The sequence below is a fragment of the Kosakonia sp. genome (assembly GCF_032104925.1).
Classification (GTDB): domain Bacteria; phylum Pseudomonadota; class Gammaproteobacteria; order Enterobacterales; family Enterobacteriaceae; genus Kosakonia.
Map to the genome: position 1 here is coordinate 571155 of NZ_DAMCGF010000002.1, position 57671 is coordinate 628825.

The following is a 57671-nucleotide window of genomic DNA, read 5'->3' on the forward strand; positions in this document are numbered from 1 at the left end:
GGTTTCCCGCCGTCAGTTTTTACTGGGCAGTGCGGCGCTCGGCGGCAGTCTGCTGGTGCCGGGCGTCATCAACCGCGCCTGGGCCGCCGGTTCTGACGCACCGGAGCTTAAAGAGATCCGCGTGGGCTTTATTCCGCTCACTGACTGCGCCTCGGTGGTGATGGCGGCGGTGAAAGGCTTCGACAAAAAATATGGCATCACCATTTTGCCGAGCAAAGAAGCCAACTGGGCGTCGGTGCGCGACAAACTTCTTTCTGGTGAATTGAACGCCTCGCACATTCTCTACGGCCAGCTTTACGGTCTGCAAATGGGGCTTTCTGCGCCGCAAACCAACATGGCGGCGCTGATGACCCTCAACCAGAACGGGCAGGGGATCACGCTCGCTAATGCGCTGCACGAGGCGGGTGTCACCGATTTGCCCGCGCTGGCAAAGCATCTCACCGCCAGTCCCGCGGGCACGTACACCTTTGCCCAGACCTTTCCGACCGGCACCCACGCCATGTGGCTCAACTACTGGCTGGCGAGCGCGGGTATTAATCCGCTCAACGACATCCGCAGCGTGGTGGTGCCACCGCCGCAAATGGTGATGAACATGAAAATTGGCAACATGGTCGGCTACTGCGTTGGCGAACCCTGGAACCAGCGCGCGATCAGCGATGGTATCGGTTTTACCGCCGCGACCAGCCAGGATATCTGGCCGGATCACCCGGAAAAAGTGCTCGGTACGCGCGCCGATTGGGTTGAAAAGAACCCCAACAGCGCCCGCGCGCTGACCGCCGCGATCCTGGAAGCCTCACGCTGGATTGACGCCTCGGACGATAACCGCCGCGAAACGGCGAAGGTGATTGCCGGGCGCGCTTATCTCAACACGAAAGAAGAGACCATCGTTGGCCGCATGCTCGGCCAGTACGACAACGGCATTGGCAAAAGCTGGAAAGATCAGCACGCGATGCGCTTCTTCCACGATGGCTCGGTCAACTACCCGTGGCTCTCCGATGGCATGTGGTTCCTCACCCAGCACAAGCGCTGGGGACTGCTCACAGACGATCCGGACTACCTCGCCATCGCCCGCCAGGTGAACCGCATTGATATCTACAAACAGGCCGCCGCCAGCGTGGGCAATGTTTCGCTGCCGGACAGCGATATGCGCAGCAGCGTGTTGATGGATGGCGTTCGCTGGGACGGCAGTAACCCTGCCGCCTACGCCAACGGCTTTAGCGTAAAAAAATGAGAGGTCGCTGATGAAAAACCAGGCGCAAGTTATCCCGATCCCGCTGGACGAAGCGGCGAAAATTCCCCAGCAGGCAGAGATCGTTACGCTGCCCGCCAAAGTGCGCGTACGTCGCCGCCCGTCATTGTTTCGCCCGCTGATGCAGCGCGTGGTGCCTGCGCTGCTCGGCATCGGCCTGCTGCTCTGCCTGTGGCAGGTGGCGGCGCTGAACAGCAAAAACTTCCCCACGCCGTGGCAAACGTGGCTGGCGGCGCTGGAGATTTTCGCCGATCCGTTTTATGTCGCCGGGCCGAACGATCAGGGCATTGGCTGGAACGTGCTGGCCTCATTAGAGCGCGTGGCGACCGGTTTTGGCCTTGCCGCACTGGTCGGTATTCCCACCGGTTTTTTGATTGGCCGCTTTCGTTTTGTCGCCAGCATGCTCAACCCGCTCATCTCGCTGCTGCGCCCGGTCAGCCCACTGGCCTGGCTGCCAATAGGTTTGCTGCTGTTCCAGCGTGCGGAACCGGCCTCAAGCTGGACGATTTTCATCTGCTCCATCTGGCCGATGATCCTCAACACCGCTGAAGGCGTGCGGCAGATCCCGCAGGATTACCTGAATGTCGCGCGGGTTCTGAAACTCTCCGAGTTCGCCATCATGCGCAAAATCCTGCTGCCCGCCGCGCTGCCGGGCATCCTCACCGGCATGCGGTTATCGATTGGCATCGCCTGGCTGGTGATTGTGGCGGCAGAAATGCTGACCGGCGGTATCGGCATCGGTTTCTGGATCTGGAACGAGTGGAACAACCTGAATGTGGAACACATCATCATCGCCATTGTGGTGATTGGCGTGGTCGGCCTGCTGCTCGAACAGGCGCTGATGTGGATTGCTAACCGTTTTAACTACACCAACCGCTAGGGGGCTCTGATGCGTACCAATCCGATTATCCAGGTTCAGCAGGTGAGCCAGCGTTTTAATACCAGCAGCGGCGAGTTTCTGGCGCTTGATAACGTTAGCTTTGACATTCACCCCGGCGAAACCCTCAGCCTGATTGGTCACTCCGGCTGCGGCAAATCCACGTTGCTGAATTTGATTGCCGGGCTGACGCTGCCCACCAGCGGCGGTCTGCTGTGCAACAACCGCGAAATCGACGGCCCGGGGCCGGAGCGCGGCGTGGTGTTTCAGAACCATTCGCTGCTGCCGTGGCTGACGGCGTACGACAACGTCGGGCTGGCGGTGCGCCAGGTGTTTCGCGGCGAAATGAGCAAAGTGGAGATGCATGAATGGATCATGCACAACCTGGATCTGGTGCATATGTCCCACGCGTGGAATAAGCGCCCGCACGAGATCTCCGGCGGCATGAAGCAGCGTGTCGGCATTGCCCGCGCGCTGGCGATGAAACCGAGCGTCCTGCTGATGGATGAGCCTTTCGGCGCGCTCGACGCTTTAACCCGCGCCCATTTACAGGATGCGGTGATGGAGATCCAACAGCGCCTGCACACCACCATTGTGCTGATCACCCACGACGTGGATGAGGCGGTGCTGCTCTCTGACCGCGTGTTGATGATGACCAACGGCCCGGCGGCGAGCATTGGCGAAATTATGGCGGTGGAGCTGGAGCGCCCGCGCTCGCGCGTTTCGCTGGCCGACGACGCGCAGTATCAGCGCTATCGCCAGCAAGTGCTGCATTTCCTGTATGAGAAACAGCCCAAAGCGGCCTGACCTCTCTTTCTCTTGCGCATTAAGGATCCAGGTTATGAAAAAGCCCGTTTTAGCGGTGATCGGCCACGGCATGGTGAGCCACTACTTTCTGCAACAGCTCGTGGAGCGCGAACTGCACCTGCATTACGACATCGTGGTGTTTGGCGAAGAGCGGCTGCCTGCTTATGACCGCGTACATCTTTCGGAATATTTTGCCGGGCGCAGCGCGCAGTCGTTGTCGCTGGTAAGCGAGGGGTTCTTTGCCGATAACGGCATCACGCTGCACTGCGCGAGCAAAATTGTCGCTATCGACAGCCAGCAACGCTGTGTGCGCGATGCGCAGGGTGTGGAAACCCATTACGACACGCTGGTGCTCGCCACCGGTTCGTATGCTTTTGTACCGCCGATCAGCGGCAATACGCGCCCTGGCTGCCTGGTATACCGCACGCTCGACGATCTGGACGCCATCGCCGCGCAGGCGAAGAACGCGAAACGCGGCGTGGTGATTGGCGGCGGTTTGCTGGGGCTTGAGGCCGCCAACGCCCTGCGTCAGTTAGGGCTGGAAACCCACGTTGTTGAATTTGCGCCACGCCTGATGGCGGTACAGCTCGACGAGGGCGGCGCCATGATGCTGCAACGCAAAATCGAAGCGCTTGGCGTGCAGGTTCACACCCGCAAAGAGACGCGGGAAATCATCGACGGCGAGCAGGCGCGCCACCGCCTCTGCTTTGCCGACGGCAGTTTTCTGGAAACCGATCTGCTGCTGTTCTCGGCGGGCATCCGCCCGCGCGATGAGCTGGCGGAAAGCGCTGGGCTGCAAAAAGGGCCGCGCGGCGGCATTGTTATCAACGATCACTGTCAGACCTCCGATGAGGCCATTTACGCTATTGGCGAGTGCGCGTTGTGGAACGGGCAGATTTTTGGTCTTGTCGCACCGGGCTACCAGATGGCGCGCAGCGTGGCGGACAAGCTCGCGGCACGCGACACACCGTTTACCGGCGCGGATATGAGCACCAAACTGAAATTGCTGGGCGTCGAGGTGGCCTCTATTGGCGACGCGCACGGCAAAACCGCCGGCAGCCAGAGTTACCAGTGGACCGATGGCCCGCGCGAAATCTACAAGAAAATTGTTGTCTCCGCCGATGGCAAACGGCTGCTCGGCGCGGTGCTGATTGGCGATAGCGCCGATTACAGCCTGCTACTGCAAATGATGCTTAACGACATGCCGCTGCCCGCGCAGCCGCAAACGCTGATCCTGCCTGCGCTTTCCGGCGATGCGCCAAAAGGGCTGGGCGTGGCGGCGCTCGCCGCCAGCGCGCAAATCTGCTCCTGCCATAACGTCAGCAAAGGCGATATCGCCGCCGCCGTGGCGGGCGGTTGCAGCGAACTGGGAGCACTGAAAAGCTGCACCAAAGCGGGCACCGGCTGCGGCGGCTGCGTGCCGCTGCTGAAACAGGTGATGGAGCACGAGCTGCAACAGCTCGGCGTGGAGGTGAAAAAAGATATCTGCGAGCACTTTGCCTGGTCGCGTCAGGAGCTGTATCACCTGATCCGCCTGCACGATATCCGCACTTTCGACGCGCTGATTGCGCAGTTCGGCCAGGGGCACGGCTGCGAAGTATGCAAACCGCTGGTTGGTTCCATGCTCGCTTCGTGCTGGAACGACTACCTGCTTAAACCGCAGCACCTGCCATTGCAGGATACCAACGACCGCTTCTTCGCCAACATTCAAAAAGATGGCACCTACTCGGTGGTGCCGCGCATCCCGGCGGGCGAAATCACTCCGCAGGGGCTTATCGCCATCGGCGAAGTGGCGCAGCGCTACAACCTCTACACCAAAATCACCGGCGGGCAGCGAGTGGATCTCTTTGGCGCGCGGCTTGAGCAGTTGCCCGCGATTTGGGAGGAACTTATCGCCGCCGGGTTTGAAACCGGCCACGCTTACGGCAAATCCCTGCGCACGGTGAAATCCTGCGTCGGTTCCACCTGGTGCCGCTACGGCGTGCAGGATTCCACCGGCATGGCGATCGCGCTGGAGAACCGTTACAAGGGGCTGCGCTCGCCGCACAAAATTAAAATGGCGGTCTCCGGCTGTACCCGTGAATGCGCGGAAGCGCAGGGCAAAGACATTGGCGTGATCGCCACCGACAAAGGCTGGAACCTGTATGTCTGCGGCAACGGCGGTATGAAGCCGCGCCACGCCGATCTGTTTGCCAGCGATCTCGACAGCGAAGCGCTGATCCGCACCATCGACCGGGTGTTGATGTTCTACATCCGCACCGCCGACCGGCTACAGCGCACCAGCACCTGGCTGGACAACATGGAAGGCGGTCTGGACTACCTCAAACAGGTGGTACTGGAAGACAGTCTCAATATTGGCGCTGAACTTGAGCGCGAAATGCAGCAGGTGGTCGACAGCTACCAGTGCGAGTGGAAAACCACCCTCGATAACCCGCAAAACCGTCTGCTGTTCCGGGGCTTCCTCAATAGCGATCAACCGGATGAAGCGGTGGTGATGGTGCCGGAGCGCGGGCAGATCCGCCCGGCAACGGCACAGGAAAAACCGCCTATGCAGAACCAGCCGCACACGGGGGATGGCGAGTGGCAGCAGATTGCCGCGCTGGCTGATATTCCGGCGAACGCCGGCATGGCCGCGCGTCTTGGCCAGCAGCAGATTGCCCTGTTTCACCTGCCTGATTGCGAGGAGCAAGTATTCGCGCTCGAAAACCATGAACCTGGCAGCCAGGCGAATGTGCTGGCGCGCGGGCTGGTGGGCGACGCAAGCGGTGAGCCGATGGTTATCTCCCCGCTGTATAAAAAGCGTTTTCGCCTGCGCGACGGGCAGAGCCTGGACGATGCCGGGCTGCGTCTGCGCGTCTGGCCGGTGAAAATCCTGCACGGGCAAATCTGGGTGCAGCACGCGCCCGCCGCACAGAACACCTTGTCGGCAGTTGCCGAAGCGTCTTAAACAGATCCGGGGGCGAAATGGAGCAGATCAAAAGCGTATGCCCCTACTGCGGGGTGGGCTGCGGGCTGGTGATGCAGGTGGAAAACCAGCGCATCATCAGTGTGGTGGGCGATAAATCCCACCCGACCAACCAGGGGCGGTTGTGCACCAAAGGTAAAAGCTGTGCCGGGGCGATAACGGCGACTGGCCGGCTGGATAGCGCGTATCTCCGCACATCGCGTCAGCATGAGCCAGTGCGCACGGCAATCGATGACGCCATCCGTGAAACCGCCCGGCGGCTGCGTGGCATTATCGATAAGCACGGCTCGGATGCGTTGGCGCTGTATGTTTCCGGCCAGATGTCCTTAGAAGCGCAATACCTGGCGAACAAGCTGGCGAAAGGGTTTATTGGCACCAACAACATCGAGTCCAACTCGCGCTTGTGCATGGCCAGCGCCGCCAGCGGTTATAAGCTCTCGCTCGGCGCGGATGGGCCACCTGGCTCTTATGACGATTTCGAGCGCGCCGATCTGTTCCTGGTGATTGGCGCCAACATGGCCGACTGCCACCCAATCCTGTTTCTGCGCATGATGGAGCGCGTCAATACCGGGGCGAAACTGATTGTCGTTGATCCTCGCCGTACTGCCACGGCAGAGAAAGCCTCGCTCTTTTTGCAGATCAAACCCGGCACCGATCTCGCGTTGCTGAACGGTTTGCTGGCACTGTTGGTGCAAAACGGTCAACTGGATAACGATTTTATCGCCCGGCACACCGAAGGCTGGCAGGCGATGCCGGATTTTCTGCTGGACTATACGCCGCAGCAGGTGGCCGAGCGCACCGGGTTGCGTGAAGCCGACATTCGCCAGGCGGCGCAGTGGATTGGCGAGGCGGGGGAATGGATGAGCTGCTGGACGATGGGGCTAAACCAGAGCACGCACGGCACCTGGAGCACCAACGCGTTATGCAATTTACACCTGGCGACCGGCGCGATTTGCCGCCCCGGCAGCGGGCCGTTTTCGCTTACCGGCCAGCCGAACGCGATGGGCGGGCGGGAAATGGGCTATATGGGCGGCGGCTTGCCGGGTCAGCGATCGGTGCTGGTGGATGAAGATCGCGCGTTCGTCGAACAGCTATGGCAACGTCCTGCCGGCACGCTGCGTGGCGAGGTGGGCGGCGGTACGGTCGCGCTGTTTGACGCGATGAGCGCAGGCGAGATCAAAGCCTGCTGGATAATCTGCACCAACCCGGTCGCCACCGTGCCAAACCGCGAAAAAGTGATCGCCGGGCTGGAACGCGCCGAACTGGTGATTGCGCAGGATGCGTTTCTGGATACCGAAACCAACCGCTACGCCGATATCCTGTTGCCGGGTGCATTGTGGGCGGAGGCCGAAGGAGTGATGGTCAACTCCGAACGCACCATGACGCTGATGCAGCAGGCGGTATCTCCGCCGGGCGATGCGCTTGCCGACTGGCAAATTATCGCCAGTGTGGCGTGTGAAATGGGTTACGCGGAGGGTTTTCGCTACGCCAGCGCCGCCGCGGTGTTTGATGAAATCCGCGCCGCTCACAACCCGGCAACCGGCTACGACATTCGCGGCGCGAGCTATGCGCGGCTGCGCCAGACGCCGTTGCAATGGCCGTGCGCGCCGGAGGATGATGAACCCCGTCATCCCATTCGCTATTTGCAGGATAACGGGCGCGTGCGTTTTGCTACCGCCAGCGGCAAGGGGCAATTTTTTGCCCGCCCGGATCTCGCGCCGGCCGAAATGCCAGATGACGACTACCCGCTGGTGCTCAACACCGGGCGCGTGCAGCACCAGTGGCATACGCTGACCAAGACCGGCAAAATCCCGCTGCTTAATACGCTCAACCCCGGACCGTTTATCGAAATCTCCGCCACAGACGCACAACGGCTGGCGATAAACGAGGGGGACTGGGTGGATATCCGCTCGCGGCGCGGTATGGCGCGGCTGCCTGCGGTGGTGACTGACCGTGTGCGACCCGGCAACAGCTTTGCGCCCTTTCACTGGAACGATCTTTTTGGCGAAAACCTGGCGATCAACGCCCTGACCAGCGATGCGCTGGATCCGGTTTCGCTGCAACCCGAGCTGAAACACTGCGCCATCGCGCTGGTGCGCAGCCAACAGCAACCCGCGCCCGCCGCTGCACCCGCAACGGATGAAGACAGCGGGTTAGTGCTGGTGCTGTGGGCTTCCACCACCGGCAATGCGCAGGCGTTTGCCCGACGCTGTGCCGAACAGCTGCTGCATGCCGGGCTGGCAGTAAAACTGCGCGCCATGGATAGCGTCGGTATTAACGATATGGCCGCCGCGCCGCGCGTGTTACTGCTCGCCAGCACCTTTGGCGATGGCGATCCGCCCGCTAATGGCGCGGCGTTATGGGCGGCGTTGAGCGCCGAAAACGCGCCTGCGCTGAGCAGGACGGCGTTTTCGGTGCTGGCGTTTGGCGATGCCAGTTACGCGCAGTTTTGCGGTTTTGGCCGCAAGCTCGATGCCCGGCTGGCCGCCCTTGGTGCACAGCGGCTGCTGGCGTGCCAGGCGTGCGATGCGGGCGATATTGACGCGGCGCAGCAGTGGCTGGCGGCGATCCTCACTGACATTCTGCGGCTCGGCGCGCCGCCGCAAAGCACGGCGCAACCCACGGCAAAAGCTGGGTTCAGCCGCCACGATCCCGTTAGCGTGCCGCTGGTCACGAACCAACTGCTGAGCGCGCCGGGGGCGGAAAAAGAGATCCGCCAGTTCGCGTTTGATCTGCAGGGTAGCGGTTTGCACTACGAAGCGGGCGACGCGCTCGGTGTCTGGCCGCGCAACTGCCCGCAGCGGGTCGCCGACATCCTCGACCTGCTGGCGCTGGATGGGCAAAGCAGGGTGCAGGTTAGCGGCGTGGGCGAGATGACGCTGCAGGCGGCGCTCTGCGACTGTTTTGACATCACGCGCATCACCCCGGAGGTGCTGCGCCTGGTGGCTGACCATGCGCAAAACGAAACGCTGCATAGCCTGCTCTCCAGTGAAAACAGTACCGAACTTACGCAGTGGCTGTGGGGGCGGCAGATTATCGACCTGTTGCAGTGTTTCCCGGTACATCTGGCGGCTGAACAGTGGCTTTCGGCGCTGCGTCGCTTGCAGCCACGGCTCTATTCCATCTCCTCCAGCCCGAAAGTTTCCCCGCAGCGCGTTGAACTGACGGTCTCCACCGTGCGTTATGGCGACAGCAAGCAACGCGGCGGCGTCTGTTCGACCTTTCTGGCGGATCGCGCAGAGCACGTGGCGATCTTTATTCAGCCCTCGCCGCATTTTCGCCTGCCAGCCGATCCGGACACGGCGGTGATCATGGTCGGCGCAGGCACCGGCATTGCGCCGTTTCGCGGTTTCCTGCAGGAGCGCCAGGCCACGGGGGCGAGAGGCGATAACTGGCTGTTCTTTGGCGAGCAGCATGCGGCCACGGATTTTTATTACCGTGAGGAACTGGAGGCCTGGCAGCGCGACGGCGTGTTGTCGCGCTTCACCACCGCGTTTTCCCGCGATCAGGCGCAGAAAATCTACGTTCAGCACCGCATGCTGGAGCAGGGCGAAGCGCTGTGGCGCTGGTTAGCCGCCGGGGCGCACTTTTATGTTTGCGGCGATGCGAGCCAGATGGCGAAAGATGTCGAAAACACCTTAAAACAGGTGGCACAAACCTTTGGCGGCATGAGCGCTGACGCGGCGGACGCCTGGCTGGCGACCCTGGCGCGGGAAAATCGCTATCAGCGCGATGTCTATTAAGCGTTGTACAGTGTGATACAAAGCCAACGCCCGGGCCGCGCGTAACCAGGATACACTCATTTTACCGTTACCCGCCGCCAGGGCTTTTTGGATGGAACATATTGACCACATTTTGGTTGTTGATGATGACCGGGAAATTCGCACGCTGCTTGCTGATTACCTGACCCGCTCCGGCCTGCGCGCAAGCGTTGCCGCGAATGGCAAACAGATGCGGCAGTTACTCGAAACCACGCCGGTAGATTTGATTGTGCTGGATATCATGATGCCAGGCACGGACGGGCTGACGCTGTGCCGTGAGTTGCGCAGCAGCGCGCATAAAAACGTGCCGGTGCTGATGCTGACCGCGCGCAGCGAAGAGACCGATCGCATTGTCGGTCTGGAGATGGGCGCGGATGACTACCTGGTAAAACCCTTTGTTGCCCGCGAACTGCTGGCGCGTATTAAAGCCATTTTGCGCCGCACGCGCATGTTGCCGCCGAACCTGCAAATCACCGAAGCGGGACGTTGCCTGGCGTTTGGCGACTGGCAGCTTGACACCTCGGCGCGTCATCTGGTGGATGCGCAGGGGACCGTGGTGGCGCTGAGCGGCGCGGAGTATCGCCTGATGCGCGTGTTTCTCGATCACCCGCAGCGCGTACTCAACCGCGACCAGCTTCTGAACCTTACGCAGGGGCGCGACGCAGAGCTTTTCGAACGCTCCATTGATCTGCTGGTAAGCCGCCTGCGCCAGCGCCTGAACGACGACGCGCGTGAACCGGCTTACATCAAAACCGTGCGCAGCGAGGGCTACGTTTTCTCAATGCCGGTGGTTATCACAGAGGCGCGGGAATGAGGCTGTGGCCGCGTTCGCTGCTGTCACGTTTAGTGGTGATTGTGCTGGTGGGATTGCTGCTGGCGAACGCGTTAACCCTTAGCCTGCTGCTGTATGAACGCATCACCACCGCGCGTTCGGTAATGCTGGGCAATCTTGAATACGATGTGGCGACCAGCGTGGCGATCCTCAACCGTTTACCCGCCAGCGAGCGCCCTGCATGGCTGGCGCGTATCGATCGCAGTAACTATCGCTACTTGCTGAGTGCAGGTGAAGGCGGGCGCTATCCCACCAACTGGCGTTCGAAAGATACCGCACGCTCGCTTGAACAGGCGCTGGGCAGCCAATATGCCCTGAAAATCAATGCCGTCCCAGGCCCGCAGGAACATTTGCAGGCGCATTTGCGCCTGCATGATGGCGCGCCGCTGACCATTGATATCACCCCGCGTCCAACGCCTATCGCCCGTTGGCTGCCTGCGGTGCTGGCCGCACAACTGCTGCTGTTGCTTATCTGCTGCTGGCTGGCGGTACGCCTGGCGGTGAAGCCGCTGACCCGCTTTACCCGTGCGCTTGATGCGCTCACCCCATCGCCCGAACCCCCGCCGGTGATGATCGAAAACGGCCCAACGGAGGTGCAGCACGCGGTGCGCGCTTTTAACGCCATGCAGGCGCGTATTGCTCATCACCTGAGTTCGCGCGCGCAGATCCTCGCCGCGATTTCGCACGACCTGCAAACGCCGATCACCCGGATGCGGTTGCGCAGCGAAATGGCGGCCGACGAAGCGCTGCGCGACAAACTGCTGGCGGATCTGGATGAGATGTCCAGGCTGGTTCGTGAAGGGATCGCTTATGCCCGCACGCAGGATGCGCCGCCGCTCGCACCGCAGCGGCTGGCGCTGCACCCGTTTATCGACAGCCTGGTGTGTGACTATGTCGACGTTGGCAAGCGGGTAAGGCTGCTGCGCTGCCCGCCGGATCTCACGCTGCACATTGATGTGCAGGCGCTGCGGCGCATATTAACCAATCTGCTGGATAACGCGCTGAAATTCGCCGGCAAAGCAGACATCGATATTGTGCTTACGCCAGATGCGCCGCTCGCGATCCATGTGCTTGATAACGGCCCCGGCATTCCTGAAGAGGCGCTGGCAGCGGTGCTGGAGCCTTTCTACCGGCTGGAAACCTCGCGTAATCGCGGCACCGGTGGCACCGGTCTGGGGCTGGCGATTGCCCGGCAACTGGTGTCGCAACTCGGTGGGCAACTGCACCTGAGCAACCGCCCGCAGGGCGGGCTGGATGCCTGCGTGCTATTGCCGCACTAAGTTTGTATCTCTGCGTATCTGCTCTCCGGCCTGCAACACCGGCTGACAAAACCCGCCATCACCGACACTGCCGTGATACACCGCGGCGGTGTAATGCGCCTGTTTCCTCAACGAATCAAGGAGCTTGTTATGGTGATCATTGCTTTTTTAGGCGGCTGCTTGACGCTGCTCAGCCCCTGTACGCTGCCGGTTATTCCGCTACTGTTCGCAAGTTTTGGCCGCGATAAACGTCATCTTGCCGCACTGCTGGCGGGAATGGTGGCGATGTTTACGCTGGCGGCACTGCTGGCGGGCGCCACGCAGCAGTGGATAATCCAGGCCAACGCCTGGGGGCGCTGGCTGGCACTCGGTCTGCTGGCGGTGATGGCGCTGGCGCTGATTTCGCCGCGCATTGCCAGCACGGTGATGTACTTTGCCGTGCGCGCCGGTGAACGGCTCGATAACCGCAGCCGCCGTACGGGCGGTGTTCTTTCGGCGCTGCTGGCGGGGTTATCCGTCGGGCTACTGTGGGCGCCGTGCGCCGGGCCGATCCTGGGCGCGGTACTGAGCACCGCCATGCTTAACGGCGCAAGCGGGCAGACGGCGCTGGTGCTGGCGGCTTACGGCAGCGGCGCGGCGGCGATGCTGGCGCTGCTCTGGCTGTGTGGCGATCGGCTTTTTTCCCGCCTGCGCGCCAGCCTGCCCTTCAGCGAGCGGCTGCGTCAGGGGGCGGGCGTCGCCATGCTGGGCGCGGTAGCGCTGATTGGCAGCGGGGCGACGTCTGCGTTGCAGGGGGCGGGCACGTGGACAACGCGGCTGGAACAACAACTCCTGAGCTGGCGGACATCACCGCAACCTGCCGTCACGCTGCAGCCGGTCAGCGAGCCGCTGGTGCGCAATAGCATGCCGTCACTGGAAGGGGCGGTGAGCTGGCTTAACTCCGCGCCGCTCACTGCGCAGGCGCTGAAGGGCAAAGTGGTGCTGGTGGATTTCTGGACGTTCGACTGTATTAACTGCCAGCACACGCTACCGTATGTCAACGCGTGGGCGGAAAAATACCGTGACCAGGGGCTGGTGGTGATTGGTGTTCACACCCCGGAATACCCGTTCGAGAAGAACATTCAGTCGCTGCAAAACGTGGTACGCAAAGAGAATATCCGCTTCCCGGTGGCGGTGGACAATAACTACGCCATCTGGAATGCGTTTGGGAACCAGTACTGGCCTGCGCATTACTACTTTGATGCCAAAGGGCAACTGCGGCAGATGTACTTTGGGGAAGGGGAGTATCAACAGCAGGAGCAACTTATTCAGAAACTGCTGGCCGAAGCCCATTCATGAGGGAAAAGCGCCTTCGCTGATCCAGCCGAAGGCGCGTGCTGTTTAATGCCGTGCAATGTCGATAAGCGCCTGCGCAAAAAACGCGGGCGCTTCTTGCGGCAGGTTATGACCAATGCCGCCGGTGGCGGTACGGTGCTGGTAGCGGCCGCTGAATTTGGCGGCGTAGCTGGCAGGGTCCGGATGCGGCGCGCCGTTTGCGTCGCCCTCAAGCGTAATGGTCGGCACCGTAATTACCGGTGCCTTGGCCAGTTGCTGCTCCAGCGCGTCGAAACGGCGCTCGCCGCTGACAATTCCCAACCGCCAGCGATAGTTATGCAGCGTAATGGCGACATGATCGGCGTTGTGCAATGCCTGCGCCGAGCGGGCAAACTCCGCTTCGCTAAAGCGCCATTGCGGCGAGGCGGTTCGCCAGATAAGTTTCGCAAACTCATCAGTGTGCTCGCGATAACCTGCTTCGCCGCGCTCGGTCGCAAAGTAAAATTGATACCACCAGGCGAGTTCCGCCGCGGGCGGCAGCGGTTTTTTGTTCGCCTGCTGGCTGCCAATCAGATAACCGCTTACCGAGACCAGCCCTTTGCAGCGCTGCGGCCACAGCGCGGCAAGGATATTGGCGGTACGCGCGCCCCAGTCAAAACCGCCGATCACCGCCTGTTTAATGTCGAGCGCGTCAAGAAAGGCAATCGCATCGACGGCGAGCGCCGCCTGCTGGCCGTTGCGCGGCGTGTCGGCAGATAAAAATGTGGTGCTGCCATAGCCACGCAGCCACGGCACCAGCACGCGAAACCCGGCACGGGTAAGGCGCGGGATCACATCGGCAAAGCTGTAGATGTCATACGGCCAGCCGTGCAGTAGCAGCATCGGTTCGCCGTTTTCCGGCCCGGTGTCGATATACCCGATATTCAGCACGCCTGCGTCAATCTGCTTTATGGGCGGTAGCGGCGTCAGGTTGCGCGGTGTGGTGGTGAGGGCGGCGGGCGGTGCGCTGGCCTGGGCGGGAAGGGCGCTGAGCCCCAGCTCCAGTGCGGCCAGGCTTGCGGCGGTGGCCTGCAACAGCAGGCGGCGTTGCGGATTTTCAATCGATGACATAAGTCACTCCTGCATAAAAGTGGGCGATGGCGTCCTGCGCCATCCACCCGCTATTGCAAGGGATCACTGTATCCCGATTGTGTGCGGCTACGCGCCGTTCTGTATCAGCGTGTATAACAGCGGTGTTTGCGTATCGCGTGCAGGCTCTGCGGCCAGGCGATCTTCCGGGAGCTTACACAGCAAGCCTGCCGTCAGGCCGATCAAGGATGTTGGCGGGTAATCCTGCCACTGTCCTGGCGTGTTCATGCGGGCGATTTTGTCGCCAGTGGCAAAATGTTCTGAAAAGTAGATCTTATGCACATGGGTGAACTGGTGCGTATCACAGTTCACGACCAGGCTTTGGCGTTCGCTGCGGATCATCATCAGCGGATTCTTTTTCACCGGCATGCCTTTGGTGTAGTTATGAATCACGTCAATACGACGCAAATAGGGATTGCCGTCGTAAAGGGAAATGGCACGAAAATCCAGATAGCTGACGCCGCTACTGAGTGTCACGAACTTAACGACCCGCTTGGGCGGGGTTTCCTCTTGCGTAACGCTGGCACCCGGATGGCTGGTGCAGCCGGATATCAGCAGCAGTGCTGAGCCAAGAAACAGGGATTTTTTCATTTTTGCTCTCCTTGCAGATCCGGGCGCACCGCCAGTAACTCGTCCTTGCTGACCTTGCCCTGAATCGAGCAGCGCAAAAAGGTTTTGCCTTCACTCACTTCCAGCATTGCGAGTTTTTCCACGCTATCCGCGGCCGGAGCAATACCGCTGACGGCGGTTTTGTTGACCCGCCATGTGGTCTCACCGGCGCGTTTGATCAGCGGATTGGCGTAATACCCGTCCGTGACTTTTTGCCAGTGAACGTCAGGTAACGCAGCTATCACCGCAGACATGGGCTCTTCGATCACCCATCCCCAGAAGTAATAATCACCCAATTTGCCCAGTGACTCCTGCGACCTGTCAAAGCCAGAAATAGTGAGCTGATTGATGCGCAGAGGCTTGCTAAACCAGACGGTATCGGAGCCGTCTTTCGGCGCGGCAAACCAGGCGTGATGCTGCTTATCTGTGACCACTGGCGCGGTGTGCGCCAGTGTGGCTCGCTGTTTGTAGAGTTCACTGAAAAAGCTGCTGTCGCAACGCAGTAAACTTTCGGTCAGCGTTTGCGCCTTTGCGCTGCCGGTTATTGCCAGCGTGAGCAGCGCCAGCGGCATAATTAACTGTTTCATCGGTGTCCTTACGTTTTAATTTCGTGTTTTTTACGGCTTTATTTCTTCGTATTCCGCAGAGGCCGGGTTGTATTTCAGCCGGGCGACATAAATGACGCAGGTATCAGTGCCATAGTCATAATGCACTTCATACAACGCCCCTTTTTTCGGCGTGAAGTGAATATCTACGCTGCACCCTTTGTAAGCCTCATGGTGAATGGTTGTCGGCAAATCGGGCAGCAGCGTGGTTTCAAAAAAAGCGTCACTGTATTTTTTGTTCTTCAACTTTGGAAAACCCATATCCTGGGTTGGACCATAAGCCTTATTAATAAAGCGATCGTGTTTTTGTACCCAGCCGCCAAATTTCTGCCCGCTGGTATCCGTTTGATAAATGGCGTAGGTCATCGTTGCGCCGATTAAGCGAATTTTCGCGACATCATCCGTCATTAATGGCGGGTAATAAAAAGGCTGTTCCGGGAAAAACGGGTTATTTTTACTGATACACCCCGCCAATAAAAATAACGAAACAATAACAATTAATTTACGCACCATTCCCCCGGCGATGATCATTTCCACGTTGATAGACGGGTATCGGCACCTGAGGTCTGACCTTTACATAAAAACGCGGCGGGCGTGGTTTTTTGCGATTCTATTAAGTTGTATTATTTATGCATCTTAATTATTGGTGACGTGTATGGCTGGCCCCCGGATCCTGCGAGAAAAACTGACTATCCGCAAAATGATTGCCCTTTATCAACGCGCCTGCCCGGATGCGGTAAGCAGCGCGGCGCACTACGCGGATTTGTACGCTTATGCGGAAAAGCGGCTGGATAAATGCGTGTTCGGCGAAGAGAAACCGGCCTGCAAGCAGTGCCCGGTGCACTGTTACCAGCCTGCGAAACGCGAAGAGATGAAACAGATTATGCGCTGGGCGGGGCCGCGTATGCTGTGGCGTCACCCGGTGCTGACGGTGCGCCATTTGCTTGATGATAAACGCCCGGTGCCGGAGCTGCCGGAGAAGTACCGGCGCAAATAGCGGGTAAAGGTAAAAAAGCAGGATGCGTATTCGGTAAAGGTGGGTAACGAAGGTGGGTTACGCGTTTGCCGGATTAGCGGTTTTACGGCGCTGTTGACGCGCAAAGAAACGCCCGACGTGCGAAAACGCCCGTCGGGTCTGCGGCTATAACGTCTCTTTATCAATACCTAATCGTTTCATTCGGGAGAGCAGCGTGGTGCGTTTGAGCCCCAGCCGCTGCGCCGCGCCTTTTGGCCCGGCCACCACGCCGTTGGTTTCCCGCAGTACGCGCACAATCAGCTGATACTCATCTTCCCCTTCGCGCGCCACTTCGGCGGGCGTTTCAGGCGCGACGGACGGCACGGCGATTTCCGCCATCGACAGTTGCAGCACATTGCCGCGCGTCAGCAACACCGCACGCTCGATCACGTTCTCCAGCTCACGCACATTCCCCGGCCACTCCATCGCACTCAGCACGCGCAAGGTTTCCGCCGGGATGCTGTCGATGTTGCGCCCCATTTTGCGCGCGATTTTAAAGGTGAAGGCTTTTACCAGCAGCGGAATGTCTTCCGGGCGCTCGCGCAGCGGTGGCAGGTGGATCGGGAAAACATTCAGGCGGTAATAGAGATCGCTGCGAAATTCCCGGTCGGCGACCATCTGTTTAAGATCGCGGTTGGTGGCGGCGATCAGCCGCACATCGGTCTGGATCAGCTTGTTGCTGCCGAGGCGCTCAAACTCCTGCTCCTGCAACACGCGCAGCAGCTTGGGTTGTAGCTCAAGCGGCATATCACCCACTTCGTCAAGAAACAGCGAGCTTTTATCCGCCAGCTCAAAACGCCCGATGCGCTGGGCGCTGGCGCCGGTAAACGCGCCGCGCTCGTGGCCAAACAGATCGCTTTCCAGCAGCCCGGCCGGCATGGCCGCGCAGTTCATCTTCACCATCCGGCGGCTGTTGCGATCGCTCAGGTTATGGATGGCGCGCGCGATAAGCTCTTTGCCGGTGCCGGTTTCGCCAAGGATCAGCACCGTGCTGTTGCTCTGTGCCACCATCTCAACCTGCTTGAGCACGCGGAACATGGCATCGCTACGCCCGATGATCTCGCCAAATTCGCTGTCGACATTATTGAGTTGTTCGGTCAAGGCGAGGTTTTCATCCACCAGCCGCTCTTTCAGACGGTGGATCTCCTGGTAGGCCAGCGCATTATCCACGGCAATGGCGATACGCTCGGCAATCTGGCGCAGCAGCTTCAGGTTCGCCGGGGTAAACACCTCTTTCTGGCACTGCGCCAGTTTCAGCACGCCCAGCAGATTTTTGCCGGACATCAGCGGCAGCAGGCACAGGGTCTGAATTTTATTGCCCCAGGTTTCAAATAGCATCCGCTCGTAAGGGGCGAGTTTGTCACGCTCATGCAGATTAATCAGCAGCATCTCTTTGCTGCTAAATACCCGCTCGGTCAGTGTTCCCTGTTCGTCGACTTCCTGCGTTTCATGGGCGGGGTCGGCTTCATCCAGATAATGCGTCGAGTAGATGGTCAGTTTGCCCTTGCGGCTGCCGCGCAGCACCAGGCTAATGGCGTCAATGCCGAAGTAGTAGTGGATCTCTTTTGCCACTTCACTGACCAGCTCATCCATATGCAGCCGGGAGAGCACCGCGTTGGTGATAGCCACCAGAATGCGAAAATCGTCGCGCTCCTGGCACAGAAGCTCGTAGTCCGGCGTGGGGTGCTCGCGGCTTTGCAACTGCTCGGCAACGACAGCAACGATCTGCGTCAGCGTATGCAGGCGCTCGGTCTCTTTGTCGCTCCATGGCCTGTCGCTGGTACGAAAAAATTCGCAGCCGCCAAAAATCTGCCCTTCGGCGGCGAGCGGCAGCAAGCTGTAATGCGCGAATGCCGGATAGATCCGGCTTTCGGCAACGGCGGGCCAGGTCTCGCTAAAGAGTTGCGCGGTGCAGCGCAGCGCCTGCGGGTGAGAGAGAATATGCCGCACTGGGCCGCCCGCCAGCAGCGCCTGGTCGTTATATCTGGCGCAGTTGTCGGGTGTTTGCACGGCGTAACGGCTGGCGAGATGGCTGTCGGCATGCCACAGCACAATCGCGGCGTTGTCGGCGAGACCCGCCTGGCGGGTTAACCGGGTTAACGTTTCACAAAGCGCGGCCATATCGGGCTGCTGTAATAACATCCGCGTTATATCAAACAATCCTTGTTGCCCGAGATCACTCATCGGTGTATACGACATTTTGCTTTTCCAGGAACACACGCAGAAGGTGTGAAAAAATTAATAAAAATAAAAGGTTAACAAATCCGTGGCAAGGGTTCGGCATGGGGCAAATCCAGCAGGCGCTTCACTCCATAAAGGCCTGTCAGACGTACACCTTTGCGTTCGACCACTTCACCAATTATTGCGGCGTCGCGCCCTAAAGGGTGAGCGCATAATTGTGCCAGCGCCTGCTCTGCGGCTTCGCGCTGTACGGCAATCACCAGTTTGCCTTCGTTGGCAAAATTTAATGCATCCAGCCCCAGCAGTTCGCAAACCCCGCGCACCGCCGGTTTTACCGGTAAGTCTCGTTCCTTTAACTCAATGCCGTAACCGCAGGCGGCAGCAAACTCATGTACCACGGCGTTAACGCCGCCGCGCGTGGCGTCGCGCAGCGCTTTTACGCCGGGAAGCTCGCGCAGTTGGCTAATCAACGGCGTCAGCACCGCGCAATCGCTGGTCAGCTCGCCATCCAGCCCTAAGCCTTCGCGCAGATTAAGGATGGTTGCGCCGTGATCGCCCAGTGTGCCGCTTGCCAGCAGCACATCGCCGGGTTGCAGGGAGTTTGCCGCCCAGTGAACCGACGCCGGGATAGCGCCAATGCCGGCGGTATTGATAAATACCTTATCGGCTGCGCCGCGCTGCACCACTTTGGTATCGCCGGTAACAATGGCGATACCGGCGCTGCGGGCGGTGTCGGCCATGCTCTCTACAAGGGTTTTCAGCGTTGCTATTGGCAACCCCTCTTCAAGGATAAAACCGCAGGAGAGGAAGCGCGGTGTTGCGCCGCTAACGGCAATATCATTTGCCGTGCCGCATACCGCCAGCTTGCCGATATTGCCGCCGGGAAAGAACAGCGGATCGATAACGTAGCTGTCGGTGGAAAACGCCAGCCGATCGCCGCCTGCTGTAAGCTCTGCCAGATTGATACGCGCCTGATCTTCCTGCTCTGCAAGCCAGGGGTTATCGAACGCCTCCATAAAAAGCTGGCTGATAAGCTGTTGCATCGCCTGGCCGCCGCTGCCGTGCGCCATCTGCACTTCATTCATGCTTCACACTCCTGAGCACGATATTGATACCAGGCCGCGCAGGCACCTTCCGATGAAACCATCAGCGCGCCGAACGCGCTTTGCGGGTTACAGGTGTTACCGAACAACGGGCACTGGTGCGGTTTGCAGCGGCCGGTCAGCACGTCACCGCAGCGGGCGCGCGGATCGTCATACACTTGCTGTACCGCCGGGCGAAAATGCGCTTCGGCGTCAAAGCGCTGATATGCAGGCGTCAGATGCACGCCGGATTCGCCAATCATGCCCAGGCCGCGCCATTCACTGTTGCCGCGTACGGTAAACACCTCGGCAATGGCGGCCTGCGCCAGCCGGTTACCTTCGTCCGGCACCACGCGGCGATACTGGTTTTCCACCTTACTGTGGGCGGCAATTTTTTGCTCAACCAGCATCACCACGCCCTGCAACAGATCGAGCGGTTCAAAACCGGCGACCACCAGCGGGCGCTGATAAGTATCGGCGATGAAAGTATAGGCGTCGGTGCCAATCACCATACTGACATGACCCGGCGCGAGAAACGCGTCGATGCCGTTGTCCGGCTGCTCCAGCAGGCTGCGCAACGTTGGAATCAGCGTGATGTGCTGGCAGAAAAACCAGAAGTTATCGAGGTTACGGGCTTTTGCCTGCTGCAATGTAATGGCGGTGGCGGGCATGGTGGTTTCAAACCCGAGGCCGAAAAACACCACCTTGCGCTGCGGATTTTTTTCCGCCAGCGCCAGCGCATCCATTGGTGAATAGACAATCCGCACATCCGCGCCGCGCGCTTTTGCCTGCAGCAGCGAGCCGTTTTTCCCCGGCACGCGAATGGCGTCGCCAAAGGTGCAGAAAATCACCTCCGGGTGTTGAGCGATCTCCACGCAGGTATCAATTCGCCCCATCGGCAACACGCAGACCGGGCAGCCGGGACCGTGAATAAACTCAATGTTTTCCGGCAGTAGCTGGTCGAGGCCAAACTTGAAAATAGCGTGTGTGTGCCCGCCGCACACTTCCATAATGCGCAGCGGACGCGCGGCGGTGTAAGAGAGGTGCGCTGCCCGTTCACGCAGGTGATCAATCAGTTGCATCACCTGTTCCGGGGCGCGATATTCATCGACAAAACGCATTATTTCTCCTCGCCGTAAAGCAGCGCGCCGACATCGGGTTCGACATCGAACATGTTTTGCAGCGCCGCCAGCGTATCCAGCGCCTCTTCTTCGTTAATCACGCTCATCGCGAAGCCGACATGCACCAGTACCCACTGGCCGAGGCGTGACTGACCGTTTTCGTCGATGCTGCCGACCAGTGTTAAATCGACATCGCGCTGAATGCCGCTGACATCCACTTTGGCTTGCAGGCCATCAATGGCGCAAATTTGCCCCGGTACGCCTATACACATCGTTGCGTCTCCAGCCAGTCAAGCCAGGCATCCATCCCGTCGCCTTTGGTGGCAGAAATCAGCATGATTTCAATGGTCGGGTTCACTTCACGGGCATAAGCGATGCACTGCTCGACGTTAAAATCGAGGTAGGGCAGCAAATCCACTTTATTGAGCAGCATCAGTGAGGCGGCGGCGAACATATGCGGGTATTTCAGCGGCTTGTCTTCGCCTTCTGTCACCGACAGCACCGCCACTTTATGGCGCTCGCCAAGGTCGAAACCCGCCGGGCACACCAGGTTGCCGACGTTTTCGATAAACAGAATGCCGCGATTTTCCAGCGCCAGTCGCGGTGCGGCGTCGGCAATCATCTGCGCATCAAGATGGCAGCCCTTGCCGGTGTTAACCTGAATCGCCGGCGTGCCGGTCGCGCGAATGCGTGCGGCATCGTTAACGGTTTGCTGATCGCCCTCAATCACCGCGCAAGGGACGCGCGCTTTCAGGCGTTTAAGGGTTTCGGTAAGGAGGGTGGTTTTGCCGGAGCCGGGGCTGGAGACCAGGTTGAGCACCAGGTGTTGCGAAGCGGCGAAACGGGCGCGGTTGCGGGCGGCGATTTGGTTGTTTTTCTCCAGCACGTCGATTTCCACCTCCACCATCCGGCGCTGGCTCATGCCTGGCGCGTGGGTACCGGCTTCACCGTGACCATAATGCAGGTCGCCGTTTTCCAGTTGCGTGGGACGAAAATCGTCGGTTTTGATACCGGTGATTTTCAGCGCCGGGCGAGCGGCTGGGGAGAACGGTGCACCGCGAAACGCTGAGTGCGGGTTATGTTCGTCACCCTCGATATAAAGGTTACCGTCCTGACAACCACATGTTGTACACATTGTTTACTCCTCAATTTCCAGTCGCTGAATTTGCATGCCGTCATCGGCGACAATTTGCAACTGGTCGCTGTGGCACTGCGGGCAGCGGCGCACTCGCTGGGTAAGTAACGTCACATACTGTTGGCAGGACTCGCACCAGCATTCCGCCTGTTGTTGTTCGATGTGCAGTGTACAGCCTTCCGCCAGGCTGCCGCGGCAAACCAGATCAAAACAAAACGTTAAAGCTTCCGTTTCTACACAAGAAAATGCGCCGACTTTCAGCCACACGCCGGTGACCCGACGCGCGCCCTTTGCTGACGCCTGTTGTTCGATAATTTCCAGCGCACGCTGGCAGAGGGTGATTTCGTGCATAACGCCTCCTGATGACTTTGCGCCCTTAATGCAATAAGAGTGCCATTCCGCGTTTTGACACGGTGACGATGTCGACAATGTCGAGATGACACGTCGAAAGGGTGAGCGTTTTGTTTTTATTTCTTTTTAAATCAATTAATTAAATTTTGGCATGGATGATGCTTTATCGCCGTTGTTTTTCATTAACCGGGTAAGCAGACATGACGATTTGGGAAATTAGCGAAAAGGCAGATTACATTGCCGGGCGGCATCACCGCCTGCAGGAAGAGTGGCGTAGCTACTGTAACGCGTTAGTTCAGGGCGTTACGCTCTCCAGAGCGCGGTTGCATCACGCTATCGGCTGTGCGCCGGAACAGCAACTCTGCTTTGTGCTGTTCGAACACTTCACGGTTTATATCACCCTGACCGGCGGCTTTAACGGTCACACCATTGAATATGCGATTGCCAATAAAGAGAGCGACGAGCGACGCGTGATTGCCAAAGCGCAGCTCTCCAGCGATGGCAAGGTCGATGGCGCGTTCAGCGTGCACGATCGTGAAAAAGTGCTGGAGCATTATCTCGGCAAAATCGCCGCCGTTTACGACAACCTGTATGCCGCAATGGAAGCGGATACGCCGGTCAATCTCACCACGCTTGTCAGCCACGCGCACGCGCCTGCGCTGGCCTGAGTTTGGGTGTCGACATGTGTCGAAGTGACACATAGCGCGACACGTTTCGTCATAAATGACCGCCCGTAACCAGGGTGAATCACCTGAGGATTTGCTGGTGAACCGTTTTGTAATTGCCGATTCGGCGTTATGTATTGGGTGCCATACCTGCGAGGCTGCCTGCGCCGAAACGCACCGCGCGCATGGCCTGCAGGCGATGCCGCGGCTGCGTGTGATGCGCAGCGAAAAAGAGTCCGCGCCGCAGCAGTGCCACCACTGTGAAGACGCGCCCTGTGCGGGCGTTTGTCCGGTGAACGCGATCAACCGCGTTGATGGCGCGGTGCAGTTAAATGAAAGCCTGTGCGTCAGCTGCAAGCTGTGCGCGATTGCGTGTCCTTTCGGCGCGATTGAGTTTTCCGGTAGCCGCCCGCTGGATATTCCCGCCAATGTTAACTCGCCTAAAGCGCCCGCTGCGCCGCCTGCGCCGGCGCGTGTCAGCACGTTGCTGGATTGGGTGCCCGGCGTGCGGGCAATTGCGGTGAAGTGCGATCTCTGCCATTTCGATGCCGAAGGCCTGGCCTGTGTGCGGATGTGCCCGACCAAAGCGCTGCATCTGGTCAATAACCGGGATATCGCCAGAGCCAGCCGTCGCAAACGCGAGCAAACCCTCAACACGGATTACGGCGATTTATCGCTGTATACGCAGCTAAACCGGAGCGCAAAATGACTATCCTCTCTTTGTTAAGCGCTGCTGTCGCAGTACTTACCTGCGCAGCCATGCTGGCCTATCTGTTTATGCCGTTCAAAGCGTTAAGCGGACTCTTTTCCGGGCTTGGCGGCGCTATCGGTTGTGCAATGGCGGCGGCCTGCGGCGTGATGGCATTAACAGACGCTGTCACCGTGAGCGGCACGCTGCCGTTGATTGAATATCACGTCCTGGTCACGCCGCTCAGCGCCGTATGGCTGATCACGCTCGGCGTTTGCGGCGGTTTTGTTAGCCTGTTTTCCATTGACTGGCATCGCCATGAAGCGGTGAAAGCCAACGGGCTGCTGATGAACTTACTGCTGGTCGCCGCGCTGTGCGCGGTGAGCGCGGCAAACTTCGGCGCGCTGGTGATCATGGCGGAAATTATGGCGCTGAGCGCGGTATTTCTGACCGGCTGTAGCAAATCCGGCAAGCTGTGGTTTGTCATGGGCCGCTGCGGTACGGTCCTGCTGGCGGTGGCCTGCTGGCTGCTGTGGCAGCGTTACCAGACGCTGGATTTTGCACTGCTCGGTACACATGCGCTCGGCAGTGACATCTGGCTGCTCGGCGTGATCGGTTTTGGCCTGCTGGCCGGGATTATTCCGCTGCATGCCTGGGTGCCGCAGGCGCACGCCACTGCACCCGCACCGGCGGCGGCGCTGTTTTCCACGGTGGTGATGAAAATCGGTTTGTTCGGCATTTTGAGCCTTTCGCTGCTCGGCGGCCAACCGCCGCTGTGGTGGGGCGTTGCGCTGCTGGTATTTGGCATTATTACCGCCTTTATTGGCGGGCTGTATGCACTGATGGAACACAACATCCAGCGCCTGCTGGCGTACCACACGCTGGAGAACATCGGCATTATTCTGCTCGGCCTTGGTGCTGGCGTCACCGGCCTTGCGCTGCAACAACCTGTGCTGCTGGCGCTGGGGCTGACCGGCGGCCTGTATCACCTTTTCAACCATAGCCTGTTTAAAAGCACGCTGTTCCTCGGCGCTGGCACGCTGTGGTTTGGCACCGGTTATCGCGATATCGAAAAACTCGGCGGTATCGGTAAAAAGATGCCGGTTATCTCGCTGGCAATGCTGGTTGGGCTGATGGCGATGGCGGCGCTGCCGCCGCTCAACGGTTTTGCCGGTGAGTGGGTGATTTATCAATCCTTCTTTGGTTTAAGCGCCAGTGGTCATTTCCTGCTGCAACTGCTGGGGCCGCTGCTGGCGGTTGGTCTGGCGATTACCGGCGCGCTGGCGGTGATGTGCATGGCGAAAGTCTATGGCGTCACTTTTCTTGGCGCGCCGCGTAGCGCTCAGGCGGAAAACCCGCGCTCCATTCCCTGGTTAATGACTGGTGTGGTCGCCGCGCTGGCCATTTGCTGCGTTATCGGCGGTGTTGCCGCGCCGTGGCTGATACCGCGCCTGTTTGCCGCTGTACCGTTGCCGCTGCAAACGGCAAACACCGTGGTGTCGCAGCCGATGATCGCGCTATTGCTGATTGCCACGCCGCTACTGCCGTTACTGCTGATGATGCTGTTTAAAGGCGATCGCCTGCCCGCCCGCCGCCGCGGTAGCGCCTGGGTGTGCGGTTACGATCACGAAGGATCAATGGTGATTACCGCGCATGGTTTCGCCATGCCGGTGAAAGCGGCTTTTGCCCCGGTGCTGAAACTGCGGAAATGGCTGGAGCCCCGGCTTCCTGTTCCCGGCTGGCACGGTGATAGCGCGCCGGTGCTGTTTCGTCGGCTGGCGCTGATTGAGCTGGCGGTACTGGTGGTAGTGGTGATTTCACGAGGAGCCTGATGATGAGTTATTTGTTTGCTTTACTACAGGCGCTGGTGTTGTTTGCCGCAGCGCCGCTGCTTTCCGGCATCAGCCGCGTGGCGCGTGCGCGTTTGCACAACCGGCGCGGGCCGGGCGTGCTGCAGGAATACCGCGATCTGCTGAAACTGCTGGGGCGGCAAAGTATTGCTCCGGCGGCGTCGGGCTGGGTATTTCGCCTGACGCCGTTTGTGATGGTGGGCGTCATGCTGACCGTCGCGACCGCGTTACCGGTGGTGACGGTCGCCTCACCGCTACCGGAACTTGGCGATCTGATCACCCTGATTTACCTGTTCGCTATTGCCCGCTTTTTCTTTGCCATCGCCGGGCTTGATACCGGCAGCCCGTTTACCGGCCTTGGTGCGAGCCGCGAAGCGATGCTCGGCGTGCTGGTCGAGCCGATTTTGCTGCTTGGTCTGTGGGTAGCGGCGCTGGTCGCCGGTTCCACGCACATCAGCCACATCACCAATACCGTGTATCACTGGCCGCTCTCTCGCAGCATTCCTCTGTTCCTGGCGCTCTGCGCCTGCGCGTTCGCCACCTTTATCGAAATGGGCAAACTGCCGTTTGATCTCGCGGAAGCGGAGCAGGAGTTGCAGGAAGGGCCGCTGTCTGAGTACAGCGGCAGCGGTTTCGCGGTGCTGAAGTGGGGCATCAGCCTGAAACAACTGGTGGTGCTGCAACTATTTGTTGGCGTGTTTCTGCCCTGGGGGCAAATGACCACTTTTAGCGCCGCCGGTTTGCTGCTGGCGCTGGCGATCGCCGTGGTGAAACTGGTCGCTGGCGTGCTGGTTATCGCCCTGTTTGAGAACAGCATGGCGCGTCTGCGTTTTGTTGCCACATCGCGCGTAACCTGGGCCGGTTTCGGCGTCGCCTTTTTAGCCTTCGTCTCCTTGCTGGCGACGTATTAAGAGAGTTTGAGCATGTCTGAAGAAAAAATCGGTCAACACTATCTTGCTGCCCTGCACGAGAAATTTCCCGGGGTGGTGCTGGATGAAGCGTGGCAGACCAAAGACCAGATAACGGTCACCGTCAAAGTGAACTACCTGCCGGAAGTCGTGGAGTACCTTTACTATCAGCAGGGCGGCTGGCTTTCGGTGTTGTTTGGCAATGACGAACGCAAGCTGAACGGCCATTTTGCCGTCTATTACGTGCTGTCGATGGAGCAGGGCGTGAAATGCTGGATCACGGTGCGTGTGGAAGTGGACGCGCTGAAAGCGGAATACCCGTCGGTAACGCCGCGCGTGCCGGCAGCGGTGTGGGGCGAGCGCGAAGTGCGCGATATGTACGGCCTGATCCCGGTGGGTCTGCCGGATGAGCGCCGCCTGGTGCTGCCGGATGACTGGCCGGATGAACTCTACCCGCTGCGTAAAGACAGCATGGACTATCGCCAGCGTCCCGCGCCGACCACTGATGCAGAAACCTACGAGTTCATTAACGAGCTGGGCGATAAGAAAAACAATGTGGTGCCGATTGGCCCGCTGCATGTGACCTCGGACGAACCGGGCCATTTCCGCCTGTTTGTTGACGGCGAGAATATTGTCGATGCCGACTACCGCATGTTTTACGTCCATCGTGGCATGGAGAAGCTGGCGGAAACCCGCATGGGTTACAACGAAGTCACTTTTCTTTCCGATCGCGTCTGCGGTATCTGCGGCTTTGCCCACAGCACGGCCTATACCACTTCGGTTGAAAACGCGATGGGCATTGTCGTGCCGGAACGCGCGCAGATGATCCGCGCCATTTTGCTCGAAGTGGAACGCCTGCACTCGCACTTGCTCAACCTCGGGCTGGCCTGTCACTTTGTCGGCTTTGATTCCGGGTTTATGCAGTTTTTCCGCGTGCGCGAAGCCTCCATGAAAATGGCGGAAATCCTCACCGGGGCGCGTAAAACTTACGGTCTGAACCTGATTGGCGGTATCCGTCGCGACATGTTGAAAGAGGACATGATCCAGACTCGCCAGTTAGCGCAGCAGATGCGTCGTGATGTGACTGAACTGGTCGATGTGCTGATGAGTACGCCGAACATTGAACAGCGCACCGTCGGCATTGGCCGCCTTGACCCGCAAATCGCCCGCGATTTCAGTAACGTCGGCCCGATGGTGCGCGCCAGCGGACACGCCCGCGATACCCGCGCCGATCACCCGTTTGTCGGTTACGGCCTGCTGCCGATGACTGTGCACACCGAACAGGGCTGCGATGTAATTTCACGTCTGAAAGTACGCATCAATGAAGTGCTGACCGCGCTCAATATGATCGATTACGGTCTCGACAACCTGCCTGGCGGTCCGCTGATGGTGGAAGGCTTTACCTACATTCCGCACCGCTTCGCGCTCGGTTTCTCTGAAGCGCCTCGCGGAGATGACATCCACTGGAGCATGACCGGCGATAACCAGAAACTTTACCGCTGGCGCTGCCGTGCGGCGACATACGCCAACTGGCCGACGCTGCGCTATATGCTGCGCGGCAACACGGTTTCCGACGCCCCGCTGATCATTGGCAGCCTCGACCCCTGCTATTCATGCACCGACCGCATGACGGTGGTGGACGTGCGTAAGAAGAAAAGCAAGGTCGTGGCTTACAAAGAGCTGGAGCGTTACGGGGTTGAGCGTAAGAACTCGCCGTTGAAATCGTGAGGGGAGAACGGTAGCGATGTTTACCTTTATCAAAAAAGTGATCAAAACCGGTACGGCAACCAGCGATTACCCGCTGTCGCCAGTGCCGGTCGACAAAAACTTTCGCGGCAAACCGCAGCACAACCCGCAGCAGTGCATTGGCTGTGCGGCGTGCGTCAATGCCTGCCCGTCGAATGCGCTGTCGGTGGAGACCGATCTGGCCACCGGTGAGCTGGCGTGGCAGTTCAACCTGGGGCGCTGCATTTTCTGCGCCCGTTGCGAAGAAGTGTGCCCGACGGCGGCTATCACGCTTTCGCAGGAGTATGAGCTGGCGGTGTGGAACAAAGCGGATTTCCTGCAACAGTCGCGCTTTGAACTGTGCCAGTGCCGCGAATGCGCCCGACCATTCGCGGTGCAGAAAGAGATCGACTACGCCATCGCGCTGCTGGCGCATAACGGCGATAGCCGGGCAGAGCTGCACCGTGAAAGTTTTGAAACCTGCCCGGAGTGTAAGCGCCAGAAGTGTCTGGTGCCGTCCGACCGGATTGAATTGACCCGCCATATGAGAGAGGCCAGCTAATGAGCCAGCTGTTAGGTCCGCGCGATGCGGACGGTATTCCGGTACCGATGACGGTGGAGGAGTCCATCGCCAGCATGAAAGCCTCGCTGCTGAATAAGATCAAACGATCCGCCTATGTCTACCGCGTGGATTGCGGCGGTTGCAACGGCTGCGAAATCGAGATTTTTGCCACACTTTCACCGCTGTTTGACGCAGAACGCTTCGGTATCAAAGTGGTTCCGTCACCGCGCCATGCCGACATTCTGCTGTTCACCGGCGCGGTAACCCGCGCCATGCGCTCACCTGCGCTGCGTGCCTGGCAATCTGCGCCGGATCCCAAAATCTGTATCTCCTACGGCGCGTGCGGCAACAGCGGTGGTATCTTCCACGACCTGTACTGCGTGTGGGGCGGCACCGACAAGATTGTGCCGGTGGATGTCTATATTCCCGGCTGCCCGCCAACGCCCGCGGCCACATTGTATGGTTTTGCCATGGCGCTGGGCTTGCTGGAGCAGAAAATCCATGCTCGTCTGCCTGGTGAGCAGGACGACCAGCCGGCCGAGATTTTGCACCCGGCGATGGTGCAGCCCCTGCGCGTGAAAGTGGATCGCACCGCGCGTCGGCTGGCGGGTTACCGCTACGGCCGCCAGATTGCCGATGACTTTATGCGTTTGCGAAGCGTCGGCGAACATGAAGTGGTGAACTGGCTGGCGCAGGAAAACGATCCGCGCCTGACCGAGATAGTCAGCCATCTGAACCAGGTGGTGCAGGAGGCGAAAATCTGATGGGCGAATCGGTGGTCTTTAGCCAGTTGCGGCGTAAATTTATCGACGAGAACGACGCTACACCCGCACAGGCGCAGCAAGTGGTTTATTACAGCCTGGCTATCGGCCACCATTTGGGGGTGATCGACTGCCTGGAAACGGCGCTCTCCTGCCCGTGGGAGGATTACCTTGCGTGGATCGCCACGCTGGAGGCAGGCAGCGAAGCGCGGCGCAAAATGGAAGGCGTGCCGCGCTACGGCGAAATTGTTATCGACAGCACGCACGTGATGCTGCTGGCAAACGCCTTTGATCGGGCACAGACCCGGCAAAATGCGCAGCAGCTCGCCTGGAGTAAAGCGCTGCTGTCGATGCTGCATGATATCCATCAGGAAAGCGCCATCTATTTAATGGTGAGGAGATTACGTGACTGACGTATTGCTGTGTGTCGGCAACAGTATGATGGGCGACGATGGCGCAGGCCCGTTGCTGGCGCAAATGTGCGCCGAAAACCCGCAAGGTAACTGGCAGGTGATTGATGGTGGTAGCGCGCCGGAAAACGATGTGGTGGCGATTCGCGAACTGAAGCCCTCGCGGCTGCTAATTGTCGATGCGACCGATATGGGGCTCAACCCCGGCGATATCCGCGTGGTGGACCCGGATGACATTGCCGAAATGTTCCTGATGACCACCCACAATATGCCGCTCAACTATCTGATTGATCAGTTGAAAGAGGATATCGGCGAGGTGATTTTTCTTGGCATTCAGCCGGATATTGTCGGGTTTTACTACCCGATGACGCCGCCGGTAAAAGCGGCGGTGGAATGTATCTACCAGCGGCTGGCGGGCTGGGAAGGTAACGGCGGGTTCGACAATTTGTAAACGGTGCGCCGGTTGTCCGGCGCAGTTATTTAACGACTAACGACGACGCTTTTCCGCATACATCACTTTGTCGCAGTCTTCCAGCATATCTCGCAGCGTGGCGTATCGACTGCCGCCGTTTTCGATAATGCCGTGCGAATAGTTGATGTGGTAATTCTTACCGGACAGATGATCGATGGCGTCCATCCGCGATTGCAGATCGAACAAAAACGCATCCACATCATTCACGGCGAGATTTCCCAGCAGCACCGCAAACTCCCCGCCGCCCAGACGCGCGGCGATATCCTGCTCTTTAATACATTTTGTCAGGTTGCTGGCGAAGATTTTTACCACCTCATCGCCCTCTTTGCTGCCCAGCAACTCATTGATGGCTTTCAGATTATCAATGCTGAAATAGAGCAGGCTGAAGGGTTTTTTATGCTCTTTTAGCCAGGCAAAGCGCTTCTCGCCGGTGCGGTAAAAACCACGGCTGTTTGGCATCCCGGTCAGGCTGTCGGTCATTGCCATACTGAGGATCAAAAACTCATCTTCCACGATGGCGGCGAAGTCGAGCAGGGTGTTGATTTCCGCACTGGAGAACGGGCGCGGGTAAGTGTCGATAATACAAATCGTCCCGGCAATTGCCCCGTCCGGCAGGCGCACCGGGCAGCCAGCGTAAAAGCGCACCCAGGGCTCACCAATGACAAACGGGTTATCGGCAAAACGCGGATCGGCGAGAGTATCTTTCACAATGAAAGTCCCCTCTTCGAGGATGGCGTGTGCGCAAAAGGAGAGATTGCGCGGCGTTTCGTGAGTATCGACACCGCTGCGCGACAGCAACCACTGACGATCGCGATCGAGCAGGCTGATGACCGCGATCGGTACGTCAAAGGTGGTCTTCGCCGTACGGGTTAACCGGTCAAAGCGCTCATCATCCTTTTTATCAAGCAAATCCATCATATATAGCGACTTCAGCCGCTCGATTTCATTGACTGGCATGGCCGGAAAGATCATAGCTCATCCTCGCTCTGTTCTGTTTCCTAAAGTGTAGACAGTTCTTCTGATCATCGCGTTATATATCCGTAACTTGCCTGTGCGCGCACAAAATCGATAAACGCCTGTAAAGGCGCAGGAATTAGCCGCCGGGAGTTGTAATAGAGGTACGGGCCGTTAAACGACAACCACCAGGGTTCCAGCACCGGCGTCAGTTCGCCGCGTTCAATCGGTGAGTGCAACCACTCTTCAAACAGATAAATAATGCCGCTTCCGGCAATCGCGGCTTGCACGGCCAGATCCATTGCCGCGCCGACGCTAACCACTAAGGTGCCATTGACCTGTACGCGCAATGTTTCGCCATCGCGCTCGAACTCCCACTCCGGCATCACGCCGCTGGCGTAGCGGCCGCGAATGCAGTTATGCGCAATCAGATCGCGTGGATGTTGCGGTATGCCATGTTGTTGCAGGTAATGGGGCGAGGCAGCGGCGACAAAACGCTGGCGACGCGGGCCGATAGGCAGCGCGACCATATCCTGCTCCAGACATTCGTCATAGCGGATGCCCGCGTCACAGCTGTCGCGAAAGACATCCTGCACGTTACTTTCGGCCACGATTTCCAGCTGAATGTCCGGATAGTGCGCCAGAAAGGCGGGTACGATGGCGGGCAACACCAGCCGGGCAGCGCTGACCGGCACGTTCAGGCGCAGCGTACCGCTGGGTGTTGATCGGTAACGGTTAATGGCGTCGAGCGCCGCGTCCACTTCGCTCATCGCCGGTTGCAGTCGCTCCATCAGCGCTTTACCCGCATCGGTTAGTGCCACGGTGCGGGTAGTGCGGTTAAACAGGCGCACGCCGAGCTGCTGTTCAGCGCGGCGCACCGCATCACTCAGGCGGGAAGGGTTGGTGCCGGTCACGCGTGCGGCTTCGCGAAAGCCTCCGGCGTTAGCGACCGCCACAATGGCGTTCAGCAGGGCGAAGTCCAGCTTCATTGTTCGGTTAACCGTACAGTGTGTATTAATTTCAGCGGATTGTTGCACAGCAACGATACTCCTACAATCTGTTTACTTAATGCACAGGAGGTACTCCATGTCTCAACCTTCACTTACCTTTCGTCTGGGCGATCGCCAGGTTGGTCGCCTGGGTTACGGTGCCATGCAACTGGCGGGGCCCGGCGTGTTTGGGCCGCCCGCTGATGAAGCGAAAGCGTTGCAGGTGCTACGCGATGTGATTGCCGCAGGCGTGAACCATATCGACACCAGCGATTTTTACGGCCCGCATGTCACCAATAAATTGATTAAGCAGGCACTGCATCCGTACCCGGATGATCTGTGCATTGTCACCAAAGTCGGCGCGCGCCGTGATGATAAAGCCAACTGGCTGCCCGCATTCAGCGCTGAAGAGTTAACGCAAGCCGTTGAAGATAATCTGCGAAATCTCGGCCTTGAAGTGATGGAAGTGGTGAACCTGCGCGCCATGTTCGGCGTGCATGGGCCGGAAGAGGGGCCGCTGGAAGCGCCGCTGGAGGCATTGATTAAGCTGAAAGAGCGCGGGCTGATTCGCCATATTGGTCTGAGCAACGTGACGGCGAAGCAGGTGGCGGATGCGCAGAAAATGACGCCGATTGTCTGCGTGCAGAACCTCTATAACGTGGCGAACCGCCATGACGACGCGCTGATTGATTCGTTGAATGCGCAGGGGATCGCCTATGTGCCGTTCTTCCCGCTCGGCGGCTTTACGCCGTTGCAGTCAGGCGAGTTGAATGAAGTCGCGACTACGCTTGGTGCCACGCCAATGCAAGTGGCGCTGGCCTGGTTGTTGCAGCGCTCGCCGAATATCCTGCTGATCCCTGGTACGTCGTCACCGCAGCATTTGCAGGAAAACCTCGCCAGCGCGCAACTCACTTTGCCGCCGGATGCGCTGGCGAAACTCGACGCTATCGCGCAGGCGTAATCAGAAACTGCCCGGTTTACCGGGCAGTTTTAGGCGCAATCACCGACTCACGGCACACCAGCTCGCCCCGATGAGCGCTAATGGCAGTCGCCTCTGGCATCAGAACCATTTCGATGGCGTTACGGATCATCTCCTCCATCGGAACATGGATGGTAGTCAGTGACGGGTTGTAATATTTGCCGATAACCGAATCATCAAACCCGGCCAGAGACACATCCTGTGGCAGCCGCAAACCCGCTTCATAACAGGCTTTCGCCACGCCAATCGCCATATCGTCGTTCCCGGCCAGCACGCAGGTAAACGGTACATTGCGCGCCAGCAGTTCACGCCCCGCCTCGTAACCGCTGTCGGTACTCCAGCTACCGCGCACCAGCAGTTGTGGGTCGGGTTCGATCCCGGCGTTGCGCAGTGCATGACGATAACCGGCTAAACGACTCTCGCCGGTAGGGGAGGCGTCAGAACCGGCAACAAACGCAATGCGCGTATGCCCCTGTGCTAACAGGTATTCCATCATTGTTTCACAGCCTTGCTGGTGATCGACAAACACGCACTGGTTGCGGTGGCGTGTAAGCTCCCGGTTGATCACCACGATTGGCGTCGGGTTGCGTTCGATGATCTCATCGAGTTCGGCGACCGACAGGTATTTGGGGTAGATCATGATCGCTTCACAGCGCAGCGACAGCAGCAGGTCGATGGCGTCGCGCTCTTCCTGCGCGCTGTGTTTTCCGTCCGCCAGCACCAGTTGGCGGCCGTGCTGCTCGCTGTTGGTCGCCGCGTGGTAAATCATGCTGGAGAAAAACGGGCCGTTATACAGCCCGTTGGTGATGACCAGCCCGACAGAGTTGGTTTTATTGTTGGCAAGATTGCGCGCCAGCTGATTGGGGCGATAACCCGTTTCGGCAATCGCCTGCATAATGCGGGCTTTCACTTCCTCACGGACAAAAACTTTGCCGTTTAGCGCGCGCGATACTGTCGCTTTGGAGACGCCGGCCAGCCTGGCGACATCCAGTATCGTTACCATCGTTAAACCTCACTGTTGTTATTATTGCGGCGGCCAGTTTCAGGCCAGCGACATCAGCGGAACTCCCGCGCTGACAGCGCCCTGCGACTGATGGCGAGTGAGCGTAAACTCCTCGCTGTTGACCACCAGCACCGGCGTGGTCAGGTCGTAACCTGCCCGCTCAATGTGTTCTTTATCAAAGGCCAGCAGCGGTGTTCCGGCGCTAACCCGGTCACCCTCTTTGACCAGCGGCGTAAAATATTGCCCCTGAAGATTGACGGTGTTAAGCCCAACATGAATCAGTAATTCCGCGCCATTATCACATATCAGGCCAATGGCGTGATGAGAGTCGATCAATGTTGCGACCTGTGCATCACAAGGGGCGACAACTTTACCGTCGTGCGGGATGATGGCGACGCCATCACCCAGCACTTTTCCGGCAAAGGCTTCATCCGCGACGCTTTCCAGCGCAATCACTTCGCCTTTGATGGGGCTCAGCATTTGCAGGGAGCCGACAGTCAGCGCCGCGTTTTTCTCATCAGAAACCACAGCTTCGACCGGATCGTCAAACCCGACAAACTGCACCATCACAATGGTTAGCACAATCGCGGTGCCCGCGCCCAGCAGTTCGCCAATAAACGACATTGGCGCATCCGGGCTGATTGCGTTGACCAGCGTGAACAGACCCGGCAGTGCGGCATAAGCATAGTAGAGACTGCCAAACAGGCTGGCGACGACTGCGCCAATCGCGCCGCCAATACAGCCGCAGATAAACGGTTTTTTAAAGCGCAGCGTCACGCCATAAATCGCCGGTTCGGTAATACCAAAAATCGCCGTCACGCCTGCCGACAGCGAGGTTGCCTTCAGCTGCTTGTTGCGGCTTTTGATAAACACGCCGAATACCGCCGCCATCTGACCAATCACCGCAATGGTTTGATAGGCCTGGAAAGAGTCATAGCCCTGAGTATCGAAGTTGGCCATGATCACCGGCGTAATGCCCCAGTGGACGCCAAAAATCACAATCACCTGCCAGACACCGCCGATAATCGCTGCCGCCAGTGCCGGTGCGGCGTGGAACAGCGTGTTATACCCGTGCGCGACGCCAAGCGCAGCCCAACTGGTGATCGGGCCAATCACAATTAACGTCAGCGGCACAATGACTACGAAGCAGAGCAGCGGTGTAAACAACGGGCTCACCACTTCAGGCAGCCATTTTTCAACGCGGCGTTCAAACCACGACAGCGCCCAGACGAGGAACAACGGCGGCAGCACTGACGAGGTATAAACCGTTTCCGCCAGCGGGAAAAAGAGGAATTTCACTTCACTGCCGCTGGCGATTTTCCCGGCCATCGCTGTCCACTCAGGGTTGATTAACGCGCAGCAACAGAGCACGGCAATAAAAGGGTTACATTTAAAATGACGCGCGGCGGTAATGGCGATAAACACCGGCAGGAATGCGAAGGGTGTCCAGGACATAAAGTTCAGCACCGCAAACGTGCCGGAGGATTTGATCTGCGCATCGGCAAGCCCGAGCAGAATCAGTAAACCCTGCAAAATCCCGGCGGCGGCAAGAATATAGACAATCGGCGCAAACACCGCCGACATGGTGGCGATCACCGCATCCAGCCAGCGAGTTTTCGGCTGCGCTCCGTTGCCGTCTTTCTCTTTCACCATGCCGCTCAACGCATTAAACACATCGGCGACGTGGGTGCCAATCACCACCTGAAATTGCCCGCCGCTTTCCACTACCGCAATCACGCCTGGCAGGCTCTGGATGTTGGCTTTCGCCGTGTCAGGCGTTTGATTCAATACCAGGCGCAGACGCGTAGCGCAGCGGGAGAAATTACTGATGTTCTCTTCACCGCCGACCTCGCGGAGGATATCACTTGCTAACTTGTTGTAATCCCTGATAACGGCCATTTTTATTTCCGTTTTTTTTTATCGGAAATTGAGTTGGTGTAACTGGGTGAAACCGGTTTCATGCTAACCTGGTAAACTACGCCTGCAACCGGTTTCATGGAGATCTGCGAGCTAAATCACTTCTCGGTTTGTATTAGGGAAAGGAAATCGACAGCCATATTTCGTCAGGGGACGAAGCGTGGGCGCGGCATCTGCGCAACACTGGCGGCTCATTATTGATGAGGAGCCACGTTATGATCGCTGTACTTTTTGAAGCTGATATCGCCGCAGGTAAGCAGGCGCGTTACCTGCAATTAGCCGCTGAACTCAAGCCGATACTGGCAGGCATCGACGGGTTTATCGCGATCGAACGTTTTCAGAGCCTGAGCCACGAGGGGAAGATATTGTCACTGTCATGGTGGCGCGATGAAGCATCAGTGCACGCCTGGAAGAGCAATGTGCTGCACCAGGCGGCTCAGCGCGAAGGGCGGGAAGCCATTTTTTCGTCCTACCGCATCCGTGTTGCCACGGTTTTTCGCGATTACGCATCAACCCCGGAGCAGCCATAATATGTACGATGTCCACGTTATCCTGAATAATGCGCCGGGCGAACTGGCACGGCTTGGTGAAACGCTCGGTAAGCATGGCGTCGGGCTGGAAGGGGGCGGTGTGTTTACCGCAGGCGATCAATGCCATGCGCACTTCCTGGTGGTCGACGGCGAGCGCGCCCGGGAAGTGTTAACCGCTGTGGGTTTAACGGTACATGCCGTAACCCTGCCGGTTATCCGCAAACTGAAGCAGGAGCGTCCCGGCGAGTTAGGCGAAATTGCCCGCACGATCGCGCAATATAATATCAATATCCTTGTGCAATACAGCGATCATGACAACCGGTTGATCCTGCTCACCGATAACGATCCGCTGGCGCGCGAGGTAACACAACGATGGGACGTACAACCGCTATGACCGGCAATGAACTACGCAAAACGCAGGAACAACCGCATCTGCTGGAGGAGATGCTCTCCGGCCTTGCCAGCGCGATGGCGGAACCTTCCCGGGCGAAAATGCTCTGTGCGTTAATGGACGGGCGGGCGTGGACCGCGACCGAGTTGTGCGCGGTGGTGGATATTGCCGCGTCAACGGCCAGCGCGCATCTGGCAAAACTGCTCGCCAGCGGGCTGCTGGTCTGCGTGTCGCAGGGACGGCACCGCTACTACCGGCTGGCAGGCAGCGATGTCGCCGCGCTGCTGGAAACGATGATGAGCGTATCCATGCGCGGTGTACAGGCACCTGTCACCCGCACGCCGCTGGCGCTGCGTCAGGCGCGTACTTGTTATGACCATCTTGCCGGTGAGATTGCCGTTGACGTGTATGCGTTTATGCAGCGTGAAGGCTGGATCACGGACGATGGCAGCGCGGTGACGGATTCAGGCAAACGCAGCCTTGAGAAGATTGGCGTCACCCTCGATCCGCGCACCCGGCGCAAACCCTGTTGCGCCTGTCTGGACTGGAGCGAGCGGCGTTTTCACCTCGGCGGCGATGCAGGCGCGGCGCTACTGATTGCTTTTGAACAGCAGGGCTGGCTGACGCGTACGCCAGGCTATCACGAAATCACCCTGACAGATGCAGGAAAAACCGCGATTTCTAAGGTGTTTGGTGTGACGTTTAAGGGGTAGGAGAGTAAATAGTGAATTTTGTCAAAGGACGTGAGAAAGCAATACTTTCAGCTAATGCTCCCCAGCAAGAAATGTGGGGTTGTAACCGCGTGCATGTCCCGTGTGATCAGGTGCGTTCGAGCGAGAATGCCCTGAAAAATACTAAGAGTTAGACCGACATTTTGTAGCGTTTTTTTGACTCCTGCCCGTCTCTGTACCAGGATAAATCCGCTAAAAGTGCGTCATTGTGCTTGATAAGGACATATCTTATGACAATTAAAAGTTTTTACTTTTCGCAAGTCGCTGACTTAAGAATCGAAGGTGTCGGGATCCATGCCAGTTATTCGGTTAATTTAACTATCAGCGACGAAAATACCTCTGAGGGAAAAAAAATTACTGTTTCTGCTACCGGGAAAAGTAACGCAGCGAAAGCCGCAGGTTCTGGCAATCTTTTATTCTGGTGCAAAGTAAAAAATATCCTGGATGGGAAAACTTATGTTCTGGAAAGGAAAAAAGGCGAACATTGGGCCGTAGGCATTGATGACATCGTCATCGGAAATACGTCATTTTTTATTGCCCCCGCATCAGGCAGAAATGCCGCTTTAGAAATTGAAGCCGGCTACTTCTATGATTCTGGATATACAGGAACCGTCCCGCCCATTCCTGCTAGCGTCAAGAGAGTCATCAATTTAACGCCTTTTCAGGGATAGAATCATGAATGTAAAAAAAACGCTTTTCATCGCTCTTTTTTTTATTTTTAGCGTCAGCGTCGTCGCTGTGAGTCGCTATAAAGATGAGCCAACTCAGCAGGCGTCAGACCTGGTAAAACAGTATGCGCTGGCAGATGATGCGGCAAAATCCAACGTGTTACAGGACTTCGACAAGCTGGCACGCGAAAATCCTGAGAACGCCAATGTCATCAGAAGTTACACCAGCTTGCTCTCTTCAAAGGGCGAATATGCAAAAGCCCTCGCTTATCTCGAGCCTGTGAACAGAGCTAACACCGATCCCTCTCTGCTGCTGCAAGAGTGTATGCTCAAAGATCGGATCGGCAAAAAAGATAAGGCGTGCTATCAACGCGTGATTGTTGATTCTGAAAGCAAGCACCTTGAAAACATGGATTACCTGATGGCGCTCTATTTTACCGACGACGCAAAATTCCCGGCACAAAAGCAGCGTCTCCAGCAGGAAAACCCCACGCTGAGCCGCGATTTCGCGCTGTTCGATCAGGATAAGCACTCGCTTTTGATGTCCCTCTATCCGTGACAAACTACATTGCCGGATGGCGATTTGCGCCTTATCCGGCTCCTACAAGCAGACTGAATGGTGTGAGGAAATGCGCGTTCTTTCATGAGATTGGGTATGGATACCTTTTTCAGCGGTGATCGAGGCAGTCGTTTAATGCTTTACCCGGGATTATTTCCTCAGCCGAAAAATCAACAACGATCCGCTGTGGGTTGAAGCGCAGATCGTCACTGTCATCCAGGAACGCCGAACGATTTGGCCAAGGTCGATATTGTGATGGCAATGCGTTCGCGACAAACGGCCAGAGCTACAGCAAAAAGAATCAAACGTGCCCACCCATACCCTGGATCTCGGTCGCGATCACCCCGGAAAGTCGATTCCGGTGATCTATTACCGCAACAACCCGAGCCACAGCAACATCGATGATTACCACCACTGCCTGAGGCAATGATCTTCGCGCCGTGCCTGGTAACGTGATTGCCAGCACTAAAACGGCCTCTGCCCGACATATAAAAAATGGTCGTCCGATTTTCGGTTGTGAGGAGTAGACGGCAAACGCCACACTGACTCCACTTAACGCCCCAGGAGACGACCATGGATTTCACCGCTTTTCACCATCAAACCACACCATTACTGCTCGCCAATGTCTGGGACGCAGCCAGCGCGCAGGCGGCAGAGCAGGCCGGATATCAGGCGATGGGCACGTCCAGTGCCGCCATTGCTGCAATGCTCGGTTATGACGATGGTGAACAAATGCCGTTTGCCGAACTGCTGTTTATGGTGAAGCGCATTCGCGCCGTCTGCGATCTGCCACTCAGCGTGGATATGGAAGCCGGTTACGGCCAAACTGCGCAAGCCATTGCCGATAACCTGCAACACTTAATAAAGCTCGGTGTTGTGGGCATTAATCTGGAAGATAGCCGCGTGGTCAATGGCGAACGGCAACTGGTTGAGGCCGCGCAATTCGCCCGGCAGTTACGGGAAATCCGCGCGCAATTGCCGTGTCCGTTATTTTTGAATATCCGTACCGATACGTTCTTGCTGAACGTGGAAAATGCGCTGGCAAAGACGCTGTATCGCGGGCAGTTATATGCTCAACACGGCGCGGACGGTCTGTTTGTGCCCGGCGTGATGCAAAACGCAGATATAGCCGCTATCGCCCAGCAGATCCCTTTGCCGCTCAATGTGATGTGCGTACCGGGGCTGGCAGGATTCACCGAACTGGCCACGCTTGGCGTGCGCCGTATTTCGATGGGCAATGCTGTTCATGCCGCGTTACAAACGCAGTTGAAAAACATACTGTTGAGCGTGCAGACACAGCAATCGTTTGAGGGCGTTTTCCACTATGCAAATCACGGATAAAGTGCAGTGCGATACCTGGTATCAGGCGCTACTCGATCGCGCTTCTGAATACACCGGCCTCTTTTTTGTCGGCGTCAAAACCACCGGAGTTTTTTGTATTTCCGTCTGTCGCGCGCGTAAGCCGAAGCGGGAAAATGTGGTGTTTTTCCGCGAGATGAAATCAGCGCTCGATGCCGGTTTCCGCCCGTGCAAAGTGTGTCGACCAACGGAAAATGCCTGTTCGGCACCGGGCTTTATCGAGCAGGCGTTAGCGCTCGTTCGCGCCAATCCTAAAATGCGTATCAGCGACACGCTGCTGCGCGAACAAGGCATCAGCCCGGAGCGTGTGCGCCGCTGGTTTTTGCAGCAACATGGCATCACATTTCAGGCTTTTCAGCGCATGTCGCGGGTAAATGTCGCGCTTCAGGAGTTGAAAGGCGGGCGCAGCGCCACCGATGTTGCCTTTGACAGCGGTTATGAATCGCTCAGCGGCTTTGGTTATACCTGTAAAAAACTCACTGGCGCGGCACCGAGCCTCGGGCAGCAAGTGATCATGATCCACCGTTTCACCACACCGATTGGCCCGATGTTTGTCTGCGCCACGGAACAGGGCGTTTGCCTGCTGGAGTTTGTGGATAGACGCATGCTGGAGACCGAATTCAGCGACTTACAGCGCTTGTTGAAAGCGCGCATTATCGCCGGGGAAAACCGGCATACCCGGCAAGCGGAAAAAGAGATCGGCGAGTATTTCGCGGGCGACAGACAGCAGTTTTCGCTGACGCTGGATCTGCCCGGCAGCGCGTTTCAGCGCCGCGTCTGGCAAGGCTTGCAAACGGTGCCGTACGGCCAGACCACGCATTATCAGGCACTGGCGGAATGCCTTGCACAACCCACCGCGGTACGTGCCGTCGCGGCGGCCAATGGCGCGAACCGGGTGGCGATTGTCATACCTTGCCACCGCATCATTGGTAAAGACGGCGCGATGACCGGCTACGGTGGCGGTATCGCGCGCAAAGCGTGGTTGATCGCGCATGAGAAAAACCATCTTATGCGGTAGCGCTGTTAACCCCTTTGGCAGAAATTCCTCCGGTTGCGGGCTGTGACTGCGAGCGCGTTGGCAACATACCGGTTTATGGAGGGGATGTGCCGTGATCGGTAATCGCCTGCGCGGCGCAAATCAGCGCCAGGTGGCTTAAACCCTGCGGCAGGTTGCCGCTCCACTTGCCGGTGCGAACATCGAACATCTCATTAAAAGTTTCGACATTGCCTTTATCGCAAAGGGCGCTGAGGATCGCGTCCATTGCCGCTTCGGCTTTGGTTGTCTCGCCCATTGCCGCCCAGGCTGCCGCCAGCCAGAACGAACAGGCGACAAAGGTGTTCTCTTCCTGTTCGACGCCGCTGTAGCGGTAGACCAGTGCGCCGCCGTGGCCCAGCTCCTCTTCAATGGCCTGGTAAGTGGCAAGCATGCGCTGAGGGTTAACGTGTTGACCATAGCGATAAACCAGCGCCAGCGAAGCATCAAGCCGATCGTCGCTATCGGGGTAAAAGAGGTAAGCCTGTTTGCTCTGTGACCAGCAATGGGTTTCGATCCAGTCGCGGATGCGATCCCGCTCGCGCTGCCAGCGCCCGACCCACGTTGGCTCAATGTATTTCTCTTTCGCCATCAACACCGCCATATCCAGCGCCAGCCAGCACGCCATCTTGGAGTGGGTATAATGTTGCAGCTCAGGCAGTTCCCAAATCCCGCAATCTTTTTGCCGCCAGTGATCGGCACAGCAGTTTGCCAGCTCGCCCAGCAGTCGCGAGGTGGTGAGATCCAGCACGTGGCCCGCCTTTACGAACAGCTCCGCCGTTGCCAGCATATCGCCGTACATGCTGAGTTGTAGCTGGTCGCGCGCGTTGTTACCCACTCGCACCGGCTGTGAATTTTTGTAGCCCCGCAGCGCCGGGTACGTTTCACAGGGCACTTCCTCCCCTTCGAGGGTGTAACACGCCTGCAGCCTGACACCGTGGCGGATAATGGTTTTTGAAAGCCAGGAGAAAGCGGCTTTGCACTCTTCCAGCGCGCCCAAAAAGGCAAAGGCTTTAATGATCAGGCAGGCATCGCGGATCCACGCGTAGCGATAGTCGTAGTTTTTCTCACCGCCAATACCTTCTGGAATGGAGGTGGTCGCTGCCGCGGCAAGCGCACCGGTGGGGGAATACCAGAGGAATTTCAATGCCAGCGCGGAACGCCCGACATGTTCTGCGTAACGCCCTGCATAGCTCAGGCTTTTACTCCAGTCGCACCAGGCGGCATGGCTGGTTTCAATGCGCGCGTCAATTGCCTCAAGGCTCGGGACTGCCAGCGGCTCTTTTTCAGTCACCAGCAGTGCAACCAGCCGCCGCTGGCCCGCCGAAACCGTCATGTGACCATTAACCTGCTCATCGTCGGCGTCGGTGATGTTGACCTCTTCGCTGGTGCGCAGCATCGCCATTAAATCGGCGATATGGTAGACGTTGCCGTGCGCTGTTTTGTTCATCCACGGCGAACAGGTTTCTGCCCGCGTCCCGAAACGCACTTTCAGCGTTAAAGCCACTTCGCCTTCCAGACCTTCAATCCGGCGCGCCAGTTCGCTCCACGGCAAACGTCCGGCGAGCGTACTGTTAATGGATTCGGTAAGTAATACTTTGCCGCTGGCGGTGGTAAAGGTGGTTTCCAGCACATTGCTGTCCTGCCTGTAGCAGCGCGTCACGGTGTAAGGTTGTTGCGGCTCTAACTGAAAAAAACCGCCAATCTCCGGGTCGAGCAGGCGATCAAACAGCGGCTGGGAATCCAGGTTCGGCGCGCACCACCAGTCAATTGACCCGTCGGGGGCAATAAGTGCGACCGAGCGTCCTTCGCCAATCGCGGCGTAATCGCCGGGTTCGGCAAAGCCATCCTCCCGGACAGGAGAGTGCGAGACTGTGTTCTTCACGGTGTTGCGATCCTTACCAGCGATGGCCGCCAGACGGCGGCCATACAGAGTGGAAGCGGGGGGAGTTACAGCGTGCCGGTACCGCCGTCAGAACACCAGACCTGCCCGGAGGTGTAGCTGCTTTCCGCCGAGGCCATGGTGACATACAGCGGGGCAATTTCTACGGGCTGACCCGGGCGGCCCAGCGGTGCGCTGGCCCCGAACTGCTGCACTTTTTCCTGTGGCTGACCGCCGCTCGACTGCAGCGGTGTCCAGTATGGGCCTGGAGCCACTGCATTGACGCGGATGCCTTTTTCACCAAGTTGCTGCGCCAGCGATTTGGTGAACGCCACAATCGCCGCTTTGGTCTGCGCGTAATCCAGCAGAATGGGGCTTGGCTGGTACGCCTGCACCGAAGAGGTGTTGATAATGCTGGCACCGCGCGGCAGATGTTCCACGGCGGCTTTGGTTATCCAGAACATCGCATAGACGTTGGTTTTAAAGGTGGCGTCAAAATCTTCGGTCGACAGGGTCAGAATCGACTCATTGAACTGCTGACGACCGGCGTTATTGACCAGAATATCCAGCCCGCCAAGTTTGGCGACTGCCTCTTTAACCAGCGTCTGGCAAAACTGCTCTGAACGGATATCCCCCGGAATGGCGATGGCCTTTCGCCCTTCGGCTTCGATCAATTTGATCACTTCGGCGGCGTCGGATTCCTCTTCCGGCAGGTAGTTGATCGCCACATCCGCGCCTTCGCGGGCATAGGCAATGGCAACCGCCCGGCCAATGCCGGAGTCGCCGCCGGTAATCAGCGCCTTACGGCCTGCTAAACGCCCGGAACCCCGGTAGCTGGTTTCACCGTGATCCGGCACAGGTTTCATTTTGCTGGCAAGACCCGGTGCGGGCTGCGGTTGTTCGACAAACGGAGGAGTAGGATAGTGCGGTGCTAGCGTGGTTTTTGGGCTTTGCTCTGCCATGCTTTCTCCTTCAGACGTTGTTGTACACGTCATTAAGCCTGGCATAGATGTGAGCGTTGTCACGCTATCATGCGGCAAACCGGCATTGAGAAAAGTCTGTAAACAGCGGGGAAAAGAGGGGCAACGATGACATGCGTCGGTATTGCCCCTCTTGTGTGGCGAGGTATTTAGTCGAGATCGGCCCCGTTACTGGCGATCACTTTCTTGTACCACCAGAACGATTTTTTACGGCTGCGTGCCAGCGTGCCGTTACCGGCATCATCGCGGTCAACATAGACAAAACCGTAGCGTTTGCTCATTTCACCGGTTGATGCCGCCACCAGATCGATACAGCCCCAACTGGTGTAACCGATAACCGGAATGCCATCTTCGATAGCGTCGCCCATCGCGCGGATATGCTCGCGCAGGTAGCTGATGCGGTAATCATCTTCCACTTCGCCATTGGCGTTCAGTTCATCTTTCGCGCCCAGGCCGTTTTCCACCAGGAACAGTGGTTTCTGGTAGCGGTCGTACATCATGTTCATGGTGATGCGCAGACCCAGCGGATCGATGCCCCAGCCCCATTCGCTGACCTCAATGTACGGGTTGCGCAGTGATTTCACGATGTTGGCGGCACTGGTGTTGTTGGCGTTCATATCCGCCGACGCACAGCGCGAAGCGTAATAACTGAAGGAGACAAAATCGACGGTGTTCTTCAGGATTTCGTCGTCACCGGCTTCTTTGACAATGGTGACGCCTTTTTCGCGGAACACGCGCGCGGAGTACGCCGGGTAGCTGCCGCGCGCCTGCACATCGATAAAGAACAGGTTTTCGCGATCTTTTTCCAGTGCGGTCCACACATCGGCCGGTTTGCAGGAGTAGGGGTAGAAATTCCCGCCCGCCAGCATGCAGCCTACCTGGTTTTGCGGGTTCACTTCATGGGCGATTTTCGTTGCCAGCGCGCTGGCTATCAGCTCATGGTGCGCCGCCTGGTATTTCACCTGATCCTGATTTTCCCCCTCTTCGAACACCAGCCCCGCGCCGGAGAACGGGCTGTGCAACATGATGTTGATCTCGTTGAAGGTCAGCCAGTATTTCACCAGCCCGTTAAATTCTTCAAAACAGGTGCGCGCATAACGGGTGAAAAACTCCACCATTTTGCGGTTACGCCATGAGCCATATTCGATGACCAGATGCATCGGCACATCGAAATGGCACAGCGTGACCAGCGGTTCGATATTGTACTTTTTGCACTCTTCAAACACCGCCCGGTAAAACGCAATCCCTTCCGGGTTCGGCGTCAGTTCATCGCCTTTCGGATACAGGCGGCTCCAGGCAATCGAGGTACGAAACACCGAAAAACCCATCTCCGCCATCAGCGCGATATCTTCTTTGTAGCGATGATAAAAATCGATCGCCTCGTGGCTTGGGTAGAATTCGTCATCGCGCAGCGTAAAGCGTTTTTCCTGTCCCAGTTTCACCGGCAGACGGTTTGCGCCGTGCGGGATCATATCCACGGTGGTCAGCCCTTTGCCGCCCTCCAGATACCCCCCTTCCGACTGGTTGGCGGCAAGCGCGCCGCCCCATAAAAATCCTTGCGGAAATACTGACATGCGTTACCTCGCTTTCTTAAATCAGGCTCGTGCTTCTTTTACAGTGGCCGGCTCGGCCGCTTGCGGTTTGTCACTGGTTTCTACGGGAATATCTTCAAACCCGAGCAGCAGCGTCAACACAAATGACAACACTACCGCCAGCGCCATTACGCCGAATACCCACACAATGGACATCGGGTTAGCCGGATCGAAGAACTGCACGCTGGTAAATAACCCCGGTGCCGCCATCGAGTGGCTGGCAAGCCCGGCGATACCGGCGACCGCACCGCAGACAAAACCACTAATTAAACTCGCAATCAGCGGGCGTTTCAGGCGCACTGCCACACCGTAGAGCGCCGGTTCTGAGATACCGGCCAGGATCGCGGAAGCCGCTGCCGCCATGGCGGTCTGACGCAGTTCCGGGTTTTTGGTTTTCCATGCCACCGCCAGCGAAGAGCCGCCGAGCGACAGGTTCGCGCCGATTTCCGACGGCATTACCATGCCCTCTTTGCCGGTTTCCGCGATGGTTTGAATAATGGTTGGGGTGAACACACGGTGCATACCGGTCATTACCAGTAGCGGCCACAGAGCGCCCATAATGGCGACGGAAAGCCAGCCAAGATAGCCGTGAATGGTGTAGACCAGCGCGGAAATTGCGCTACCGATCCAGATACCGAGCGGGCCAATCAGCACAATCGCCAGCGGCGCGGCAATCAGCACGATCAACATTGGTTTTAAGAAGTTTTTCGTCACTGCCGGTGTAATGCGATCCACCCAGCGTTCGATATACGACAGGCACCAGGTCATCACCAGCGCCGGGATCACCGTATAGGTGTATTTCACCGCCGTCACCGGGATCAGCGCGAACTCAACGTGCTCGCCCTGTGCGGCTTTCGCCATCAGATCGACAAAGCTCGGATGCACCAGCACCCCGGCGATGGCAATCGCCAGCGACATATTGGTTTTGAATTTCACCGCCGCAGAGGCCGCCACCATCAATGGCAGGAAGAAGAAAGCGCCATCGCCAATCACCGTCAAAATCGTCAGTGTGGAGGAGCCTTTTGGCAGCGCGCCGGACATCTCCAGCACCATCGCCAGCAGTTTAACCATCGACCCGCCGATGATCGCCGGGATTAGCGGCGACATGGTGCCGATTAAGGCATCCAGAATGCCCGCGCCGATGCGGCGCAACGTCAGTTTTTGCTTCGTCTGTACTTCAACCGGCTGCATATCTTGCGGCAGCAGGCTGACCACTTCACGAAACGCCTGGGAAACCGTGTTGCCGATGATCACCTGGCACTGGTTGTCGTTGCGTACCACACCCATAACGCCGCTGACGCTTTTGAGCGTAGGCGCGTCGATACGGGTTTCGTCTTTCACTACAAAACGCAGACGCGTCATGCAGTGCGTTACGGCGGCGATATTATCGGCTCCGCCCAGCGCGTTCACCACCGAGTGGGCCAGCGCGGCATAATTCTTTGCCATGGAGATTTGTCCTGTTCTATCAATAAGGTACGGCTTCATCACTGCAATTTTGCGGCCATGAAACATGAAATAGGTAACCGGTTCCACAAAATCATGATGAGTTTCATTGTGTGAAACAATACGTAAAAAGGGGTTATTTTTATAATCGTGATGATGATCACTTAATTGGGTGGGTGCGAAATGTTCATCTGTCGGGGTTAGGTGTTCCCATCATCGCAACGCCTGAAGTACACTTCGGGTCACGATTTTTGCAGGGGTAGGATCGATGGCGACAATGCAGGAAGTAGCAAAGCGGGCCGGAGTGTCGAAAGCCACCGTTTCCCGCGTGCTGACGGGCAAAGGGTATGTCGGCGAAGAGACGAAAGCGCGCGTCTTTCAGGCCATTACCGAAAGCGGTTATCGTCCGAATTTGCTGGCGCGCAGCCTGGCTTCCAGCAAAACCCAGACCTTAGGGCTGGTGGTCACCAACACCCTCTATCACGGGGTTTACTTTAGCGAGCTGCTTTCCCACGCCGCGCGTATGACCGAAGATAAAGGCCGCCGATTACTGCTGGCAGATGGCAAACACAGCGCCGAAGAGGAGCGCCAGGCGATCCAGTACCTGCTCGATTTGCGCTGCGACGCGATCATTATTTATCCGCGCTTTCTTAGCGTGGATGAACTCGATGAGATTATCGACAACCATTCGCAGCCCATCGTGGTGCTCAACCGCCGGTTGCGTAAACACGCCAGCCACTGCGTTTACTCTGACCAGAAAGCCTCCAGCCTGAGCGTGGTGTCGCGGCTTATCTCCCGCGGTCACCGCGATATTGCGTTTATTACCGGTTCGCTGGATTCGCCCACCGGTATTGAGCGTTTATCGGGCTATAAAGACGCGCTGGCGCAGCACGGGATCGATGTGCGTAATGAGTTGATAGCCGAAGGGAAATGGACGCCAGCCAGCGGTGCGCAGGGCGTGGCGGAGCTGCTTTCCCGCAAGGCGACGTTCACCGCGCTGGTGGCGAGCAATGACGATATGGCTATCGGCGCGATAAAGCAGCTTCATCAAAGCCAGCTCGCGGTACCCCAGCAGGTGTCGGTGGTGGGGTTTGATGATATCGCTATTGCGCCATTTACCGTGCCGGCGCTCTCCAGCGTGAAAATTCCGGTCACGGAGATGATCAAAGAGACGATTAACCGCTTGATCTTTATGCTCGATGGCGGCGATTTTCACTACCAGCAAACCTTTCCCGGCGAGCTCATCACTCGCGATTCCATTATTAATGGCCCGCACGCCTGATCTCGTCAGCTGTCATCGTCACTTCTGTCGATGACAGCCCGCTGATTTTATAAATTTCCTTTAATAACAGTTAATTATAATTCTGGCACGCTTTGTGAATACTCCGGCGGGATATCGCCTTTTACCGGAGGAATTCATGAACCGATTTATTATGGCTGACGCAGCAAAATGCATCGGCTGTCGCACCTGTGAGGTCGCCTGCGTGGTATCTCATCAGGAAAACCAGGATTGCGCGGCGCTCACCCCGGAGACGTTTTTGCCGCGTATTCATGTCATCAAGGGTGTCAATGTGTCGACGGCGACATTATGCCGTCAGTGCGAAGATGCGCCCTGCGCGAATGTTTGCCCGAACGGCGCTATCAGCCGCGACGAAGGGTTTGTGCATGTGATGCAGGAGCGCTGCATTGGCTGCAAAACCTGCGTAGTGGCGTGCCCGTACGGTGCGATGGAAGTGGTAGTGCGCCCGGTTATTCGTCACAGCGGCGCAGGCCTGAATGTGCGTGCCGAGAAAGCCGAAGCCAACAAATGTGATTTGTGCCACCACCGCGAAAGCGGCCCCGCTTGTATGCAGGCCTGCCCGACCAACGCGCTGGTGTGTGTCGATCGCAACTTACTGGAACAGATGAGCGCGGAAAAACGTCGTCGCGCCGCGCTGGATGGCGCCGTTTCCCTGGTGTTCTAAACAATCTGAATTTCACTTTTAACAGGTCTGTTACTGATGAAAAAAATTACGAGCGTATGCCCTTATTGCGGCGCTGGCTGCAAACTGAAACTGGTCGTGGATAACGGAAAAATCATCCGTGCGGAAGCGGCCAACGGCCACACGAACCAGAACGAACTGTGCCTGAAAGGTTATTACGGCTGGGATTTCCTCAACGACACCAAACTGCTGACGCCGCGTCTGACCCAGCCGATGATCCGCTACGAAAAAGGCGGCAAACTGACGCCGGTTAGCTGGGATGAAGCGATCCGCTACACCGCCAAACGCCTTAGCGACATCAAAGCGAAATACGGCCCGCGCGCCATTATGACCACCGGCTCGTCACGCGGCACCGGCAATGAAACCAACTATGTTATGCAAAAATTTGCCCGCGGCGTGCTCAACACCAACAACGTCGACTGCTGCGCGCGTGTCTGCCATGGCCCGTCTGTGGCGGGTTTACAGGAAACGCTCGGCAACGGTGCGATGAGTAACTCCATCAGCGATATCGAAAACTCCAGTTGTTTGCTGGTATTTGGCTATAACTGCGCCGACTCCCACCCGATCGTCGCGCGCCGGGTGATCAAAGCTAAACAGAAAGGGGCGAAAATCATTGTTTGCGATCCGCGCCGCATCGAAACCGCGCGTATTGCCGACCAGCATCTGCAACTGAATAACGGCTGCAATATGGCGCTGGTCAACGCCTTTGGTTATGTGCTGCTCGAAGAAGAACTTTACGACAAAGATTACGTTGCCAGCTTTACCACCGGGCTTGAGGCGTACCGCGAAACGGTAAAAGATTACGCGCCGGAAGCGGTGGAACACATTACCGGCGTGCCGGCAAAACAGGTACGTCAGGCGATGCGCACCTATGCCGCCGCGCCGTCTGCCACCATTATGTGGGGCATGGGCGTAACGCAATTCGGCCAGGCGGTGGACGTGGTGAAAGGGCTCTCCAGCCTGGCGCTGCTCACCGGTAATCTTGGTCGTGAACATGTTGGCGTTGGCCCGGTGCGCGGGCAAAACAACGTGCAGGGCGCGTGCGATATGGGCGTGATCCCCAACCAGTTCCCTGGTTATCAGGATGTGGTCAACCCGGAAGTACGCGCTAAATTCGCCAAAGCCTGGGGTATCGACCCGGCGGTGATGGACGATAAAGTAGGCGTGCGAATTACCGAAGTGCCGCACCTGGCGCTGGAAGGCAAAGTGAAAGCCTACTACATCATGGGCGAAGATCCGTTGCAGACCGAAGCGGATTTAGGCCTGGTGCGTAAAGGCTTTGAAGCGCTCGATTTCGTGGTGGTGCAGGACATCTTTATGACCAAAACCGCCGAGCAGGCCGATGTGCTGCTGCCCGCCACCTCCTGGGGCGAGCATGGCGGCGTGTTTACCTGCGCCGATCGCGGTTTCCAGCGTTTTGAAAAAGCTATTGAGCCGAAGTACAACGTCAAGCGCGACTGGGAAATCATCAGCCTGATTGCCACGGAAATGGGCTACCCGATGCACTACGACAACAACCAGCAAATCTGGGATGAGCTGCGCGAGTTGTGCCCGCTGTTCTACGGTGTAACCTACGAAAAAATGGGCGATATGGGACACGTTCAGTGGCCTTGCCCGACGCTGGATCACCCCGGCACGCCATATCTGTATCAGAACAACAAATTCGATACGCCGGACGGCAAAGGCCATCTTTTTGCTGCCCAGTGGCGTGCGCCAGCGGAACGCCCGGACGATGAGTTCCCACTGGTGCTCTGTACGGTGCGCGAAGTGGGTCACTACTCTTGTCGTTCAATGACCGGCAACTGTGCGGCGCTGCAAACCCTCGCCGATGAACCCGGATTTGTGCAAATTAACCCGGACGATGCGGCGGCGCTGGGCGTACAGGATCGCCAGCTTGTGTGGGTTGAGTCGCGTCGTGGCAAGGTGATCACCCGCGCGGATGTCAGCGAGCGCGTCAATCACGGCAGTGTGTATATGACTTATCAGTGGTGGATTGGTGCGTGTAATGAACTGACGCAGGATAATCTGGATCCGATTTCAAAAACGCCGGAGACCAAATATTGCGCAGTTCGGGTGAGTGCGATCAACGATCAGCGCTGGGCCGAAGAGTACACTCAGAGCACTTATCAACAGATGAAGAGTCGATTGCTCAATGCAGCAATGCAATGATGACACGGCCAACAGCAACGGTGTCTGTTTGCGCGTGTACGGTAAAGTACAGGGGGTGGGCTTCCGCCCCTTTGTCTGGCAACTGGCGCAACAGCTCGGGCTGAAAGGTGATGTCTGTAATGATGCGCAGGGCGTGGAGATTCGCCTGCTCGGTAATGAGCGCGACTTTCTCGTCCTGTTGCAGCAGCAGTGCCCGCCGCTGGCGCGCATTGATATGGTGACCAGCGCGCCGTTTTGCTGGTCCGTTTTACCGCTTGATTTCGCCATTCGCCACAGCGCGGGTGGCGCAATGAATACCCAAATAGTCCCCGATGCGGCAACCTGTCCGGCTTGCCTGGCGGAGATGAACGACCCTTCTGAACGCCGCTACCGCTACCCATTTATTAACTGCACCCACTGCGGGCCGCGCTTTACCATTATTCACGCCATGCCCTATGACCGGCCTAATACCGCGATGGCCGGTTTTCCGTTGTGCCCGGTTTGCGAAGCTGAATACCGCGATCCGCTGGATCGGCGTTTTCACGCTCAGCCCGTCGCATGCCATGAATGCGGCCCGGCGCTTGAATGGCGCAGCGGCGAACAGCATGCACATGGGGAAGCGGCGCTACAGGCGGCCGTCGCGCTGCTAAAAAGCGGCGGCGTTGTGGCGGTAAAAGGCATTGGTGGTTTTCATCTCGCCTGCGATGCAACAAACCAGGCGGCGGTGATGCATCTGCGTGCGCGAAAACATCGTCCGGCAAAACCGCTGGCGGTGATGGTACCCGGCGCGGAAGGCGTGACGACGCAGGCGCAGCGTTTACTTGCGACACCCGCCGCACCGATTGTGCTGGTGGACAAAAACAGCGTTTGCGGGCTGTGCGAGGCCATTGCGCCTGGCCTTGATGAAGTGGGCGTCATGCTGCCTGCCAGTCCGTTGCAACACCTGCTGGCGCAGGAATTACAGCGCCCGCTGGTGATGACGTCCGGCAACCTCAGCGGCAAACCGCCCGCAATCAGCAATGACGAGGCGTTAAGCGATCTGGCGGAGATCGCCGACGGATTTTTGCTGCACAACCGCGATATTGTTCAGCGCATGGATGACTCCGTGGTACGCGCGAGCGGGGAGATGCTGCGCCGTTCGCGCGGCTATGTGCCGGATGCGATATCGCTGCCGCCGGGGTTTAACGATCTTCCGCCGCTGCTGTGCCTGGGCGCGGATCTGAAAAACACCTTTTGTCTGCTGCGCGGTAACAGCGCGGTGCCGGGTCAGCATTTTGGCGATCTCACCGATGAAGGCGTCGAAGCGCAGTGGCGCAGTGCGCTGCGTTTGATGCTGGATATTTACGATTTTTCCCCGGAACAGGTGGTGGTTGACGCCCATCCGGGTTATCGCACGCATCAGTGGGCCAGCAGCTATGGCCTGCCGGTGCAGACGGTGTTGCATCACCACGCTCACGCCGCTGCCTGCCTTGGTGAACACGGCTGGCCGCTGGAGGGCGGCGATGTCATTGCAATAACGCTTGATGGCATCGGTATGGGCGAAGGCGGCGAGCTGTGGGGCGGCGAATGTCTGCGGGTCAATTACCGCGAGTGTGAGCACTTAGGCGGGTTACCGGCGGTGGCGCTCCCCGGCGGGGATTTAGCCGCGCAGCAGCCGTGGCGCAACTTGCTGGCGCAGATGCTGGATTTTGTTCCTGACTGGCAGCGCTACCCGGAAACCGCCGATATCCAGCGGCAGAACTGGCCGATGCTGGCGCGTGCAATTGAACGCGGGGTTAATGCGCCGAAAGCCTCATCCTGCGGTCGCTTATTTGATGCCATTGCCTGTGCACTCGGTTGTGCGCCGCTGCACCTGAGCTATGAAGGTGAAGCGGCCTGCCAGCTGGAAGCGCTGGCGGCGAGCGTTGCGTCCGTTGAACATCCGGTTCAGATGCCGCTGCGTGGCACCATGCTGGATTTAGCGGCGTTCTGGCAAAGCTGGCTGAACTGGCAGGCCACACCTGCCGAACGCGCATGGGCATTCCATGACGCGCTGGCGCAGGGCCTGTCAGCACTGGCGCGGCAGGAAGCGGCACGGCGTGGCATTCATGTGCTGGCGTTCAGCGGCGGCGTAATGCATAACCGCCTGCTGAAAAAACGCTTACAGCACTATCTTGCGGAGTTTACTTTGCTGTTTGCGCACCAACTCCCGGCCGGTGATGGCGGCATTGCCTTCGGCCAGGGGCTGGTAGCGGCATCGCGGGCTATATCGCCAGTGCTTTAAGCAGGGCAAACGCCTCTTTCATTCTGTCTTCGCTGACCACAAACGCGCGCAGTTTATCCTCGGCGTCCAGCCCTTTTGCCACCATGCCGTCGGCCCCGGTGGCAATGTGCCAGCGCAGATCGGTACGGTGCGTTTCCCCGGCCAGATGCAGCGGCATCAGCGGCGTTTTCACCTTCACCAGCATCGCGGGCAGCACCAGTTGCGTGCTGTTGCCGGTGAGGTTTTTCGCCAGCGTCATCGCGCTAAGCTGGATCGGTTGCAGGAACGGCAGCACCTGGCCGTTGATCTGCGCGCAATCGCCGAGTGCGAAGATGTGCGGATTGCTGGTTTGCAACGTACCGTCCACCACGATGCCACGCCCAACCTCCAGTCCGGCGTTCTGCGCCAGCGACACCTGCGGCGCAAGACCAGTAGCGGCGACGACCACATCCGCATCGATGTAGCGAGCGTCATCCAGCTGCGCACGCACCCCCTGTTTGTGTTCGTCGAGTTGCGCTAAACGCGATTGCAGCAACAGGCGTACGCCCAGCGCCGTCAGGCAGTGTTGCAGGCGGCCACTCACTTCCGGCGGCATTAACGACGGCAGAATACTGGCGGCGTTATCGAGAACGGTCACGGTTTTGCCCGCGCGGCGAAAGTCCATCGCCAGCTCGCAGCCAATCAGCCCGGCACCCACAATCAGCACGCGGCTGGCATCGCGCAGGGTGGTTTCACAGGCGTGATACTCCTGCAAGCTATTGAGCGTGAGCATTTTTTCGCGCCCAGGAAGCGGCGGAACGAAGGCCTTTGCCCCGGTCGCCAGCACCAGTTTGTCGTATTGCCACTGTTTGTCGGCGCTTTTCACCACCCGCGCTTGCGTATCGATGGCGCTGACAAACGTGTACGGGAACAGCCGCAGATTATATTGCTCGGCGAACTCACCCGCCGACTGGCGAATCAGATCCTCGGCGCGCTGCGCCTGGCTAATCACATGGCTGAGATCCGGCTTGTTGTACTCTTCCATGCCGTCGGCGGCAATCAGCGTCAACGGTATAGCGCTGTCCAGTTTGCGGATGTTTTTCACCAGCGTCCGGGCGGCGAAGCCCGAACCGATAATCACAATGCCTGCGCTCATTTTGCCTCCGTTGCCAGTTCGTCAAACTCCTCTTTGCCAAGGGAACATTCCGGGCAGAGGAAATTGTCCGGCACTTCGCGCCACGGCGTACCCGGTGCGACATCCTGCATCGGCTCACCTTTTGCCGGATCATAAATCCACTGGCACACACTGCACTGCATGGATGGTCCGAGATCGGCCGCTGCCGCCGCTGCGCAGGCGCAGGTTTCTTGTGCGCTGGCGGCTGGGCTGTTTACCGGCTCCGGCAGCGGCGACAGCGCCCACTGGCGGGCAATATCGCGCCCGTGCTGGCGGCAGACTTCCAGCGCGTCGATATCCGGTCGCCACTTCGCTTTCAGGCTGACCGACATTTCAAATCCGGCGTCCTGTAAACGGGTCGACAGACGATCAACCGCGCCGCCGCTCCAGCCGTGGGAACCAAAAGCGCTGGCGCGTTTATTGCGAAAACGCAGGCCGGTTATCTCTTCGACCAGCCCGGCGATTTTCGGCATCATCACGTTGTTCATGGTTGAGGTGCCGACCAGCACGCCTTTGGAGCGGAACACATTGGTCAGAATGTCGTTTTTATCGCTGCGGGCGACGTTGAAGATTTTTACCGCCACGCGCGGGTCGACTTCGTTAATGCCCTGCGCAATAGCGTCAGCCATCATGCGGGTGTTGTTGGACATGGTGTCGTAGAAAATAGTGATGCGATCTTCCTGGTAATCCGCCGCCCATTTCAGATACAACTCAACGATTTGCGTCGGGTTATCGCGCCATACCACACCGTGTGAAGTGGCAATCATATCGACCGGCAGGTTAAAACCGAGGATCTCGGTGATTTTCGGCGTTACCAGGCGGCTGAACGGCGTGAGGATGTTGGCGTAGTAGCGCTGGCACTGCTCGAACAGTTCCGTTTGATCCACTTCATCATTGAACAGACGTTCATCGCAGTAGTGCTGACCAAAAGCGTCATTACTGAACAGCACCGCATCGCCAGTCAGGTAGGTCATCATGCTGTCCGGCCAGTGCAGCATTGGCGTTTCGACAAAAATAAGCTGTTTACCGTTGCCGATATCCAGCGTGTCGCCGGTTTTCACCACGTTGAAGTTCCACTCCGGGTGGTGGTGGTGGCCATTAATCGAATCAATGGCGTTATTGGTACAGTAAATCGGGGTGTTCGGGATATGCGACATCAGCTCGGTCAGCGCACCGGCGTGATCTTCTTCCGCATGGTTGATAACAATGTAGTCGATCATCTGCAGATCGATTTCGCTGCGCAGGTTCTGCACGAACTCGCGGCTAAATTTATGATCGACGGTATCGATCAGCACGTTTTTGCCTTCGCGGATCAGATAGCTGTTGTAGCTGCTGCCGCGCAGGGTTTTATATTCGGTGCCGTGAAAGTCGCGAACTTCCCAGTCACGCTGTCCAACCCAGTGAATGTTGTTTTTTACATGAATAGCCATATCAGTTGTCCTGTGCAGTTTTCTCAATTCGATGTATGGCTAATATCAAGTTGCGTGCCAGGTTTATATTTAATTGATATAAAAGCGTTTTAATGATTTTTCGAAAAAATAAATTGTCATTATGACTATGACTAATACAGTCAATATGACACTATGCATTGTCAAAATGACAGTGAGGTAGGTATGAGTTTTTCGCTAAATGTCCTGGCGGGGATCGCCATAGAACTGCAAAGCGGCATCGGCCATGCGGATCGTTTCCAGCGGCTAATCACCACCCTGCGCCAGGTGCTGGAGTGCGACGCTTCGGCGCTGCTGCGCTACGACGCGCGGCAGTTTATTCCACTGGCCATCGACGGGCTGGCGCAGGATGTGCTGGGCAGGCGCTTTACGCTGGAAGGCCACCCACGGCTGGAGGCGATCGCCCGTGCAGGTGATGTCGTGCGTTTTCCCGCCGACAGCGATTTGCCCGATCCCTACGATGGGCTGATCCCCGGTCAGGAGAGCCTGAAAGTGCACGCCTGCGTTGGGCTACCGCTGTTCGCCGGGCAAAACCTGATTGGCGCACTGACGCTCGATGGCATGTCGCCGGATCAGTTCGATACCTTTAGCGATGAAGAGCTGCGGTTGATTGCTGCGCTGGCGGCAGGCGCGCTGAACAACGCGCTGCTGATAGAGCAACTGGAGAGCCAGAATATGCTGCCCGGCGCACCAGCGGCGTTCGAACAGGTGACGCGCAGCGAAATGATTGGCCTGTCGGCGGGCATGGAGCAGCTAAAAAAAGAGATCGATATCGTTGCCGCTTCCGATCTGAACGTGTTGATCAGTGGTGAAACCGGCACCGGCAAAGAGCTGGTGGCGAAAGCGATTCATGAAGGTTCGCTGCGCGCCATCAATCCGCTGGTCTATCTCAATTGTGCCGCGCTGCCGGAAAGCGTGGCGGAGAGCGAGCTGTTCGGCCATGTCAAAGGTGCCTTTACCGGCGCTATCAGCAACCGCAGTGGCAAGTTCGAGATGGCGGATAACGGCACGCTGTTTCTCGATGAGATTGGCGAGCTGTCGCTGTCGTTGCAGGCGAAGCTGCTGCGCGTCCTGCAATATGGCGATATTCAGCGTGTTGGTGACGACCGCAGCCTGCGTGTCAACGTGCGCGTGTTGGCCGCCACCAACCGCGACCTGCGCGAAGAGGTGCTGGCCGGACGTTTTCGCGCCGATCTCTACCATCGGTTGAGTGTGTTTCCGCTTTCTGTACCGCCGCTGCGTGAGCGCGGGGAAGATGTTGTTTTACTGGCGGGCTACTTCTGCGAGCAGTGCCGTTTGCGGCTGGGGCTGGGGAGAGTGGCACTAAGCCCCGGCGCGCGGGCGCATTTGCTGAGT

Annotated in this window: 52 protein-coding genes (2 of these 52 cut by a window edge); 32 read left to right on the forward strand and 20 right to left on the reverse strand. The window is 58.0% G+C overall.

All coding sequences use genetic code 11. From position 1 onward, the window contains the following. The 8 genes from RT644_RS05775 to RT644_RS05810 form a co-directional block, all read left to right on the forward strand. A protein-coding gene (locus RT644_RS05775) for a CmpA/NrtA family ABC transporter substrate-binding protein (protein ID WP_313626121.1) crosses the window boundary here: on the forward strand, positions 1-1231 show its 3' portion. It extends 29 nt beyond the left edge of the window; the window shows 1231 of its 1260 coding nt (coding positions 30-1260); the start codon falls outside the window, past its left edge; the stop codon is at positions 1229-1231. Between the two features lie 10 nt (positions 1232-1241). Further along, positions 1242-2129: a nitrate ABC transporter permease gene (gene ntrB / locus RT644_RS05780; protein WP_020454986.1), complete on the forward strand. Its 888-nt coding sequence runs from the start codon at positions 1242-1244 to the stop codon at positions 2127-2129. 9 nt (positions 2130-2138) lie between these two features. Then, positions 2139-2933: an ABC transporter ATP-binding protein gene (locus RT644_RS05785; protein ID WP_020454985.1), complete on the forward strand. Its 795-nt coding sequence runs from the start codon at positions 2139-2141 to the stop codon at positions 2931-2933. A 34-nt stretch (positions 2934-2967) separates the two neighbouring features. After that, positions 2968-5880 (forward strand): nitrite reductase large subunit NirB, encoded by a 2913-nt coding sequence (gene nirB / locus RT644_RS05790; protein ID WP_313626122.1) that lies wholly within the window; start codon positions 2968-2970, stop codon positions 5878-5880. A 17-nt stretch (positions 5881-5897) separates the two neighbouring features. Next, positions 5898-9641 (forward strand): bifunctional nitrate reductase/sulfite reductase flavoprotein subunit alpha, encoded by a 3744-nt coding sequence (locus RT644_RS05795; RefSeq protein ID WP_313626123.1) that lies wholly within the window; start codon positions 5898-5900, stop codon positions 9639-9641. A 91-nt stretch (positions 9642-9732) separates the two neighbouring features. After that, on the forward strand, positions 9733-10473 hold the full coding sequence (locus RT644_RS05800) for a response regulator (RefSeq protein WP_020454982.1): 741 nt from the start codon (positions 9733-9735) through the stop codon (positions 10471-10473). Then, entirely contained in the window at positions 10470-11771 is a 1302-nt protein-coding gene (locus RT644_RS05805) for an ATP-binding protein (RefSeq protein WP_313626124.1), read from the forward strand. The genes RT644_RS05800 and RT644_RS05805 overlap by 4 nt, the downstream gene beginning before the upstream one ends. Positions 11772-11900: 129 nt before the next feature. Further along, positions 11901-13088 (forward strand): cytochrome c biogenesis protein DipZ, encoded by a 1188-nt coding sequence (locus RT644_RS05810; RefSeq protein ID WP_313626125.1) that lies wholly within the window; start codon positions 11901-11903, stop codon positions 13086-13088. A gap of 42 nt (positions 13089-13130) precedes the next feature. Here the strand turns inward: RT644_RS05810 and RT644_RS05815 are convergent, their stop codons facing one another. From RT644_RS05815 to RT644_RS05830, 4 genes are all read right to left on the reverse strand, one after another. Further along, positions 13131-14174, reverse strand: a complete 1044-nt coding sequence (locus RT644_RS05815) for an alpha/beta fold hydrolase (RefSeq protein ID WP_045511055.1) — start codon at positions 14172-14174, stop codon at positions 13131-13133. Between the two features lie 87 nt (positions 14175-14261). After that, complete coding sequence (locus RT644_RS05820) at positions 14262-14783, reverse strand: surface-adhesin E family protein (RefSeq protein WP_313626126.1); 522 nt, start codon at positions 14781-14783, stop codon at positions 14262-14264. Further along, a complete protein-coding gene (locus RT644_RS05825) occupies positions 14780-15388 on the reverse strand; it encodes a hypothetical protein (RefSeq protein WP_313626127.1) in 609 nt (202 codons plus the stop codon). The genes RT644_RS05820 and RT644_RS05825 overlap by 4 nt, the downstream gene beginning before the upstream one ends. Before the next feature lie 30 nt (positions 15389-15418). After that, a complete protein-coding gene (locus RT644_RS05830; RefSeq protein ID WP_082071783.1) occupies positions 15419-15937 on the reverse strand; it encodes a hypothetical protein in 519 nt (172 codons plus the stop codon). Between the two features lie 124 nt (positions 15938-16061). Here RT644_RS05830 and RT644_RS05835 point away from each other — a divergent pair, with 124 nt between their 5' ends. Continuing rightward, positions 16062-16403 (forward strand): nitrous oxide-stimulated promoter family protein, encoded by a 342-nt coding sequence (locus RT644_RS05835; protein ID WP_044489469.1) that lies wholly within the window; start codon positions 16062-16064, stop codon positions 16401-16403. Positions 16404-16547: 144 nt separating this feature from the next. Here the strand turns inward: RT644_RS05835 and flhA are convergent, their stop codons facing one another. Genes flhA through hypA form a run of 6 tightly spaced genes read right to left on the reverse strand, consistent with a single transcriptional unit; the run spans position 16548 to position 22291 of the window. Continuing rightward, complete coding sequence (gene flhA / locus RT644_RS05840; RefSeq protein ID WP_313626128.1) at positions 16548-18620, reverse strand: formate hydrogenlyase transcriptional activator FlhA; 2073 nt, start codon at positions 18618-18620, stop codon at positions 16548-16550. Between the two features lie 56 nt (positions 18621-18676). Continuing rightward, on the reverse strand, positions 18677-19687 hold the full coding sequence (gene hypE, locus RT644_RS05845; RefSeq protein WP_313626129.1) for a hydrogenase expression/formation protein HypE: 1011 nt from the start codon (positions 19685-19687) through the stop codon (positions 18677-18679). Then, positions 19684-20805 (reverse strand): hydrogenase formation protein HypD, encoded by a 1122-nt coding sequence (gene hypD, locus RT644_RS05850; RefSeq protein WP_045511039.1) that lies wholly within the window; start codon positions 20803-20805, stop codon positions 19684-19686. Before hypD ends, hypE begins: the two co-directional genes overlap by 4 nt. Next, positions 20805-21077, reverse strand: coding sequence for a HypC/HybG/HupF family hydrogenase formation chaperone (locus RT644_RS05855; RefSeq protein WP_020454971.1), 273 nt, complete (start codon positions 21075-21077; stop codon positions 20805-20807). Before RT644_RS05855 ends, hypD begins: the two co-directional genes overlap by 1 nt. Next, the gene (gene hypB, locus RT644_RS05860) at positions 21068-21940 is read right to left on the reverse strand and encodes a hydrogenase nickel incorporation protein HypB (protein WP_045511036.1); all 873 of its coding nucleotides are present in this window, start codon (positions 21938-21940) and stop codon (positions 21068-21070) included. Before hypB ends, RT644_RS05855 begins: the two co-directional genes overlap by 10 nt. Positions 21941-21943: 3 nt before the next feature. Further along, positions 21944-22291, reverse strand: a complete 348-nt coding sequence (gene hypA / locus RT644_RS05865; RefSeq protein ID WP_313626130.1) for a hydrogenase maturation nickel metallochaperone HypA — start codon at positions 22289-22291, stop codon at positions 21944-21946. Positions 22292-22491: 200 nt separating this feature from the next. Here hypA and hycA point away from each other — a divergent pair, with 200 nt between their 5' ends. The 9 genes from hycA (at position 22492) to hycI (ending at position 30311) form a co-directional block, all read left to right on the forward strand. Beyond that, on the forward strand, positions 22492-22959 hold the full coding sequence (gene hycA / locus RT644_RS05870; protein ID WP_313626131.1) for a formate hydrogenlyase regulator HycA: 468 nt from the start codon (positions 22492-22494) through the stop codon (positions 22957-22959). 97 nt (positions 22960-23056) lie between these two features. Then, positions 23057-23665, forward strand: coding sequence for a 4Fe-4S dicluster domain-containing protein (locus tag RT644_RS05875; protein ID WP_313626132.1), 609 nt, complete (start codon positions 23057-23059; stop codon positions 23663-23665). Further along, positions 23662-25476 (forward strand): formate hydrogenlyase subunit 3, encoded by a 1815-nt coding sequence (hycC, locus tag RT644_RS05880; protein WP_313626133.1) that lies wholly within the window; start codon positions 23662-23664, stop codon positions 25474-25476. The genes RT644_RS05875 and hycC overlap by 4 nt, the downstream gene beginning before the upstream one ends. Positions 25477-25478: 2 nt before the next feature. Next, positions 25479-26405, forward strand: coding sequence for a respiratory chain complex I subunit 1 family protein (locus RT644_RS05885; protein ID WP_313626156.1), 927 nt, complete (start codon positions 25479-25481; stop codon positions 26403-26405). A gap of 12 nt (positions 26406-26417) precedes the next feature. Next, positions 26418-28130, forward strand: coding sequence for a formate hydrogenlyase subunit HycE (gene hycE / locus RT644_RS05890; RefSeq protein ID WP_020454964.1), 1713 nt, complete (start codon positions 26418-26420; stop codon positions 28128-28130). 16 nt (positions 28131-28146) lie between these two features. Continuing rightward, positions 28147-28689, forward strand: a complete 543-nt coding sequence (locus RT644_RS05895) for a formate hydrogenlyase complex iron-sulfur subunit (RefSeq protein WP_020454963.1) — start codon at positions 28147-28149, stop codon at positions 28687-28689. Beyond that, positions 28689-29453 (forward strand): NADH-quinone oxidoreductase subunit B family protein, encoded by a 765-nt coding sequence (locus RT644_RS05900; protein WP_020454962.1) that lies wholly within the window; start codon positions 28689-28691, stop codon positions 29451-29453. Before RT644_RS05895 ends, RT644_RS05900 begins: the two co-directional genes overlap by 1 nt. After that, positions 29453-29863, forward strand: a complete 411-nt coding sequence (locus RT644_RS05905; RefSeq protein ID WP_020454961.1) for a formate hydrogenlyase maturation HycH family protein — start codon at positions 29453-29455, stop codon at positions 29861-29863. Before RT644_RS05900 ends, RT644_RS05905 begins: the two co-directional genes overlap by 1 nt. Further along, positions 29856-30311, forward strand: coding sequence for a hydrogenase maturation peptidase HycI (gene hycI, locus RT644_RS05910; protein ID WP_017459277.1), 456 nt, complete (start codon positions 29856-29858; stop codon positions 30309-30311). The genes RT644_RS05905 and hycI overlap by 8 nt, the downstream gene beginning before the upstream one ends. Positions 30312-30347: 36 nt before the next feature. Here hycI and RT644_RS05915 read toward each other — a convergent pair whose 3' ends face one another. Both RT644_RS05915 and RT644_RS05920 read right to left on the reverse strand, forming a co-directional pair. Further along, entirely contained in the window at positions 30348-31304 is a 957-nt protein-coding gene (locus RT644_RS05915) for a sensor domain-containing diguanylate cyclase (RefSeq protein WP_020454959.1), read from the reverse strand. A gap of 50 nt (positions 31305-31354) precedes the next feature. Further along, positions 31355-32275 carry a LysR family transcriptional regulator gene (locus RT644_RS05920; RefSeq protein WP_020454958.1) on the reverse strand — a complete coding sequence of 307 codons (921 nt, stop codon included), beginning with the start codon at positions 32273-32275 and terminating at the stop codon, positions 31355-31357. 97 nt (positions 32276-32372) lie between these two features. On the opposite strand from RT644_RS05920, the gene RT644_RS05925 reads away from it, so the two are divergent. Further along, the gene (locus tag RT644_RS05925) at positions 32373-33236 is read left to right on the forward strand and encodes an aldo/keto reductase family oxidoreductase (protein WP_020454957.1); all 864 of its coding nucleotides are present in this window, start codon (positions 32373-32375) and stop codon (positions 33234-33236) included. Between the two features lie 16 nt (positions 33237-33252). On the opposite strand, the gene RT644_RS05930 is transcribed toward RT644_RS05925, so the two are convergent. Together RT644_RS05930 and RT644_RS05935 are read right to left on the reverse strand one after the other, a co-directional pair. After that, a complete protein-coding gene (locus tag RT644_RS05930) occupies positions 33253-34257 on the reverse strand; it encodes a LacI family DNA-binding transcriptional regulator (RefSeq protein WP_020454956.1) in 1005 nt (334 codons plus the stop codon). A gap of 39 nt (positions 34258-34296) precedes the next feature. Then, the gene (locus RT644_RS05935) at positions 34297-36156 is read right to left on the reverse strand and encodes a beta-glucoside-specific PTS transporter subunit IIABC (RefSeq protein ID WP_313626134.1); all 1860 of its coding nucleotides are present in this window, start codon (positions 36154-36156) and stop codon (positions 34297-34299) included. Positions 36157-36389: 233 nt separating this feature from the next. On the opposite strand from RT644_RS05935, the gene RT644_RS05940 reads away from it, so the two are divergent. The 8 genes from RT644_RS05940 to RT644_RS05975 all read left to right on the forward strand — a co-directional run bounded on the left by RT644_RS05940 (position 36390) and on the right by RT644_RS05975 (position 41430). After that, positions 36390-36704, forward strand: coding sequence for an antibiotic biosynthesis monooxygenase family protein (locus RT644_RS05940; protein WP_269231873.1), 315 nt, complete (start codon positions 36390-36392; stop codon positions 36702-36704). Position 36705: 1 nt separating this feature from the next. Continuing rightward, positions 36706-37098, forward strand: a complete 393-nt coding sequence (locus tag RT644_RS05945; RefSeq protein ID WP_313626135.1) for an amino acid-binding protein — start codon at positions 36706-36708, stop codon at positions 37096-37098. After that, complete coding sequence (locus RT644_RS05950; RefSeq protein ID WP_313626157.1) at positions 37095-37808, forward strand: winged helix-turn-helix domain-containing protein; 714 nt, start codon at positions 37095-37097, stop codon at positions 37806-37808. Before RT644_RS05945 ends, RT644_RS05950 begins: the two co-directional genes overlap by 4 nt. A gap of 248 nt (positions 37809-38056) precedes the next feature. Then, a complete protein-coding gene (locus tag RT644_RS05955) occupies positions 38057-38497 on the forward strand; it encodes a hypothetical protein (protein WP_313626136.1) in 441 nt (146 codons plus the stop codon). Positions 38498-38501: 4 nt separating this feature from the next. Then, positions 38502-39053 (forward strand): hypothetical protein, encoded by a 552-nt coding sequence (locus tag RT644_RS05960; RefSeq protein ID WP_313626137.1) that lies wholly within the window; start codon positions 38502-38504, stop codon positions 39051-39053. 307 nt (positions 39054-39360) lie between these two features. Continuing rightward, positions 39361-39483 (forward strand): hypothetical protein, encoded by a 123-nt coding sequence (locus RT644_RS05965; RefSeq protein ID WP_313626138.1) that lies wholly within the window; start codon positions 39361-39363, stop codon positions 39481-39483. 143 nt (positions 39484-39626) lie between these two features. Next, positions 39627-40394, forward strand: coding sequence for an isocitrate lyase/phosphoenolpyruvate mutase family protein (locus tag RT644_RS05970; protein WP_313626139.1), 768 nt, complete (start codon positions 39627-39629; stop codon positions 40392-40394). Continuing rightward, positions 40378-41430 carry a methylated-DNA--[protein]-cysteine S-methyltransferase gene (locus RT644_RS05975; RefSeq protein ID WP_313626140.1) on the forward strand — a complete coding sequence of 351 codons (1053 nt, stop codon included), beginning with the start codon at positions 40378-40380 and terminating at the stop codon, positions 41428-41430. The genes RT644_RS05970 and RT644_RS05975 overlap by 17 nt, the downstream gene beginning before the upstream one ends. A 73-nt stretch (positions 41431-41503) precedes the next feature. On the opposite strand, the gene RT644_RS05980 is transcribed toward RT644_RS05975, so the two are convergent. The 4 genes from RT644_RS05980 to ascF form a co-directional block, all read right to left on the reverse strand. Further along, positions 41504-43330 (reverse strand): glycoside hydrolase family 15 protein, encoded by a 1827-nt coding sequence (locus RT644_RS05980; protein ID WP_313626141.1) that lies wholly within the window; start codon positions 43328-43330, stop codon positions 41504-41506. Between the two features lie 65 nt (positions 43331-43395). Further along, positions 43396-44289, reverse strand: a complete 894-nt coding sequence (locus RT644_RS05985) for an SDR family oxidoreductase (protein WP_020454945.1) — start codon at positions 44287-44289, stop codon at positions 43396-43398. A 167-nt stretch (positions 44290-44456) separates the two neighbouring features. Continuing rightward, the gene (locus RT644_RS05990) at positions 44457-45881 is read right to left on the reverse strand and encodes a 6-phospho-beta-glucosidase (protein WP_097407340.1); all 1425 of its coding nucleotides are present in this window, start codon (positions 45879-45881) and stop codon (positions 44457-44459) included. A gap of 21 nt (positions 45882-45902) precedes the next feature. Further along, on the reverse strand, positions 45903-47345 hold the full coding sequence (gene ascF, locus RT644_RS05995; RefSeq protein WP_045510983.1) for a PTS cellobiose/arbutin/salicin transporter subunit IIBC: 1443 nt from the start codon (positions 47343-47345) through the stop codon (positions 45903-45905). Between the two features lie 265 nt (positions 47346-47610). Here ascF and RT644_RS06000 point away from each other — a divergent pair, with 265 nt between their 5' ends. The 4 genes from RT644_RS06000 (at position 47611) to hypF (ending at position 53735) form a co-directional block, all read left to right on the forward strand. Continuing rightward, complete coding sequence (locus RT644_RS06000; protein ID WP_020454942.1) at positions 47611-48624, forward strand: LacI family DNA-binding transcriptional regulator; 1014 nt, start codon at positions 47611-47613, stop codon at positions 48622-48624. A gap of 136 nt (positions 48625-48760) precedes the next feature. Then, positions 48761-49306: an electron transport protein HydN gene (hydN, locus tag RT644_RS06005; protein ID WP_020454941.1), complete on the forward strand. Its 546-nt coding sequence runs from the start codon at positions 48761-48763 to the stop codon at positions 49304-49306. 36 nt (positions 49307-49342) lie between these two features. Then, positions 49343-51493 carry a formate dehydrogenase subunit alpha gene (fdhF, locus tag RT644_RS06010; protein WP_086873690.1) on the forward strand — a complete coding sequence of 717 codons (2151 nt, stop codon included), beginning with the start codon at positions 49343-49345 and terminating at the stop codon, positions 51491-51493. After that, on the forward strand, positions 51477-53735 hold the full coding sequence (hypF, locus tag RT644_RS06015) for a carbamoyltransferase HypF (RefSeq protein WP_313626142.1): 2259 nt from the start codon (positions 51477-51479) through the stop codon (positions 53733-53735). Before fdhF ends, hypF begins: the two co-directional genes overlap by 17 nt. Here the strand turns inward: hypF and norW are convergent. Continuing rightward, positions 53716-54849: an NADH:flavorubredoxin reductase NorW gene (gene norW, locus RT644_RS06020; RefSeq protein WP_313626143.1), complete on the reverse strand. Its 1134-nt coding sequence runs from the start codon at positions 54847-54849 to the stop codon at positions 53716-53718. The genes hypF and norW overlap by 20 nt on opposite strands. After that, positions 54846-56297: an anaerobic nitric oxide reductase flavorubredoxin gene (gene norV, locus RT644_RS06025; protein WP_313626144.1), complete on the reverse strand. Its 1452-nt coding sequence runs from the start codon at positions 56295-56297 to the stop codon at positions 54846-54848. Before norV ends, norW begins: the two co-directional genes overlap by 4 nt. Before the next feature lie 183 nt (positions 56298-56480). On the opposite strand from norV, the gene norR reads away from it, so the two are divergent. Further along, positions 56481-57671: the 5' portion of a nitric oxide reductase transcriptional regulator NorR gene (norR, locus tag RT644_RS06030; protein WP_313626145.1), read on the forward strand. 324 nt of this gene lie beyond the right edge of the window; only the first 1191 of its 1515 coding nucleotides appear in the window; its start codon is at positions 56481-56483; the stop codon falls past the right edge of the window.

Bases quoted from the DNA above. Each gene is read 5' to 3' on its own strand.
- RT644_RS05925 (WP_020454957.1), top strand. From the start codon at position 32,373: ATGTCTCAACCTTCACTTACCTTTCGTCTGGGCGATCGCCAGGTTGGT.
- RT644_RS05955 (WP_313626136.1), top strand. From the start codon at position 38,057: ATGACAATTAAAAGTTTTTACTTTTCGCAAGTCGCTGACTTAAGAATC.
- hypA (WP_313626130.1), bottom strand. From the start codon at position 22,291: ATGCACGAAATCACCCTCTGCCAGCGTGCGCTGGAAATTATCGAACAA.
- RT644_RS05835 (WP_044489469.1), top strand. From the start codon at position 16,062: ATGGCTGGCCCCCGGATCCTGCGAGAAAAACTGACTATCCGCAAAATG.
- hypF (WP_313626142.1), top strand. From the start codon at position 51,477: ATGCAGCAATGCAATGATGACACGGCCAACAGCAACGGTGTCTGTTTG.
- hycA (WP_313626131.1), top strand. From the start codon at position 22,492: ATGACGATTTGGGAAATTAGCGAAAAGGCAGATTACATTGCCGGGCGG.
- RT644_RS05830 (WP_082071783.1), bottom strand. From the start codon at position 15,937: ATGATCATCGCCGGGGGAATGGTGCGTAAATTAATTGTTATTGTTTCG.
- RT644_RS06000 (WP_020454942.1), top strand. From the start codon at position 47,611: ATGGCGACAATGCAGGAAGTAGCAAAGCGGGCCGGAGTGTCGAAAGCC.
- nirB (WP_313626122.1), top strand. From the start codon at position 2,968: ATGAAAAAGCCCGTTTTAGCGGTGATCGGCCACGGCATGGTGAGCCAC.
- hypD (WP_045511039.1), bottom strand. From the start codon at position 20,805: ATGCGTTTTGTCGATGAATATCGCGCCCCGGAACAGGTGATGCAACTG.
- RT644_RS05990 (WP_097407340.1), bottom strand. From the start codon at position 45,881: ATGTCAGTATTTCCGCAAGGATTTTTATGGGGCGGCGCGCTTGCCGCC.
- RT644_RS05975 (WP_313626140.1), top strand. From the start codon at position 40,378: ATGCAAATCACGGATAAAGTGCAGTGCGATACCTGGTATCAGGCGCTA.
- RT644_RS05915 (WP_020454959.1), bottom strand. From the start codon at position 31,304: ATGATCTTTCCGGCCATGCCAGTCAATGAAATCGAGCGGCTGAAGTCG.
- RT644_RS05815 (WP_045511055.1), bottom strand. From the start codon at position 14,174: ATGTCATCGATTGAAAATCCGCAACGCCGCCTGCTGTTGCAGGCCACC.
- RT644_RS05900 (WP_020454962.1), top strand. From the start codon at position 28,689: ATGAGCCAGCTGTTAGGTCCGCGCGATGCGGACGGTATTCCGGTACCG.
- hycE (WP_020454964.1), top strand. From the start codon at position 26,418: ATGTCTGAAGAAAAAATCGGTCAACACTATCTTGCTGCCCTGCACGAG.
- ntrB (WP_020454986.1), top strand. From the start codon at position 1,242: ATGAAAAACCAGGCGCAAGTTATCCCGATCCCGCTGGACGAAGCGGCG.
- RT644_RS05800 (WP_020454982.1), top strand. From the start codon at position 9,733: ATGGAACATATTGACCACATTTTGGTTGTTGATGATGACCGGGAAATT.
- hydN (WP_020454941.1), top strand. From the start codon at position 48,761: ATGAACCGATTTATTATGGCTGACGCAGCAAAATGCATCGGCTGTCGC.
- RT644_RS05905 (WP_020454961.1), top strand. From the start codon at position 29,453: ATGGGCGAATCGGTGGTCTTTAGCCAGTTGCGGCGTAAATTTATCGAC.
- norV (WP_313626144.1), bottom strand. From the start codon at position 56,297: ATGGCTATTCATGTAAAAAACAACATTCACTGGGTTGGACAGCGTGAC.
- RT644_RS05820 (WP_313626126.1), bottom strand. From the start codon at position 14,783: ATGAAAAAATCCCTGTTTCTTGGCTCAGCACTGCTGCTGATATCCGGC.
- RT644_RS05945 (WP_313626135.1), top strand. From the start codon at position 36,706: ATGTACGATGTCCACGTTATCCTGAATAATGCGCCGGGCGAACTGGCA.
- hycC (WP_313626133.1), top strand. From the start codon at position 23,662: ATGACTATCCTCTCTTTGTTAAGCGCTGCTGTCGCAGTACTTACCTGC.
- RT644_RS05940 (WP_269231873.1), top strand. From the start codon at position 36,390: ATGATCGCTGTACTTTTTGAAGCTGATATCGCCGCAGGTAAGCAGGCG.
- RT644_RS05855 (WP_020454971.1), bottom strand. From the start codon at position 21,077: ATGTGTATAGGCGTACCGGGGCAAATTTGCGCCATTGATGGCCTGCAA.
- RT644_RS05935 (WP_313626134.1), bottom strand. From the start codon at position 36,156: ATGGCCGTTATCAGGGATTACAACAAGTTAGCAAGTGATATCCTCCGC.
- RT644_RS05985 (WP_020454945.1), bottom strand. From the start codon at position 44,289: ATGGCAGAGCAAAGCCCAAAAACCACGCTAGCACCGCACTATCCTACT.
- hypB (WP_045511036.1), bottom strand. From the start codon at position 21,940: ATGTGTACAACATGTGGTTGTCAGGACGGTAACCTTTATATCGAGGGT.
- RT644_RS05920 (WP_020454958.1), bottom strand. From the start codon at position 32,275: ATGAAGCTGGACTTCGCCCTGCTGAACGCCATTGTGGCGGTCGCTAAC.
- ascF (WP_045510983.1), bottom strand. From the start codon at position 47,345: ATGGCAAAGAATTATGCCGCGCTGGCCCACTCGGTGGTGAACGCGCTG.
- RT644_RS05825 (WP_313626127.1), bottom strand. From the start codon at position 15,388: ATGAAACAGTTAATTATGCCGCTGGCGCTGCTCACGCTGGCAATAACC.
- RT644_RS05805 (WP_313626124.1), top strand. From the start codon at position 10,470: ATGAGGCTGTGGCCGCGTTCGCTGCTGTCACGTTTAGTGGTGATTGTG.
- fdhF (WP_086873690.1), top strand. From the start codon at position 49,343: ATGAAAAAAATTACGAGCGTATGCCCTTATTGCGGCGCTGGCTGCAAA.
- RT644_RS05810 (WP_313626125.1), top strand. From the start codon at position 11,901: ATGGTGATCATTGCTTTTTTAGGCGGCTGCTTGACGCTGCTCAGCCCC.
- RT644_RS05795 (WP_313626123.1), top strand. From the start codon at position 5,898: ATGGAGCAGATCAAAAGCGTATGCCCCTACTGCGGGGTGGGCTGCGGG.
- norW (WP_313626143.1), bottom strand. From the start codon at position 54,849: ATGAGCGCAGGCATTGTGATTATCGGTTCGGGCTTCGCCGCCCGGACG.
- RT644_RS05785 (WP_020454985.1), top strand. From the start codon at position 2,139: ATGCGTACCAATCCGATTATCCAGGTTCAGCAGGTGAGCCAGCGTTTT.
- RT644_RS05950 (WP_313626157.1), top strand. From the start codon at position 37,095: ATGACCGGCAATGAACTACGCAAAACGCAGGAACAACCGCATCTGCTG.
- RT644_RS05960 (WP_313626137.1), top strand. From the start codon at position 38,502: ATGAATGTAAAAAAAACGCTTTTCATCGCTCTTTTTTTTATTTTTAGC.
- flhA (WP_313626128.1), bottom strand. From the start codon at position 18,620: ATGTCGTATACACCGATGAGTGATCTCGGGCAACAAGGATTGTTTGAT.
- RT644_RS05885 (WP_313626156.1), top strand. From the start codon at position 25,479: ATGAGTTATTTGTTTGCTTTACTACAGGCGCTGGTGTTGTTTGCCGCA.
- RT644_RS05930 (WP_020454956.1), bottom strand. From the start codon at position 34,257: ATGGTAACGATACTGGATGTCGCCAGGCTGGCCGGCGTCTCCAAAGCG.
- RT644_RS05970 (WP_313626139.1), top strand. From the start codon at position 39,627: ATGGATTTCACCGCTTTTCACCATCAAACCACACCATTACTGCTCGCC.
- hypE (WP_313626129.1), bottom strand. From the start codon at position 19,687: ATGAATGAAGTGCAGATGGCGCACGGCAGCGGCGGCCAGGCGATGCAA.
- RT644_RS05895 (WP_020454963.1), top strand. From the start codon at position 28,147: ATGTTTACCTTTATCAAAAAAGTGATCAAAACCGGTACGGCAACCAGC.